This window comes from Streptomyces sp. NPDC030021 (assembly GCF_055574035.1).
In genome coordinates this window covers 57079-112010 of sequence record NZ_JBVIAH010000024.1, presented here as the reverse complement: position 1 = coordinate 112010, position 54932 = coordinate 57079, and the positions used below count along the sequence as shown (strand labels likewise).

The 54932-nt window shown below is 69.5% G+C and carries 54 protein-coding genes and 3 pseudogenes (1 of these 57 running past the window's edge); 29 read left to right on the top strand and 28 right to left on the bottom strand.

Going from position 1 to position 54932, the window contains the following annotated elements; all coding sequences use genetic code 11:
• On the top strand, positions 1-1581 hold the 3' portion of the coding sequence (locus tag ACZ4YL_RS34920) for a sensor histidine kinase (RefSeq protein ID WP_468121896.1). 168 nt of this gene lie to the left of the window's left edge; only the last 1581 of its 1749 coding nucleotides appear in the window; its start codon lies beyond the left edge, outside the window; its stop codon occupies positions 1579-1581.
• A 13-nt stretch (positions 1582-1594) separates the two neighbouring features.
• On the opposite strand, the gene ACZ4YL_RS34915 is transcribed toward ACZ4YL_RS34920, so the two are convergent.
• The 3 genes from ACZ4YL_RS34915 to ACZ4YL_RS34905 all read right to left on the bottom strand — a co-directional run bounded on the left by ACZ4YL_RS34915 (position 1595) and on the right by ACZ4YL_RS34905 (position 3591).
• Entirely contained in the window at positions 1595-2323 is a 729-nt protein-coding gene (locus tag ACZ4YL_RS34915; RefSeq protein ID WP_468121895.1) for a response regulator, read from the bottom strand.
• A 113-nt stretch (positions 2324-2436) separates the two neighbouring features.
• Positions 2437-3081, bottom strand: a complete 645-nt coding sequence (locus ACZ4YL_RS34910) for a CBS domain-containing protein (RefSeq protein ID WP_468121894.1) — start codon at positions 3079-3081, stop codon at positions 2437-2439.
• 45 nt (positions 3082-3126) lie between these two features.
• Positions 3127-3591: a Crp/Fnr family transcriptional regulator gene (locus ACZ4YL_RS34905; protein WP_189969996.1), complete on the bottom strand. Its 465-nt coding sequence runs from the start codon at positions 3589-3591 to the stop codon at positions 3127-3129.
• A 231-nt stretch (positions 3592-3822) separates the two neighbouring features.
• Between ACZ4YL_RS34905 and ACZ4YL_RS34900 the strand changes: the two genes are divergently transcribed.
• The 10 genes from ACZ4YL_RS34900 to ACZ4YL_RS34855 all read left to right on the top strand — a co-directional run bounded on the left by ACZ4YL_RS34900 (position 3823) and on the right by ACZ4YL_RS34855 (position 13454).
• Positions 3823-4257 carry a pyridoxamine 5'-phosphate oxidase family protein gene (locus tag ACZ4YL_RS34900; RefSeq protein ID WP_468121892.1) on the top strand — a complete coding sequence of 145 codons (435 nt, stop codon included), beginning with the start codon at positions 3823-3825 and terminating at the stop codon, positions 4255-4257.
• A gap of 101 nt (positions 4258-4358) precedes the next feature.
• Positions 4359-5225: a potassium channel family protein gene (locus ACZ4YL_RS34895; RefSeq protein WP_468121890.1), complete on the top strand. Its 867-nt coding sequence runs from the start codon at positions 4359-4361 to the stop codon at positions 5223-5225.
• 329 nt (positions 5226-5554) lie between these two features.
• The gene (locus ACZ4YL_RS34890) at positions 5555-6091 is read left to right on the top strand and encodes a hydrogenase maturation protease (RefSeq protein WP_468121889.1); all 537 of its coding nucleotides are present in this window, start codon (positions 5555-5557) and stop codon (positions 6089-6091) included.
• A gap of 42 nt (positions 6092-6133) precedes the next feature.
• Positions 6134-7303 carry a 4Fe-4S dicluster domain-containing protein gene (locus tag ACZ4YL_RS34885; protein ID WP_468121887.1) on the top strand — a complete coding sequence of 390 codons (1170 nt, stop codon included), beginning with the start codon at positions 6134-6136 and terminating at the stop codon, positions 7301-7303.
• Positions 7300-7785, top strand: coding sequence for a cyclic nucleotide-binding domain-containing protein (locus tag ACZ4YL_RS34880; protein WP_468121885.1), 486 nt, complete (start codon positions 7300-7302; stop codon positions 7783-7785). Before ACZ4YL_RS34885 ends, ACZ4YL_RS34880 begins: the two co-directional genes overlap by 4 nt.
• Positions 7782-8588 (top strand): FAD/NAD(P)-binding protein, encoded by an 807-nt coding sequence (locus ACZ4YL_RS34875; protein WP_468121884.1) that lies wholly within the window; start codon positions 7782-7784, stop codon positions 8586-8588. Before ACZ4YL_RS34880 ends, ACZ4YL_RS34875 begins: the two co-directional genes overlap by 4 nt.
• Position 8589: 1 nt before the next feature.
• Positions 8590-9408 carry an NADH-quinone oxidoreductase subunit B family protein gene (locus ACZ4YL_RS34870; protein WP_468121882.1) on the top strand — a complete coding sequence of 273 codons (819 nt, stop codon included), beginning with the start codon at positions 8590-8592 and terminating at the stop codon, positions 9406-9408.
• On the top strand, positions 9405-10769 hold the full coding sequence (locus ACZ4YL_RS34865) for a Ni/Fe hydrogenase subunit alpha (RefSeq protein WP_468121880.1): 1365 nt from the start codon (positions 9405-9407) through the stop codon (positions 10767-10769). Before ACZ4YL_RS34870 ends, ACZ4YL_RS34865 begins: the two co-directional genes overlap by 4 nt.
• A 230-nt stretch (positions 10770-10999) precedes the next feature.
• Positions 11000-11875 (top strand): universal stress protein, encoded by an 876-nt coding sequence (locus ACZ4YL_RS34860; RefSeq protein ID WP_468121878.1) that lies wholly within the window; start codon positions 11000-11002, stop codon positions 11873-11875.
• A gap of 103 nt (positions 11876-11978) precedes the next feature.
• Positions 11979-13454, top strand: a complete 1476-nt coding sequence (locus tag ACZ4YL_RS34855; RefSeq protein ID WP_468121931.1) for a bifunctional aminoglycoside phosphotransferase/ATP-binding protein — start codon at positions 11979-11981, stop codon at positions 13452-13454.
• 73 nt (positions 13455-13527) lie between these two features.
• Here ACZ4YL_RS34855 and ACZ4YL_RS34850 read toward each other — a convergent pair whose 3' ends face one another.
• Both ACZ4YL_RS34850 and ACZ4YL_RS34845 read right to left on the bottom strand, forming a co-directional pair.
• On the bottom strand, positions 13528-14517 hold the full coding sequence (locus ACZ4YL_RS34850; protein ID WP_468121877.1) for an Acg family FMN-binding oxidoreductase: 990 nt from the start codon (positions 14515-14517) through the stop codon (positions 13528-13530).
• Positions 14518-14543: 26 nt separating this feature from the next.
• On the bottom strand, positions 14544-15419 hold the full coding sequence (locus tag ACZ4YL_RS34845; RefSeq protein WP_468121875.1) for a universal stress protein: 876 nt from the start codon (positions 15417-15419) through the stop codon (positions 14544-14546).
• 334 nt (positions 15420-15753) lie between these two features.
• On the opposite strand from ACZ4YL_RS34845, the gene ACZ4YL_RS34840 reads away from it, so the two are divergent.
• Positions 15754-16173 (top strand): CBS domain-containing protein, encoded by a 420-nt coding sequence (locus ACZ4YL_RS34840; protein ID WP_079403897.1) that lies wholly within the window; start codon positions 15754-15756, stop codon positions 16171-16173.
• A 24-nt stretch (positions 16174-16197) separates the two neighbouring features.
• On the opposite strand, the gene ACZ4YL_RS34835 is transcribed toward ACZ4YL_RS34840, so the two are convergent.
• The 12 genes from ACZ4YL_RS34835 to ACZ4YL_RS34780 all read right to left on the bottom strand — a co-directional run bounded on the left by ACZ4YL_RS34835 (position 16198) and on the right by ACZ4YL_RS34780 (position 27283).
• Entirely contained in the window at positions 16198-17073 is an 876-nt protein-coding gene (locus ACZ4YL_RS34835) for a universal stress protein (protein ID WP_468121873.1), read from the bottom strand.
• A 77-nt stretch (positions 17074-17150) separates the two neighbouring features.
• Positions 17151-17807: a CBS domain-containing protein gene (locus ACZ4YL_RS34830; protein ID WP_468121871.1), complete on the bottom strand. Its 657-nt coding sequence runs from the start codon at positions 17805-17807 to the stop codon at positions 17151-17153.
• Positions 17808-17816: 9 nt separating this feature from the next.
• Positions 17817-18443, bottom strand: coding sequence for a CBS domain-containing protein (locus ACZ4YL_RS34825; protein ID WP_468121870.1), 627 nt, complete (start codon positions 18441-18443; stop codon positions 17817-17819).
• A 12-nt stretch (positions 18444-18455) separates the two neighbouring features.
• Complete coding sequence (locus ACZ4YL_RS34820) at positions 18456-19061, bottom strand: CBS domain-containing protein (protein WP_468121869.1); 606 nt, start codon at positions 19059-19061, stop codon at positions 18456-18458.
• 243 nt (positions 19062-19304) lie between these two features.
• The gene (locus ACZ4YL_RS34815; protein WP_468121929.1) at positions 19305-19964 is read right to left on the bottom strand and encodes a CBS domain-containing protein; all 660 of its coding nucleotides are present in this window, start codon (positions 19962-19964) and stop codon (positions 19305-19307) included.
• Positions 19965-20019: 55 nt separating this feature from the next.
• Positions 20020-20889, bottom strand: coding sequence for a universal stress protein (locus ACZ4YL_RS34810; RefSeq protein WP_468121867.1), 870 nt, complete (start codon positions 20887-20889; stop codon positions 20020-20022).
• Between the two features lie 111 nt (positions 20890-21000).
• Positions 21001-21252, bottom strand: a complete 252-nt coding sequence (locus ACZ4YL_RS34805) for an acyl carrier protein (protein ID WP_468121866.1) — start codon at positions 21250-21252, stop codon at positions 21001-21003.
• The gene (locus ACZ4YL_RS34800) at positions 21249-22562 is read right to left on the bottom strand and encodes a 2-oxo acid dehydrogenase subunit E2 (protein WP_468121928.1); all 1314 of its coding nucleotides are present in this window, start codon (positions 22560-22562) and stop codon (positions 21249-21251) included. Before ACZ4YL_RS34800 ends, ACZ4YL_RS34805 begins: the two co-directional genes overlap by 4 nt.
• 16 nt (positions 22563-22578) lie before the next feature.
• Positions 22579-23583 (bottom strand): alpha-ketoacid dehydrogenase subunit beta, encoded by a 1005-nt coding sequence (locus ACZ4YL_RS34795; protein ID WP_468121864.1) that lies wholly within the window; start codon positions 23581-23583, stop codon positions 22579-22581.
• On the bottom strand, positions 23580-24515 hold the full coding sequence (pdhA, locus tag ACZ4YL_RS34790; RefSeq protein WP_468121926.1) for a pyruvate dehydrogenase (acetyl-transferring) E1 component subunit alpha: 936 nt from the start codon (positions 24513-24515) through the stop codon (positions 23580-23582). Before pdhA ends, ACZ4YL_RS34795 begins: the two co-directional genes overlap by 4 nt.
• A gap of 169 nt (positions 24516-24684) precedes the next feature.
• The gene (gene acsA, locus ACZ4YL_RS34785) at positions 24685-26475 is read right to left on the bottom strand and encodes an acetate--CoA ligase (RefSeq protein ID WP_468121863.1); all 1791 of its coding nucleotides are present in this window, start codon (positions 26473-26475) and stop codon (positions 24685-24687) included.
• A 121-nt stretch (positions 26476-26596) separates the two neighbouring features.
• Positions 26597-27283: a CBS domain-containing protein gene (locus tag ACZ4YL_RS34780; protein ID WP_468121861.1), complete on the bottom strand. Its 687-nt coding sequence runs from the start codon at positions 27281-27283 to the stop codon at positions 26597-26599.
• Between the two features lie 205 nt (positions 27284-27488).
• Here ACZ4YL_RS34780 and ACZ4YL_RS34775 point away from each other — a divergent pair, with 205 nt between their 5' ends.
• The gene (locus ACZ4YL_RS34775) at positions 27489-28391 is read left to right on the top strand and encodes a universal stress protein (RefSeq protein ID WP_468121860.1); all 903 of its coding nucleotides are present in this window, start codon (positions 27489-27491) and stop codon (positions 28389-28391) included.
• On the top strand, positions 28388-29248 hold the full coding sequence (locus tag ACZ4YL_RS34770) for a universal stress protein (RefSeq protein ID WP_468121858.1): 861 nt from the start codon (positions 28388-28390) through the stop codon (positions 29246-29248). The genes ACZ4YL_RS34775 and ACZ4YL_RS34770 overlap by 4 nt, the downstream gene beginning before the upstream one ends.
• Positions 29249-29343: 95 nt before the next feature.
• Here ACZ4YL_RS34770 and ACZ4YL_RS34765 read toward each other — a convergent pair whose 3' ends face one another.
• Complete coding sequence (locus ACZ4YL_RS34765) at positions 29344-30021, bottom strand: class I SAM-dependent methyltransferase (protein ID WP_468121856.1); 678 nt, start codon at positions 30019-30021, stop codon at positions 29344-29346.
• Positions 30022-30367: 346 nt separating this feature from the next.
• Between ACZ4YL_RS34765 and ACZ4YL_RS34760 the strand changes: the two genes are divergently transcribed.
• On the top strand, positions 30368-30649 hold the full coding sequence (locus ACZ4YL_RS34760) for an SHOCT domain-containing protein (RefSeq protein WP_468121854.1): 282 nt from the start codon (positions 30368-30370) through the stop codon (positions 30647-30649).
• A 1067-nt stretch (positions 30650-31716) separates the two neighbouring features.
• Here the strand turns inward: ACZ4YL_RS34760 and ACZ4YL_RS34755 are convergent.
• A pseudogene (locus ACZ4YL_RS34755) lies at positions 31717-33512 on the bottom strand (phosphoketolase family protein).
• Between the two features lie 237 nt (positions 33513-33749).
• On the opposite strand from ACZ4YL_RS34755, the gene ACZ4YL_RS34750 reads away from it, so the two are divergent.
• Positions 33750-34625 (top strand): universal stress protein, encoded by an 876-nt coding sequence (locus tag ACZ4YL_RS34750; RefSeq protein WP_468121853.1) that lies wholly within the window; start codon positions 33750-33752, stop codon positions 34623-34625.
• Positions 34626-34709: 84 nt separating this feature from the next.
• Here ACZ4YL_RS34750 and ACZ4YL_RS34745 read toward each other — a convergent pair whose 3' ends face one another.
• Complete coding sequence (locus ACZ4YL_RS34745) at positions 34710-35417, bottom strand: response regulator (protein ID WP_468121851.1); 708 nt, start codon at positions 35415-35417, stop codon at positions 34710-34712.
• Between the two features lie 261 nt (positions 35418-35678).
• Between ACZ4YL_RS34745 and ACZ4YL_RS34740 the strand changes: the two genes are divergently transcribed.
• The gene (locus ACZ4YL_RS34740; protein WP_468121850.1) at positions 35679-36005 is read left to right on the top strand and encodes an STAS domain-containing protein; all 327 of its coding nucleotides are present in this window, start codon (positions 35679-35681) and stop codon (positions 36003-36005) included.
• A 129-nt stretch (positions 36006-36134) separates the two neighbouring features.
• Positions 36135-36635: a pyridoxamine 5'-phosphate oxidase family protein gene (locus tag ACZ4YL_RS34735; protein WP_468121848.1), complete on the top strand. Its 501-nt coding sequence runs from the start codon at positions 36135-36137 to the stop codon at positions 36633-36635.
• Between the two features lie 8 nt (positions 36636-36643).
• Here the strand turns inward: ACZ4YL_RS34735 and ACZ4YL_RS34730 are convergent, their stop codons facing one another.
• Positions 36644-38326, bottom strand: a complete 1683-nt coding sequence (locus tag ACZ4YL_RS34730; RefSeq protein WP_468121847.1) for a sensor histidine kinase — start codon at positions 38324-38326, stop codon at positions 36644-36646.
• Between the two features lie 170 nt (positions 38327-38496).
• Between ACZ4YL_RS34730 and ACZ4YL_RS34725 the strand changes: the two are divergent.
• From ACZ4YL_RS34725 to ACZ4YL_RS34710, 4 genes and pseudogenes are all read left to right on the top strand, one after another.
• Positions 38497-38853: pseudogene (locus ACZ4YL_RS34725) on the top strand (polyphosphate kinase 2 family protein); the annotation flags it as partial.
• A gap of 561 nt (positions 38854-39414) precedes the next feature.
• Positions 39415-40035 carry a PEP/pyruvate-binding domain-containing protein gene (locus tag ACZ4YL_RS34720; RefSeq protein ID WP_468121846.1) on the top strand — a complete coding sequence of 207 codons (621 nt, stop codon included), beginning with the start codon at positions 39415-39417 and terminating at the stop codon, positions 40033-40035.
• A 65-nt stretch (positions 40036-40100) separates the two neighbouring features.
• Positions 40101-40724, top strand: a complete 624-nt coding sequence (locus ACZ4YL_RS34715; protein WP_468121845.1) for a hypothetical protein — start codon at positions 40101-40103, stop codon at positions 40722-40724.
• A 43-nt stretch (positions 40725-40767) separates the two neighbouring features.
• Complete coding sequence (locus ACZ4YL_RS34710) at positions 40768-41556, top strand: transposase (RefSeq protein WP_468121843.1); 789 nt, start codon at positions 40768-40770, stop codon at positions 41554-41556.
• A gap of 690 nt (positions 41557-42246) precedes the next feature.
• Here the strand turns inward: ACZ4YL_RS34710 and ACZ4YL_RS34705 are convergent.
• Positions 42247-42354 (bottom strand): annotated as a pseudogene (locus ACZ4YL_RS34705) (transcriptional regulator); the annotation flags it as partial.
• Positions 42355-42446: 92 nt separating this feature from the next.
• Between ACZ4YL_RS34705 and ACZ4YL_RS34700 the strand changes: the two are divergent.
• Positions 42447-42884: an NUDIX hydrolase gene (locus tag ACZ4YL_RS34700; RefSeq protein ID WP_468121841.1), complete on the top strand. Its 438-nt coding sequence runs from the start codon at positions 42447-42449 to the stop codon at positions 42882-42884.
• Positions 42885-43416: 532 nt separating this feature from the next.
• Here ACZ4YL_RS34700 and ACZ4YL_RS34695 read toward each other — a convergent pair.
• On the bottom strand, positions 43417-43695 hold the full coding sequence (locus ACZ4YL_RS34695; protein ID WP_468121840.1) for a hypothetical protein: 279 nt from the start codon (positions 43693-43695) through the stop codon (positions 43417-43419).
• A 185-nt stretch (positions 43696-43880) separates the two neighbouring features.
• Here ACZ4YL_RS34695 and ACZ4YL_RS34690 point away from each other — a divergent pair, with 185 nt between their 5' ends.
• The 3 genes from ACZ4YL_RS34690 to ACZ4YL_RS34680 all read left to right on the top strand — a co-directional run bounded on the left by ACZ4YL_RS34690 (position 43881) and on the right by ACZ4YL_RS34680 (position 45883).
• Complete coding sequence (locus ACZ4YL_RS34690) at positions 43881-44270, top strand: hypothetical protein (protein ID WP_468121838.1); 390 nt, start codon at positions 43881-43883, stop codon at positions 44268-44270.
• A 32-nt stretch (positions 44271-44302) separates the two neighbouring features.
• Positions 44303-45079, top strand: coding sequence for a hypothetical protein (locus tag ACZ4YL_RS34685; RefSeq protein WP_468121836.1), 777 nt, complete (start codon positions 44303-44305; stop codon positions 45077-45079).
• Between the two features lie 372 nt (positions 45080-45451).
• A complete protein-coding gene (locus ACZ4YL_RS34680; RefSeq protein ID WP_468121835.1) occupies positions 45452-45883 on the top strand; it encodes a hypothetical protein in 432 nt (143 codons plus the stop codon).
• A 168-nt stretch (positions 45884-46051) separates the two neighbouring features.
• On the opposite strand, the gene ACZ4YL_RS34675 is transcribed toward ACZ4YL_RS34680, so the two are convergent.
• The 3 genes from ACZ4YL_RS34675 to ACZ4YL_RS34665 form a co-directional block, all read right to left on the bottom strand.
• Complete coding sequence (locus ACZ4YL_RS34675) at positions 46052-48034, bottom strand: APC family permease (protein WP_468121833.1); 1983 nt, start codon at positions 48032-48034, stop codon at positions 46052-46054.
• Positions 48035-48483: 449 nt separating this feature from the next.
• Complete coding sequence (locus ACZ4YL_RS34670; RefSeq protein WP_468121832.1) at positions 48484-49854, bottom strand: MFS transporter; 1371 nt, start codon at positions 49852-49854, stop codon at positions 48484-48486.
• A gap of 109 nt (positions 49855-49963) precedes the next feature.
• A complete protein-coding gene (locus ACZ4YL_RS34665) occupies positions 49964-50314 on the bottom strand; it encodes an ArsR/SmtB family transcription factor (protein WP_385013045.1) in 351 nt (116 codons plus the stop codon).
• A 125-nt stretch (positions 50315-50439) separates the two neighbouring features.
• Here ACZ4YL_RS34665 and ACZ4YL_RS34660 point away from each other — a divergent pair, with 125 nt between their 5' ends.
• From ACZ4YL_RS34660 to ACZ4YL_RS34650, 3 genes are all read left to right on the top strand, one after another.
• Positions 50440-50829 (top strand): hypothetical protein, encoded by a 390-nt coding sequence (locus tag ACZ4YL_RS34660; protein WP_468121830.1) that lies wholly within the window; start codon positions 50440-50442, stop codon positions 50827-50829.
• 123 nt (positions 50830-50952) lie between these two features.
• Positions 50953-52065, top strand: coding sequence for a PLP-dependent cysteine synthase family protein (locus tag ACZ4YL_RS34655; protein ID WP_468121828.1), 1113 nt, complete (start codon positions 50953-50955; stop codon positions 52063-52065).
• Complete coding sequence (locus tag ACZ4YL_RS34650; RefSeq protein ID WP_468121826.1) at positions 52062-53357, top strand: MDR family MFS transporter; 1296 nt, start codon at positions 52062-52064, stop codon at positions 53355-53357. The genes ACZ4YL_RS34655 and ACZ4YL_RS34650 overlap by 4 nt, the downstream gene beginning before the upstream one ends.
• A 61-nt stretch (positions 53358-53418) precedes the next feature.
• Here ACZ4YL_RS34650 and ACZ4YL_RS34645 read toward each other — a convergent pair whose 3' ends face one another.
• Positions 53419-54261 (bottom strand): metallophosphoesterase, encoded by an 843-nt coding sequence (locus ACZ4YL_RS34645; protein ID WP_468121824.1) that lies wholly within the window; start codon positions 54259-54261, stop codon positions 53419-53421.
• A 261-nt stretch (positions 54262-54522) separates the two neighbouring features.
• Positions 54523-54852 (bottom strand): hypothetical protein, encoded by a 330-nt coding sequence (locus ACZ4YL_RS34640; protein WP_468121823.1) that lies wholly within the window; start codon positions 54850-54852, stop codon positions 54523-54525.
• Positions 54853-54932: the final 80 nt, after the last annotated feature.

Sequence of the window (54932 nt, the reverse complement as noted above, 5' to 3'; positions counted from 1 at the left end):
CAGGTCCTGAGAGGCATCGTCGAAGCCGCCGTCGTCCTGGTGGACGCGGAGTACGGAGCCCTGGGAGTCATCGGCGACGACCGGAAGCTCGCCCAGTTCCTCCCCGTCGGCATCAGCGACGGCCTCCGGGCCGAGATCGGCGACCTGCCCTCCGGCCACGGCATCCTCGGCGAACTCATCCGCCACCCCGAGACCCTGCGGCTGTCGGAGTTGTCCGATCACCCCGCCTCCTACGGGTTCCCGGCCCACCACCCCCCGATGCACTCATTCCTCGGCGTCCCCATCCGGGTCCGCGAGGACGTGTTCGGCAACCTCTACATGACCGAGAAGCGCGGCGGCATCGACTTCGACGAGGAGGACGAGGCGGTCCTGTCCACACTGGCGGTGGCAGCCGGCATCGCCATCGAGAACGCCCGCCTCTACGAGGAAGTGCGTCTGCGGGAACGCTGGCTGACCGCCAGCTCCGACTTCACCAGTGCTCTGCTCTCCGGCTTGGCCGAAACGGAGGTACTGGAGGGCATGCTGGAGCGGGCCCGCGACATCACGGGAGCCGACATCGGTGTCTTCTACCTCGTGGGCCAGGGCGGGGAACTGCGCGGCTCGCTGGCGCTGGGAGACGGCGCCGAGGCGCATCGCGGCATCGTGCTGCCCAGCAGCGCGGGAACCCTGGCAGCAGCCGCCCTCGGCGAGGAGGACGGGCTGATCACTGTTGCCGACGTCGGGACCGACGACCGGATCACCGTGCAGCCGGAACGCTGGACGGGCTTCGGCCCCGCCGTCGCCGTCACGGTCGGCACCAAGGAGAAGCTGAGCGGTGTCCTCATCCTTGCCCGCAGACGCGGCCGCCCGGCGTTCGCCCGCGCCGAGATCGCAGCCCTGCCCGGCTTCGCCGGCCAGGCCGCCCTGGCCCTGGAGCTCGCCGACCGGCGCCGGGACACCGAGCAGATGAGCATGCTGGCGGACCACGACCGCATCGCCCGCGACCTGCACGATCTCGCCATCCAGCGCCTCTTCGCCACCGGCATGACCCTGCAGAGCGCCCAACGCTTCGTCGAGCATCCCGAGGCTTCGGAACGGCTCGCCCGAGCCATCGACGACCTGGATGCCACCATCAAGATCATTCGCTCGACGATCTTCGGACTCCGCGAACACGAGGCGCCCGGGGTTATGCCGAAGCTGCGGCTGCGTGCTGTCCAAGCCGTGGAGGAGGCCGCCCGGGCACTCGGCTTCGCCCCGGCCCTGCGGATGGAGGGCCTGATCGACACCGACGTACCCCCTGAGACCGCGGACGAGGCGCTCGCGGTGATCGGGGAGGCACTCACCAACGTGGCCCGCCATGCACAGGCGGGCCGGGCAGAAGTGTCCCTCTCGGCCGTCGAGGGCGTACTGACCGTACGGGTCACCGACGACGGAGTGGGAGTGGCGCAGGGAGGCCGTCGCAGCGGGCTCCGCAATCTCGCCGAGAGGGCCGAACGCCTGGGCGGCGAGCTCTCCGTATCGGCGCACGGGTCGACCGGGCGGGGGACGAAACTGGAATGGCGGGTACCGCTGGATGGAGGCGACTTCCCACCCTCCGGGTGACCCCCGTCGACACTCAGCTCCGGCCCTTGCCGTGCTCCGGCTCGTGCCCGCGCCCGTGTTCGTGTTCGTGGACCTGCGTGGCGATGACGGCGGCCTGCACCCGGCGCTCCACCCCCAGCTTGCCCAGCAGCCGCGAGATGTGGTTCTTGACCGTTTTCTCGGACAGGTACAGCCGCTTGGCGATCTGCGCGTTCGTGAGGCCCTCGCCGATCAGTTCGAGCACGGAACGCTCCCGCTCGGAGAGAGCGGCCAGCCGATCGTCGTCCGGAGCCTTGACGGTCTCCGGGTCCCTCAGCGAGTGCATCAGCCGAGCGGTCGTCGCAGGGTCCAGCATGGACTGTCCGGTCGCCACGGTCCGTACGGCCGAAACCAGGTCCGACCCCTTGATCTGCTTGAGGACGTAGCCGGCCGCTCCGGCCATGATCGCGTCGAGCAGCGCGTCCTCGTCATCGAACGAGGTCAGCATCAAGCAGGCGAGATCCGGCATCCGCGAGCGCAACTCGCGGCACACAGTGATCCCGTCGCCGTCGGGCAGCCGGACGTCGAGCACGGCGACGTCCGGGCGCAGCGCCGGCCCGCGGGTCAATGCCTGCTCGGCGGTCGATGCCTCGCCGATGACGTCGATGTCGGGCTCCGCGTCCAGCAGATCGTGCAGACCGCGGCGTACGACCTCGTGGTCGTCCAGGAGGAAGACCCTGATGGGCGGTCCGGACGAGACAGAGGGTGCTGATGCGTCGGACATGTACGCCCCTGTGATCGATCGGCTGTGCGTACGTCTTGTCGTACGCATTGTCTCAGGGGAGCGCGTGGACGCACCTTGTGGTGCGTCCAGAGCGAGCGCGGCGGTGAAGGGTTTCAGGCAGCTTCGGCAGGCTGCCCTTCCAGCTCCATCCGTACGTCCACCACGCCTTCCACGGCACGGATGGCGCGGGCCACCAGCGGCACCAAGGCGCGATTACGGAGAGATCCGCGCAGGGTGACGACACCGTCCTTCACCGATGCCTGTAGACGTACCGGGGGAGCGAGCTCGGCGAGAACCGCGTCGCGGATCTCCTCCTCGATCTCCTCGTCGGTGCGCAGGAAGACCTTGAGCAGGTCGCTCCGGCTCACGACCCCCTCCAGCATCCCCACGCCGTTCACCACGGGGAGGCGCTTCACGCGCTTGCGGGCCATGATCTGGGCAGCTTCGGCGAGCGTGGCGTCGGGGTGCACAGTTACGGCCGGACTCGACATCAGCTCCTCGGCCAGCACACCCCCCGCCTTGGAAGCCTCTTCCAGCTGATCGGGAAGCCGGGGGTCGTCCTGCCGGAACTCCTCCTTCGGCAGCAGATCCGCCTCGGAGACCACCCCCACGACACGCCCCTCGCCCTCCAGGACGGGAACGGCGCTGACCTTCCACTGGTCCATCAGCTCGACGATCTCCTTGTACGAAGCCTCACGGCCGATGGCCACGGCCGTATGGGTCATCACGTCGCTGACGGTGTACCGGGACGCGGGCATGACGCCCTCCTCACTGCTGGGGGTTCAGGTGCGGGACACCGGACGTCAGAGATAGCTGCCACTGCCGTGCGGGGCATAGAGGTCGAGCAGCCGGATACGGGCGGCGTGCAGCCGGTGCGCGAGCACCTGCGCGACCCAGTGGCCCATCGCGGAGCCGAAAGCAGGGTCGGCATCCATCATCGTGCGCACCGCGGCGGCGTCGAATTCGTACGTGCGCACCGGCGTCGTGGCCACCGCGCCCAGTCTCCAGGCACTGGGCTGCAGCATCCACGAGCACCCCACGAGTTCGCCCGGTCCGAGCCTTTCGATCACTGCCGGCTGCCTGCCGGGCACATGCACGTCCAGGGCGACGATGCCGGTTCGGACGATCCAGAACCTGTCCGCCCGGCCGCCCTCGTTGAAGAGGCGCGCGCTCTCGGGGAAGTTGACCTCCCGTGCGATGTCCATCAGCCGGGAACGGTGCTCAGCCGGCAACGCGCCGGCGATCTTCGTAGGGGGAGTGGTCCTCATGGCGGCCTCCGGTCGATTCCTATTCAATTCTGTGCGGCTCCACAGGCACTGGGCATGGGCCGACCGGCCCCCGATTCCGCAGGACAGGGGACCGTTCGGCCCTGGCACGGCGCGCGAGGAGACAAGGACGCTGGGTGAAGCCGACACCGACACGATGCGGCCGGAGCGGAGGGCCGTGTGATGGATCACGAAACCGCCTGGAGGCCGGACCGCGGCCCCGTCCTGGACCCGATGCGTTCCACGGAGCAGCTGGACCGCTCTGAAGCGCTGCGGCTCCTGGGCTCCGTGCCGCTGGGCCGCATCGTCTTCACCCACCAGGCGCTGCCGGCCATCCGACCGGTGAACCACGTGGTCGAGGGGGAGGACGTGATCGTCCGGCTCTACGAAGGCGCTTCACGCGCGTCGCTGGTGGCGACACCCGGCACACCCGGCATCGTCCTCGCCTATGAAGCCGACACCATCGACCCCGACACGCAACTCGGCTGGAGTGTCGTGGTGATCGGCTACGCCGAGCTCGTCGAGAACCGCAACGAGGCCGAACGGCTCGAGGCGCTGCTCGACCCGTGGACGAACCAGCCGATGGCCGGCGTGCTGCGCATCCGGGCCGAACTCGTCACAGGGTTTCGCCTGGGGCCGGAACCTAGGCCGATTTCCGCCGCCGGGTGAGTCCCGGCGCTGCTTCTGACACCTGGCGACGGCGTGGGCTGCGATCAGCGGCTACGGAGGTGCGCGAACCTGGGCTGAACGCGGTGGAAAAGGGGTGCCGGATGGATTGGCTGGTGACGGCCACGGGCGCGGCCCTGGTCCTGCTGATCCTTCGGGACGTGTTCCACACGCTGTGGCACCCGACGCGTCACGGCGGGCTGAGCCGCCTGGTCATGACCACACTGTGGCGGCTGTCCCTCGTCCTTGGCACCCGTCGCACGGCAGCCGGCCTGGCCGGCCCGCTCGCCATGGTGTCCGTCGTCGCCCTGTGGGCCCTGACCGTGGCGGCGGGCTGGGCGCTGATCTACTGGCCTCACATGCCCGAGGCGTTCGTGTACGCGGGAGGGTTGCACCCCGACGATCATGCGAGCCTGCTGGACGCGACCTACGTCTCGCTGGTCACGCTCTCCACGCTCGGCCTCGGTGACGTCGCACCCGCCGAGGGGTGGCTGCGCCTCCTCGCACCCCTGGAGGCGCTGGTCGGGTTCGCCCTTCTGACCGCGACGGTCTCCTGGATCCTCGGCATCTATCCGGCTTTGGCGCGCCGCAGGGCACTGGCGTTGCGGCTCTCCCATCTCTCCCGTACCCATCCCTCGAAGGAACAGATCGACTCCCCGGCCGGGGCGGCCATGCTGGACAGCCTGGCCGCGGCGCTGTCCGTCGCAGCGGTCGACTTCCTCCAGTACGCGGAGTCCTACTACTTCCACGACGGCGACGACCGGACCTCCCTCGCCCACCAGATCGGGTACGCCGTCGACATCGCCGATGAGGCTTCGGGAGCCGGACACCGGGACGTCCGGCTCGCCTCCACGGTGTTGCGATCCGCACTGGAAGACCTCGCGAGCATCCTGGACGAGCGCTTCCTGCACACCCAGGGCACGCCCAGGCAAGCTCTCGCCGCGTTCGCACACGACCACGGGCACCGGTGACCACGCCCTGCCCTGAGTCTCCCGGCGTGGACGACGACCTCGACCGTCGGGCCTTGGTCGACGTCAGGAAGGTGCTTGAGACGGGACAGACATGCCGGCCAGGCCGCCTCCGCCACGGTCGCGCCTGGTCGCACGATGATGGCCGGAGCGGTCATGAGCAGCTCCGCCGTCTCCTTGCGGGCCTCGTCGCTCAGCGGTACTTCGCGGTACTGGGCGAGGACCCCAGGCAGGGGGCTGCGCCGTGCGCCGTTTGCCCCATGGCGCAGGACTCCGTTCCACGAGTAGGGCAGGCTCTGCCGGGAGACGCCCGAAGAGGGAAGCGGGTACCTATGAAGCCGCTCGCCGGCACGGCGGTCATCGGGATCGGCAACGAGTTCCGGCGCGATGACGGGGTGGGGTGGGCCACCATCGCGTTGTTGTGTGAACGGGAAGCACGGCGACCTCTCCCCTCCGGTACTGAGCTCGCCCGGAGCGACGGAGACCCCGGCCGCCTGATGGCCCTCTGGGAGGACAAGGCCCTCACGCTCGTCATCGACGCCTGCTTCCCCCCTGCGGCGCAGCCCGGGCGGACACACCGGTGGTGGGTGGCCCCGGGTGAGATGCCGCACCCGGCTGCCGCAGGCAGGCAGAGCACCCACGGGCTGGGGCTCGCCGAGGCCCTGTGCCTTGCCGACAGTCTCGGGCGCGGCCCCGGCCGCCTCATCGTGTACGCGGTCGAGGGAGCGGACCGCTCGCTGGGCACGGGGCTCACCCCGGCGGTGGCGGCCGCCCTGCCGCATCTGGCCCGGCGCATCGAGGAAGACGTCCGGCAGTACAGCCGGGGAACTCGCCGGACCAGCCTCGGACCCGGGAGCCCGCTGGTCTGACATGCTGCCGGATCTAGGCACGTGGAGACCGAAAGGTGAACCATGACCGACGCTTCGGACGCCGGAGCCGTCCTCGACCACCAGGACGAGGCGGTTCTCGACCGCGACGGTCTGGCCGCACTCGTGCGTGTCCTGAAGGCGCGCGGCCGCACGGTGATCGGCCCGACCGTGCGCGACGGAGCGATCGTCCTCGACGAGCTGGAATCCGCCGATGCGCTTCCCTACGGGTGGGGAGTCGAGCTGGAGGCGGGGCAGTACCGGCTCCGCCGCCGCGAGGATGGGGCGGCTTTCGCGCACAGCGCGGGGCCCCAGTCGTGGAAGTCGTTCCTGCATCCGGAGCGCGTCCGTCAGTGGTCCGCGGACCGCGGCCCAGACGGTGCGCTTGCCGTCCGGGAGGAGAAGCAGGAGAGCATTTCGTACGCGTTCCTCGGCGTGCGGCCCTGTGATCTGCGTGCCATTCAGATCCTGGACCGGGTGATGAGCGGAGGCCGGTACCGGGATCCCGCCTACCTCTCCCGGCGGACGGGTGCCTTCCTGATCGCGGCCGAGTGCACCGAGCCGGGTGCCACCTGCTTCTGCGTCTCGATGGGGAGCGGGCCGGCGGTCGACGCCGGGTACGACCTGGCCCTCACCGAGGTCGTGGACGATGCCGGCCACCGCTTCCTGTGCCGGAGCGGGAGCGAGGAGGGAGCCGCGGTCCTCGCGGAACTGCCGGGCCGGAGCGCCGATGACCCCACCAGAACAGCGGCGGCCCAAGCCGTGAGCGCCGCCGCCGAACGCATGGGCCGCTCCATGCCGCCGGTGGACCTGCGCACGCTGATGCGGGACAACCTGGAAGCGGAGCGCTGGGACGACGTCACCGCCCGGTGCCTCAGCTGCGGCAACTGCACCATGGTCTGCCCCACCTGCTTCTGCACCACCACGGAGGACGTCACCGACCTGACCGGCGATCACGCCGAGCGCTGGCGCCTCTGGGACTCCTGCTACGACCTGGACTTCTCGCTCCTCCACGGCGGCCCGGTCCGGTCCACCCCGCGCAGCCGCTACCGCCAGTGGCTCACCCACAAGCTGGGTACCTGGCACGACCAGTTCGACAGCTCCGGCTGTGTCGGATGCGGCCGGTGCATCGTCTGGTGTCCCACGGGCATCGACCTCACCGAGGAAGCCCACGCCCTGCACCAAGAAGCCACGCAGCGGGAGAACACGCCGTGACCTCGCAACCGGGCGGGCCTCCCGGCGAGGAGGTGTTCACCGCTCTGACGGCGGAGCACCGCGGGAAGCTGATGGCCATCGCCCGTGAAGTCGCCCTTCCAGGCGGCACGCGGATCTTCGAGGAGGGGGAGAAGGCCGACCGTTTCTGGGTCATCCGCTCGGGCACGGTCGCGCTCGATGTCCACATGCCAGGCCGGGGGCGAGTGGTCGTCGAGACCATCGGTGCGGGCAGCCTGCTCGGCTGGTCATGGCTGTGTCCGCCGCGGCAGTGGCACCTCGCGGCCGAGACCCGGGACCCCGTCCGTGCCTGGGAATTCGATGCCGCGGCCGTCCAGGAGCTGTGCGCCGAGGACACGGCGCTGGGCCTGTCGCTGGTCACCGTCGTCGCCGAGACCATCGGCGACCGGCTTCGAGCCACCCGCACCCGGCTGCTCGACCTCTACGGGCTGCCGGGACCGCAGGGGAGCGGACCGGCGCCATGACACTCACGCCCCTCTCCTACCGCGTGGTGGACCGCCGCGACGAGACGCACGACACGGTCACGCTCGTACTGGAGCCCGCCGCGGATGCCCTGAAGCCCTTCGTACCCGGCCAGTTCGCGATGCTGTACGCGTTCGGCGTCGGCGAGATCCCGGTGTCCGTGTCCCGGATCGCGGACGGGCACCGGCTGACGCACACGGTCCGCGCCGTCGGTGCTGTCTCCCGCGCACTGTACGGCCTGCGGATCGGCGGGTGGGTCGGCGTGCGCGGCCCCTTCGGCACTGCCTGGGACTCGGCCGCCGCTCACGGCAACGACCTGCTCGTCATCGCCGGAGGCATCGGGCTCGCCCCGCTCCGTCCCCTCGTCGACGCAGTGATGGCCGAGCCGCACGCCTTCGGGCGGCTGAACGTCCTTGCCGGTTCACGAACACCGGCCGATCTGCTCTACCAGGACGAGTTTCCCGCCTGGGAAAAGCCGTTCGCCGCCGTCACGGTCGACCGGCCTGCCAACGGCTGGACCGGCCGAGTCGGAGTCGTCACCACGCTGCTCCACGAGGCCCGGTTCACACCCTCGGACACGGTCGCCTTCGTCTGCGGGCCCGAGGTGATGATGCGCGCGACCGCACGCGCGCTGATCCACCAAGGGGTACGTCCCGACCGCATCCGGGTCTCCCTCGAACGCAACATGCGCTGCGCCACCGGCCACTGCGGACACTGCCAGCTCGGCCCCCTCCTTCTCTGCCGCGACGGCCCGGTCGTCGGCTACGACCAGGCCGAGCCCCTGCTCACCGTCCGGGAACTGTGAGATGAGCACCCCCACCCCACCCCAGCCCCCTGCCCGCCCCCGCCTCGGCGTGTTCAAGTTCGCCTCCTGCGACGGCTGCCAGCTCACCCTCCTCGACTGCGAGGACGAACTGCTCGGCATCGCCGCCGAACTGGAGATCGCCCACTTCCTGGAAGCGTCCAGCGATGCTGCTCCCGGCCCCTACGACCTCGTCCTCGTCGAAGGGTCGGTCAGCACACCCGAGCACGTCGAGCGCATCCGGCGCATCCGCACCGAAGCCCGCCACCTCGTCACCATCGGGGCCTGTGCCACGGCCGGCGGTGTACAGGCGCTGCGCAACTACGCCGATGTCGAGGGGTACCTGGCGACCGTCTACGCCCGCCCCGACTACATCGAGACCCTCGCGACCTCCACACCGGTCTCGGCCCACGTACCCGTCGACTTCGAACTGCGCGGCTGCCCCATCGACCGCGGTCAGCTCGTCGAGGTCATCACCGCGTTCCTCGCCGGACGCAAGCCCGCCATCCCGAACCACAGCGTCTGCTTCGCCTGCAAACGGCGCGGCAACGTCTGCGTCACCGTCGCCCACGGCACTCCATGCCTCGGCCCCGTCACCCACGCGGGCTGCGGGGCCCTGTGCCCGACCTACGGGCGCGGCTGCTACGGCTGCTTCGGGCCGGCCGGAACCACGAACCTTCCCGCGCTGCTCCCGCTCATGCAGCGTGACGGGATGAACGAGGAGGACATCGGCAGGTTCCTGCACACCTTCAACGTGACCGCCTTCACCGCCGTGGAGGAGCAAGGACAGCCCGGCGTGACCGACGATGAAGGACCGGGATGAGCGATCCCACGCCCCGATACCAGGAGCTGCGCATCCCCTCACTCGCCCGTGTCGAGGGCGAGACCGCGCTGCACCTGAGGATCCACCACGGCACCGTCATCGAGGCGCAGCTCAAGATCTACGAGCCACCGCGGTTCTTCGAAGCCTTCCTCCGGGGCAGAGCCCACACAGAGCCACCCGACCTCACCTCCCGCATCTGCGGGATCTGCCCCGTCGCCTACCAGATGAGTGCCTGCCGTGCCATCGAGGACGCGTGCGGCGTTGTCGTCGACGGACAACTGGCCGCCCTCCGCCGCCTGCTGTACTGCGGCGAATGGATCGAGAGCCAGACGCTGCACATCCACATGCTGCACGCACCGGACTTCCTCGGCGAAGACGACGTGATCGGTCTCTCCCGCTCCCATCTGGAGCACGTCCAGCGCGGACTGCGCCTGAAGCAGACCGGGAACGCCGCGGTCGAACTGCTCGGGGGCCGGGCCATCCACCCCGTCAACGTCCGGCTCGGCGGCTTCCACCGCGCCCCGACCGGCGCCGAACTCCGCCCCCTGGAAGAACGGCTGCGCACTGCCCTCGACGACGCCTGGGACACGGTGCGCTGGGTCGCCGGCTTCGAATTCCCGGACGCCGTGTGCGAGGCCGACCTGCTAGCCCTCGCCGAGACGGGCACCTACGCCATCGAGTCCGGAATCCCCACCGTGCTCCCGTGCGACGCGACGCTCCCGCCGTACAGCTTTCCCCTGCGGGACTTCACCGAGCACGTGGCCGAGGAGCAGGTCTCCCACTCCACCGCCCTCCACTCCCGGCTGGACGGCCGCAGGCACCTCACCGGCTCCCTCGCCCGCTGGGCGGTCAGCGGCCACCTGCTGTCTCCGTTGGCCCTGCAAGCGGCACGGGAGGCCGGACTGGGTGACCCCCCGTCGCGAGCGGGTGCCGGGCGGGGAGAGGTCTGCCGGAACCCGTACCGAAGCATCCTCGTCCGGGCGGTGGAAGTCCTGTACGCGGTGGAGGAGGCCCTCAGGATCATCGCGGAGTACGAACGTCCGGCCCGCCCGTACGTGGAGGTGCCGGCCCGGGCCGGCACCGGCCACGGTGCCACGGAGGCGCCACGCGGCCTTCTCTACCACCGCTACGCGTTTGACGACGGGGGGCGTGTCACGGACGCCCGCATTGTGCCACCGACCGCCCAGAACCAGGGCGCCATCGAGGAGGACCTGCGTCGGCTGGTCCAAGCCGGCCTCGATCGGGGCGAGGGCTCCGAGGCCGAGCTCACCCGGCTGTGCGAGCGAGCCGTCCGCAACCACGACCCGTGCATCTCGTGTTCGGCCCACTTCCTGGAACTGGACATCGAGCACACTCAGTGATCACGCCCTGGAAGGACAGCCTCCTGCGCGCTGCGGGGAGGCTTCAGGTGCTCCTCGGATGACATGCGGCCGTAACCCGGCGCGTTGGCACAGGTGCTTCATCGAGTACCGCTTACGGTCACTTGCACGGCTACCGGCGCGATCGGGGACGACAGGGCTCCGGCCGACCGGACACCGGACATCGGACACCTCACCGCCCTTCCAGTCACCTACCTGACGGAGCAGCCGGCATGGAGCCAGTCGTCACCGTGGGCCTCGACGGCTCACCCGAGAGCCTCGCCGCCGCCCGTTGGGCCGCTGACGAAGCCGACCGCCGCAAACTCACCCTGCGACTGCTGCACGCGTGGCCCCTGCTGGCCCCGGAACCGACCCACCTCCCCTCTGAGATGGATCAGAACTATTGGGCGAAGCGGATCGTGCACAACGCGAAGGCGGAGCTCCAAGCGCGCCACCCCGGCCTGACCATCGTCGGCAACCTGGTCGCCGAGGATGCTGAGGAGGCACTGCTGAAAGCGTCGGCGGAGTCCGAGATGACCGTGCTCGGCTCGCGGGGGATGGAGCCCGTCGAGAGCTATTTCCTGGGTGACATCAGCATGCCCGTCGTGGCACGGTCCGAGCGGCCGGTGGTCCTGGTGCGCGCCGGGGCGAGCGAAGAGGGTCCGCCGTCCACTCCAGGCGCCTCGGGCGGCGTAGTGGTGGCGCTGAAACTGCACGGTCCGTGCGAAGACCTGCTCGCGTTCGCCTTCGCCGCCGCCGCGGCACGAGGCGTTCCCCTGCAAGCCGTCCACGGCCGAAGCATGCCCCTCCACGCTCACGCTCCCTGGGGCACGGACCACGACGTGACCGAAAAGATCAGGCAGGGCGCGCAGAAGCTCCTGAGTGACGCTCTCCGCCCCTGGCGCGAGAAGTTCCCGAGCGTGGAGGTAACTCCCGGTATCGGTCTTGAAAGCCCTACCAAGGTCGTGGTCCGGACTGCCAAGGACGCAGGGCTACTGGTCGTCGGCCGACGCAGGCATCGTCCCGCCCTGGCACCCCCATTGGGTTCCGTGGCCACCGCCGCGATCCATCACGCGCGCTGCCCCGTCGCCGTCATTCCCCATGACTGAGCCGAGCCACAGCGAGGAGCCGTCGGTGCCGGCGCACCGGACCGACGCGTCCGCGCTCCGGACCGGCACCGGCCTTGATGTTCCGCCGCTCCCGCGCGCAGAGGTGTGCGAGACGCACACCGCAGTCCTGTTCTTCGTCGGCGACCGCGCCTACAAGCTGAAGAAGCCGGTGGACCTGGGGTTCCTCGACTACACGACCACGGCGGCCCGGCGGACCGTGTGCGAACGGGAGATCGCCCTCAACCGGCGCTTCGCTTCTGACGTCTACCTGGGTCTGGGCGAATTTCGCGGACCGGACGCGGACACGCCCGAGCCGCTCGTGGTGATGCGCCGCATGCCGGCGGAACGCCGCCTGTCCCTGCTCGTGAGCCAAGGCGCCGACGTCGACGACGCCCTGCGGTCTGTCGCACGCCTCCTCGCCTCCCGTCACGCGGACGCGCCCCGCGGCCGGGACATCGACGAGCAGGGCAGGCGAGACGCGCTGTCCGCACGCTGGGAAGCGAGCTTCACGCAGGTCAGGCAACTGACCGAAGACGGTCGGCTGCTCGACGGGGTGGAGGAGATCGAGCGCTTGGTGCGTTGCTATCTCGTAGGCCGCGAGACCCTGTTCGACACTCGTATCGAGCAGGGGCGGGTGGTCGACGGGCACGGCGACCTGCTCGCCCAGGACATCTTCTGCCTCGACGACGGCCCCCGCGTCCTGGACTGCCTGGAATTCGACGACCGCCTCCGCTACGTCGACGGACTCGACGACGCGGCCTTTCTCGCCATGGACCTGGAGCAGACGGGTGCCCCGGAGGCCGCGGCCTTCTTCCTCGCCCAGTACGGCGAGTACTCCGGTGACCCCGCACCGCCGTCCCTGTGGCATCACTACGTCGCCTACCGCGCGTTCGTCCGGGCCAAGGTGTCCCTGATCCAGGCAGCTCAAGGCGCTCGCGGCGCGGAGGCGGCAGCGCGGCGCCTGGTCACCACGACGCTGCGCCACCTGCGCACCTCCGCCGTCGGCCTGACCCTCGTCGGCGGCCTGCCGGGCAGCGGGAAGTCCACACTCTCCGGCGCGCTGGCCGATCGTCTGGGCGTCACGCTGCTCAGCAGCGACCGACTGCGTAAAGAGCTGGCAGGCATCCCGGCGGAGGAATCCGCGGCCGCCGGGTACGGCGAGGGGCTGTACACGCCCGAGTGGACCGCGAGGACGTACACGGCCCTGCTCGACCGGGCGTCCGCGCTACTGTCCCGTGGCGAGTCCGTCGTCCTCGATGCCACCTGGTCCGATGCCGGACAGCGCGAGGCTGCCCTGCGGATGGCCGAACGCACCAGTGCCGACCTGGTGGCCCTGCACTGCCGGGCTCCGGGAGAGGTGTCGGCCGCGCGCCTGACCACCCGCGCCCCCGGAGCATCCGACGCCACCCCTGAGGTGGCCAAGGCCATGGCAGCCGCGGAGCCGCCGTGGGAGGAGGCCGTCCCCATCGACACCAGCGGCCTTCTGGAGGCGGCGGTCATCCAGGCGATGGCGGCCGTACGCCCGTACGGCTCCGGCCAGGCCCCGGTCTTCCGCCGCCCTTACATGGAGCCGGATTAAGGAGAAGGGCGACGCCGCGTCCACAGGCGCGCTCGCCGCAACGAACCTCCTGTCGACAGCTTGATCTCCGGTTTCATCGGATGTCCAGTACCTCGGCCACGGGGCGCCGGGGCGTCGCGGGACCTTGCGGTCCGTAGCCGAGCCGGATCACCATCTGGACGTGGGTCATTGCCGAGCCCGGATCGCGCACCGTCCAGCGGAGCGCGGGCCATTCGAGCGGCTGCGAGGTCATGGACGTGACCAGTCCGTCGGCGGTGGCCTGAAGGAGAACCCGCTGCAAGGCCTGTCCTGCTCGCAGCCAGTCCTCGGGCCTGTCACCCGAAGTACCCAGCAGCACGATGTGCGGGTTCTGTTCGAAGGTGGCCCATCCGCGCCCCGGAACGCGCCGGGAGCGACCGAAGTCGCGCACGACCCCACCGCGACCCGAGTGCTTCGGACCGAATGCGTCCACGGGGATTCCGTCGGGGCGGGTCTGCCCTTCGGGCGTGCCGACATGTGTCCATGCCATCGTCTCCGCCGTCATCGCGGGATCCATCTCCTCGCGGTGCTCGGAGTCGTGTACCAGGCCCAACACCGTGTCGGTGTGCCAAGCGTCCGGCACGGCCAGGCGACACCCTTCGAGAAGAGCGGCGGCGCGCAGACCGTCCAACAGTGCCGGAGGGATCTCCTCCTCCGCGAAAGGAAATCGGCTGGTGTGACGTCGCCGTACGGCTGGGTGGAGGGTTGCGAGATCCCTGTCCGTGGGCCCGGGTTCCCGGAGGTCGGCAGCGGCCAGCAGCCACGGATCGTCCGGGTCGGGCAGCAACCGTACGTCTGTGCCCCAGCCTGCCGAGGCTGCGGACACCCGTAGGTTGAACAGGGCGGCGGCGCAGCCCAAGTGGAGGGCGCGGTGGTCCGGGTCGGCACGGGGCATGGCACGGTCCGGGTCGCCGAACAGCTCGATGAGCCCGGAGGCCGGTCGGTAGAGGAACTTCCACGGCTGGGCGTTGTGCATGGACGGAGCCGTGACGGCATCCTCGATGAGCGGAACAATCTCTGCCGGGTTCGGAAGCGATGCGGTCATGAGACTTTCCTGCCTGTGCGTTGGCCTCACTCGTGTGCGATGACGGCGACCGGCGAGACCACGTGGTGCATCACGGCGTGTGTGATGGGGCCGATGTGAGTGCCGAATGCGGAGTGGCGGATACGGCGGCCGACGACGACGAGGGCGGCAGTGGAGGCCGCGTCGAGGATCTGAATCGCCGGCTGGCCGATGGTGGCTCGGGAGTCGACCTGCAGCGAAGGGTACTTCTCGTGCCAGGGGCTGATCATCTCGTCCATCGTGGTAGTGATGCCGTTGGCCATTTCCTGCTGGACCCCCGGGTCGAGAGCCGGTGCGTAGCTGAGGATGGGCGATGGCGACCAGCCGTGGATGATCACGAGCGGGCAGTGGCGGTGGGACGCCTCCTCGAAGGCGAAGGCGAGCAGCTTGTCACAAGGCTGGTGGATGTCCACGCCGACCACGATGGGCCCAGTGTCGCGGGCACCGTCCGGCGGATTGCCGGCGCGGTCCACTGACCGGACCAGTACGACGGGGTGCGCGGCCTCGGCGACGGTGGCGAAGCCGATGGATCCGACGAGGAACCCGGCCACGCTACCGAGTGCCCGCGAGCCGAGTACGAGCATGTCGGAGTCTTCGGCGGCGTGCGTGAGCGCCAGGGAAGGCAGCCCGCTCACTCGGCGGGTGTCGACCTTCAACGACGGATGCACGCGGCGCACGTCTTCGGCGGTGTCGCGGAGGACGGCCTCGGCCCACCGCCGACGGTCCTGGGAGGTCGTGACGGGAAGGGGAGGATTCTCCAGCCATTCCTCTGCGTGGACGAGGTCCAGGGAGGCACCGCGGACGTCGGCCTCATGGGCTGCCCAGCGGGCCGCCGCCGTACTTTCCGGGGACCCGTCGACGCCGACGGTTACTCGGTTCGCCATGGTCTCCACTCCTTCTTCATGGGGCGGTGCTTCTCCCGCTCACTCAAGCCTGACTGCCCGACGGTCTCCTGTTGAGGGGCCGGTCGGCCCCTCGTGGGACCGACCGGCCCTGTCTGCGGTGCGGTCGACGAGAGGTCTGGGGCCTTGATCAACCAGTGCGGTCACGTCAGGCGGTGTGCCGGCCGGCCCGGCGTGCGGCAAGGGCTCGGAAGGCCTTGGGCTGCCGCCTACGGCGCAGAGAAGCCACGCCCCCATGATCTCGCGTTGACGAGCGCGGCGCTGGGCCCAAGCCCAGACTGGAGAGGGACAGGGATACGCGCGTGAGGAGGCAGCCATGACCACCGCACGGGACATCATGCACAGCGGTGCCACCTGCGTACAGGAGACCGAGACGCTCATGGACGCGGCCCGGCGGATGAGCGAACTGGACGTCGGCGCCCTGCCGATCTGCGGGCCCGACGACCGTCTGCACGGCATCATCACCGACCGTGACATCGTGCTGAAGTGCCTGGCCAAGGGCAAGGACCCGCACCACATGACAGCCGGGCAGCTCGCGCAGGGCAAGCCGATCACGGTCGACGCGGGCGCTGACACGAGCGAAGTGCTGCAGACGATGCAGGACCACCGGATCAGGCGTGTCCCGGTGATCGCCGACCACCGCCTCGTCGGGATGATCAGCGAGGCCGATCTCGCCAGGCACCTGTCCGAGGAACAGGTGGGTCACTTCGTCGAGACGATCTGCGCGGAGCGGTAAGCCGCAGCGCGTCGTCTTGCGCAGCTAATCGTGCGCGATGACGGCGACGGGCGCCTTGGCGTGGTGGAGGACCGCATGGGTGACCGGTCCGATGTGCGCGCCGATCGAGGACCGTCGGATGCGGCGGCCGACGACGGTGAGGCCTGCTTCGGAGGACCTCTCGACGAGTTCGTTAGCGGCATGCCCGGCGCTCGCGCGCGAAATAACGGCGACATCCGGGTACTTGTCCTGCCAGGGCCCCAGGACGTCGCCCAGTGAGGCATTCGCGCTCATTTCGAACTGGGCGTGAACTCTCGGATCGTACGCCGCGCCGTACCCCACCAGCGGAGGCAGCGACCAGCTGTGCAGGACGTGGAGGGCACAGGCCCGCCGCGCCGCCTCCTCGAAGGCGAAGGCGAGCAGCGCGTCGCACGGCCGGCTGATGTCAACGCCTACCAGCACCTCGCGGGCTGCGTGCCGGCCGTCGGGGTGCTGCACCGCGTCCTCGCGCGCCCGCACCATGACCACCGGCTGTACCGTCGCCTGGATGGCCGCCATGCCGACGGAACCGAGGACGAAGCCCGCGACGGTGCCCAGTCCCCGGGAGCCCAGGACGATCATGTTCGCGTCGGCCGCGACGCCGGCGAGCTCGGCGGCCGGTCTGCCGTCGAATGATCGGACATCGACATCCAATCCGGTCTGACTCGCGCGTAGTTCGTCGGCGGTCTCGTTCAGCAGCGCCTGGGCCCAGTGGCGGCGCACTTCGCTCGTCGGCACCGGGCGGTCGAGGGGCGACGGCCATTCCTCGGCGTGAACGAGGCGGAGCGGCACGCCGCGCAGGACGGCCTCTCGCGCCGCCCAGTGGGCCGCCGCGAGGCTTTCCGCGGATCCGTCGAGGCCGACGACGATTCGATCGTGCATGATGGCTTCTCCCGGCAGGGGCCCACATGGGTCAGGTAGTTCGTCCCCGCCCGTGTCGAGGCAGATCGGTGGCTTCTTCAGGCTGAGTTCGTGTCGTCGATGGCGTATCCGAGATGCTGGGTTACGGAGACCACGCCGTCCACGGTCCGGCAGAGGCGTTCGATGAGCGGGATGAGGCTCCTGAAGTCGACGGTTCCGTGCAGTTCGACCCGGCCGTCGGTGACGGCCACGGTGATCGCCGAGGGGCTCTGGCGCAGGCTGAGGTCGAGCACGTCACTCATGATTTCGTGACGGATGTCCTCGTCGTCCCGGAGGAAGATCCGCAGCAGGTCTCGTCGGCTGACGATACCGACCAGTGCGTCGGAGTCGTCCACGACGAGGAGCCGCTTGACTCCCTGTGCTTCCATCAGCCTGGCCGCTTCGGCAACGGTCCACTCCGGCCGGGCACACACGGGGGGCGAGGACATCAGCTCCTCGGCGCGCGTCGCCGCGGCTTTGTCCTCCTGCCACGCCTCCCGTTCGGGCAGTGACCGGAAGTAGTCTCCTTGGCCTGCCGATTTCGGCAACAGGTCCCGTTCCGAGATCACGCCGAGTGGACGGCCGGCAGGGTCGACGACCGGAACGGCTGAAACCTTGTGTTCCGTCAGGGTGCGGGCGATCTCCTTGAACGGAGCGTTGTTGGGGACGGTGACGACCTCGCGGGTCATCAGCTCGCGGACTTCCCTATGCTTCATGTTCTTCTCCTACCGCTCGGTGGGCGTCCGTGCGCCGACCGACACGTCGTCCTGCTCATAGTCGAGCCGGTTGACCACGTCCACGACGCCGTCGACGCTCTGGCACAGGCGCAGCACGATGGGGACCAGACTGCGTCGACTGACGGTGCCGCTGAGAGTCACCAGCCCGTCCGTGACCTCGACGGTCAACGACGACGGGCTGAGCCCGAGGGTGTGGGTCAGCACGTCCTCGAGGATTTCCTCCTGGATCGCGTGGTCCCTGCGCAGGAAGAGCTGAAGCAGGTCACTGCGGCTCAGGATGCCGATCAGCCGACCGGCGGCGTCTACCACAGGCAGTCTCTTGACCTGGCGCCCCCGCATGACGCGCGCCGCGCGGACGACGCTCCATTCGGTCCGGGCAGTGACGGCGGGGCTGGTCATGAGATCGGCGGCGGTGTTCGTGCCGCTGCCGGAGCTGCGCTCGCGGAGCAGGTCGGCTTCGGAGACGACGCCCACGGGACGCTCTGACTCGTCCACCACGGGTACGGCGGAGATGTCGAACTCCTTCAGGAGTCTTGCGATTTCCTTGAACGGGGTGCCCCGCTGGACGCTGACAGCAGTCGGAGTCATCAGGTCGGCGACGCTGCGGTGCCTCATCGTCGGCCTCCTTCACTCGCGGACTTCGGTGTCGAGGCGCACGGCCGTGACGTCCACGACTCCGGGTACGGTGCGTGCGACTCGGACCAGCACGTCTTTGAGGGCCGGGTCCGGGATGGAGCCGTCCAGGTGGACGATGCCATCGGCCACATGGACCTGCACTATGGCCGAGCCGCCGGGGATGAGCTCGGCCATGATCAGCCGGCGGAGCTCCTCTGCGATGTCCGCGTCGGGGCGGAGGTAGATCTTGAGGAGGTCGCCCCGGCTGACCACGCCGACGAGGCGGCCGTCGCCGTCGACGACGGGGAGCCGCTTGAGGTGGCCGCGGGCCATCAGACGTGCGGCGCCGGGGATGGTGGCGTCCTTGGTCACCGTGACCGCCGGTACGGTCATCAGCTGCCCGGCGGTGACTGCCCGGGACTCGTCTGCGCCCTGGGCCTTGAGCAGCAGATCCGCTTCGGACACCACGCCGGCGACCCGTCCTTCCTCCGACAGGACGGGCAGGGCGCTGATCCGCCACCGCCGCATGGTCTCCACGATGTCCTTGAACGGTGTTCTGCGGTCGACGGAGATGACGGCATGCGTCATCACGTCCTCGACGGTGTGAAGCTGCTTCATGATGCCTCCAGTAGCGGAGTCCTGATACGTCCGAGCGTGGACACCTGTGCCCGTCAGCGGTAGGGCCGTCAGGGGGTCACTTCGGGCTGATCAGCCCTGTTGTCGATCATGTCGGGCGTGCTTTCATGACATTGACGGAAAGAGTCCCTGAGAGGATGCGGAGAAGCGGCTGGCGGCCGTGCACCGCACGATCGGGATCCGCGAGAAGCGGGCGGACTCTTTCCGCCCTTTTGCTGTGAGGGGTCAATGGGCGGCACGGTCCGGATCGGCAGCCGTCGACAGGTCGTCGATCGCGTAGCCAAGTGCTTGGTCCACGCTGACGACCCCGTCGACCGACTGGCACAGTCGTTCCACGTCCGGAATGGTGGACCGGTCTTCGACCTGGCCGCTCAGGGAGACGACCCCATCGCGTACGGTCACCGAAACGCCGCCGGGTGTCATCCTGAGTGTCCGGCCCAGCACGTCGTCGACGATCTCATCGCGGATGGCGTCGTCGCGACGGAGCATGGGGCGCAACAGGTCGGTACGGCTGACGATGCCGACCAGGGTCCCGGTTTCGTCGACCACCGGCAGACGCTTCACGCCCCGCTCGTGCAGGAAGCGGGCCGTCTCGACGATGCCCCACTCCGGCCGGGCGGTCAGGACGGGGGTGGACATCAGATCGCCGGCGGTCCGGGCGTCCATGGAGGCACGGTTCGTGGGCGCCGTACTCTGCAGGGGATCACGCCCTTCGGTGTCGGGCAGGCCGGCTTGCCTGCGCAGGAGGTCGGCTTCGGAGACGATGCCGATCGGGTGGTGACGGGTGTCCACGACGGGCAGGGCCGAGACCCCGTTGTCATCGAGGCTCCGGGCGACCGTTTTGAGTGACGCTTCAGGGGCGGCCGTGGCCACGTTCCTGGTCATGACGTCTGCGACAGTGCGGTGAGACATGGTCCGATCTCCCTGGTGAGTAGGTCCGTCAGTCGTGAGCGATGACCGCGACGGGGGCGGCGGCGTGGTGTAGGACCGCGTGTGCCACGGAGCCCAGATGCGCCCCCAGAGGCGAGCGGCGCAGATGGCGGCCCACCACGACGAGGTCCGCGCTCGCTGCGGCTTGGACGAGCCGGTCGCCGGCGGGTCCCATGAACGCCTCGTGGGTGACGCTCACGGACGGGAACTTGTGCCGCCACGGCATCAGCATGTCGTCGAGCATCACGGTGACACTCCGGCCGACCTCCCGCTCGTTCTCCGGGTCGAAGAAGGGCGCGTACTGATACATGGAGGGCAGCTTCCAACCGTGGACCGCACGCAGGGCGCAGCCACGACGGGCGGCTTCTTCGAAGGCGAAGGCCAAAACCTTGTCCGCGGCCTCGTGGATGTCGACACCCAGGACGATCTCCCCGTACCGGACGGGCTGGGCCTCCTCGGGCGCGTCCGACACGCGTACGAGTGCTACCGGCGTCTCGGTGGCCACCAGTGTCGACAAGCTCACCGAGCCGATGAGGAAGCCGACCAAGCCTCCCACCCCACACGAGCCGAGTACGAGCAACCCGGCGTCCACCGCCTCCGCGGCCAGGGCTGCCGCCGGCCTGCCGGAGAGGCACCTCGTCGAGACCTCCAGGCCGGGATGCCGGCGTCGCACGTCCTCCAATGCCTCGGTGAGCGCCTCGTCGGCCCAACGGTCGGCCACTTCGCAGCCCGGCACCGGTACCGCAGGGCTGATCAGCCAGTCGACGGCGTGGACGAGCCTCAGCGGCACCTTGCGCAAGGCCGCCTCCCGGGCGCCCCAACGGGCCGCAGCCCGGCTCTCTGGAGAGCCGTCCACGCCGACGGTCACATGGTGCTTCATGGTCAGAACCTCCTCGGGCGGCGCGGGGCCGCGGTCCTCTTCCAGCGTCGCCTGCGGCGCGACGACCGAGGAGGGGCCGAGTGGCCCCCCATGGGGCCGACCAGCCCCCCGCTACTTCACGGAGGTGCGCGAGGCGACGTAGTCCGCGCAGCCGTCCAGGGTGTTCAACGCCGGATAGTCGGACTCGGGCAGGGCGAGCCCGGTGCGCTCGCTCAGTGCCTCGATGAAGTTGAGGAAGTCCAGCGAGTCCATCTCCAGGTTGTCGCGGAAGTTCTCGTCCGGCGCGAGCGCTGCCGCGTCGGCGCCGGGAACCACGTCAGTCAGAACGTCCTTGATCAGTACGAGCGCCTCGTCGCGGTTCACAGTTCCTCCGGTCGTTGGAGCAGGCGGTCAATGGCCGTCAGCAATCGCGCCCCGGTCGCACCGTCGCTCGCGCGGTGGTCGGCGGCGAGCGTGGCCGTCACGGTCGGGTGCACCGTGAGCATCCCGTCCACGGCCACCGGCCGCTCGGTGACACGCCCCAGGCCGACGAGGGCGACCTGAGGTGGGTAGATCACCCCGAAGACAGCCTCGATCCCCTGATCGCCGAGGTTGGTCACCGTCAGTGTCGGATCTGCCGTCTCCGAAGCCCGCAGATGGCCGCTGCGCGCCCGCGAGACCAGACCCTTCAGCGTCGCCATCAGCTCCGGCAGCGGCATGGTGTCGGCGTCCGCCAGTGCCGGTGCGACCAGCCCGCCGCCGCGCAGGGACACCGCGACGCCGAGTCGCACGGCAGGTGAGGGGACGAACGCCTCCTCCTTCCAGTAGCCGTTCAGGTCCGGCACTTGGCGTGCTGCCAGGGCAACCGATTTGAGCAGCAGGGCCGCCGGCACGAGCCGTTCCGCCACGGGCCGGCCCGCATTTCGGTCGCGCATCCAGGCCATCGCGACGGCCAGGTCGATCGTCGTCGACAAGTAGTAGTGGGGGATCTCGCGGTTCGCGCGGCTCATCAGAGCCGCGATCGCCGCGCGCGCCGGATACGCGGGCTCGGCCGTTGCCGCAGGCGGGCGCGCCGGTTCGCGGCTTTCGACCGTACGGGACGCAGGGCCCGCCGTGGCGGCCCGCACATCCTCCGCCCGGATCGTGCCGCCCCGCCCGGTTCCCCTCAGGGCACTCAGGTCGACGCCCGACGACAGGGCCAACCGACGGGCGAGCGGCGAGGCCTTCACCCGGTGCGGCCGCTCGGCCGGTGTGTGCTCCACGTCGGAACGTGTGATCCGGCCGCCTTTGCCGGAACCGTGCACGGACGACAGGTCGATGCCCTTCTGCTCGGCCAAGTGCCTCACCAAAGGCGTGGACACGGCGTCCCTGGTCGGGGTGGTGGTGGGTACGGGAGCGGTTTGCAGTTCGGAGGTCGGGGCCGTCGCCTTCGCAGGGGCAGGGGCAGGGGCAGGGGCAGGGGCAGGAGGCTCGGCCCCCGAGTCGATGACGGCCATCCGTGTGCCGACCGGCACGGTGGTACCCGGTTCGACGAGGAGTGCACCGACCGTGCCCGAGTCGAAGCACTCGACCTCGATCGTCGACTTGGCCGTCTCCACGACAGCGACGACATCGCCCTTGGTGACGGTGTCACCGGGCCCTACCAGCCATTCCACGAGGGTGCCCTCGTCCATGTCCGCGCCGAGGGAAGGCATGGTGAAATCGGCCATGTCAGCTCACCGTCCGGCGAACGGCGTCCACGATGGCCGCGGGCTGGGGAAGCGCCGCTTCTTCGAGCTGCCTGGCATAGGGAATGGGGACTTCCGCGCTGCATACGCGCTGAACGGGGGCGTCGAGCTCGTAGAACGCCTGCTCGGTGATGCGTGACGAGATCTCCGCGGCCAGGCTGCCGCTGCGCCATGCCTCGTCGACGATCACGGCCCGGTGGGTTCGGGCGATGGATGCCATGACGGTGGCGTCGTCGAGGGGGCGCAGGGCACGGAGGTCCACGACCTCTGCGCTGATGCCGTCCCCGGCAAGGGTTTCCGCGGCTGCCAGGGCCTTCGGCAGGGAGCCGCCGTACGTGATCACTGAGACGTCCGTGCCCGACCGGCGTACGGCCGCGGTGTCGAGATCGACGCCATCGACGGTCTCGTCCCAAGAGCCCTCCGCGTTGTAGAGGCCACCGTGCTCGAAGATCAGCACCGGATCCGGGTCGGCGAGCGCGGCCGCGAGCATGTGGCGCGCGTCGTCGACCGTGGCGGGGGCCAGCACCCGGATGCCGGGGATGTGGGCGTACCAGCCTTCGAGGCTGTGAGAGTGCTGGGCGCCGAGCTGACGGCCTGCTCCGGTCGTCATGCGGATCACGACGGGGACGCTCAGCTGTCCGCCCGACATGTGGAGCAGCGTGGCCGCGTTGTTCAGGATCTGGTCCAGCGCCAGGAGGCTGAAGTTGACGGTCATGATCTCGACCACGGGCCGCATCCCGCCGAGCGCGGCGCCGATGCCCGCGCCGACGAATCCGGATTCGGACAGCGGTGTGTCGCGGATCCGGTCGGGTCCGAACTCTTCGAGCAGTCCCAGGCTGACGCCGAAGCATCCGCCGTACCGGCCCACGTCCTCGCCCATGAGGAAGACGCGCTCGTCCTGCAGCAGGGCTTCGCGCAGCCCCTCACGGAGCGCCTCCCGGTAGGTGGTCGGCCGGGAAGTCCCGGTCGGTGCCTTCCGCGTGCTCATGCCGTGCTCCCGGGTTCGCTCGTGACGAAGCGGAGCAGGTCCGCGACCGGTTCCAGCGGGGCTTCCTCGGCCCCCCGCACGGCCTCGTCGATCTCGGCGAGAACTTCCTTGTCGAGTTCTTCCATCACCCGGTCGTCGAGCTGCCCTTCGGAACGCATCAGTTCGGCCAACCCTTTGAGGGGGTCGCGTCCCTTCCATTCCTCGATCTCGGATTTGGCCCGGTACCTGTCCGGGTCGTACATGGAATGGGCACGGAACCGGTACGTCTGTGCCTCGAGGAAGTGCGGTCCGTTGCCCGCACGCACGGACTCCGTCGCCCGGAGTGCGGCGGCTTCGACGGCGAGAACGTCCATGCCGTCGACGGTCCAGGCCGGCATCCCGTACGAAGCGGCACGCATGGCGAGGTTGGTCTGGGCATGTTCCCGGGCCAGGCTCGTCCCCATGGCGTACAGATTGTTTTCGCAGACCAGCAGCAGGGGCAGCTGCCACAGGGCCGCGAGGTTGGCCGTCTCATGGAACTCGCCTTCGGCGAAAGCGCCGTCCCCGAAGAAACAGCAGGTGACGCGGGTGCTGCCGCGCATCCGGTCGGCGAGTGCGAGCCCGGCCGCCAGGGGCAGGCCGCCGGCGACGATCGCGTTGCCCCCGTAGAAGCGGCGGGCGGCGTCGAACAGATGCATGGATCCGCCGCGTCCGCGGCTGCAGCCGGTGGCCCTGCCGTACATCTCGGCCATCACGGCGTCGGCGGGAACCCCGCGGGCCAGGGCGTGCCCGTGTTCGCGGTAGGTGGACACCACCGCGTCCTCCTCGCGCAGGGCCTGATTGACGCCCACGGCGACGGCTTCCTCACCGATGTAGAGGTGGACGAAGCCACGGATCTTCGCGCCGCTGTAGAGCTCCACACACCTTTCCTCGAACCGCCTGATGGCGAGCATCCGGCGGAGCAGGGACAGGTGGTGGCCGGGCGCCGGAATCCCGCCGGGAGTGCCGCGGGCGGCGGTGGTCGGCCCCTTCTTGCGCCCGCTCTTGCGTGCTGTGGCACGGGCCTTGCCTTCGTGGTGGGAGGTGGTGCTGCTCATGGCTCTGCCTTCTCTCACGAGCGGGTCATCCGGGGTTCTCCAGCGTGGACAGATCCCCTTCGGGCAATCCCAGTTCCCGGGCCCGCAACAGACGGCGCATCACCTTGCCGCTGCGCGTCTTGGGGAGGTTCTGCTCGAACTCGATCTCTCTTGGGGCCACCGCGGGGCCCAGCCGCTTGCGTGCGAACGCCAGAATTTCCCGCTTGAGGGAAGCGTCGGGGGCGAGCCCCGGACGGAGGGAGACAAAGGCCTTGACGACAGCTCCCACGACCGGATCCGGGCGGCCGATCACGCCGGCTTCCGCGACGGCGGGATGCTCCATCAGCGCGCTCTCCACTTCGAACGGGCCGATGAGGTGTCCTGCCGACTTGATGACGTCGTCGGCGCGGCCGACGAACCAGAACCACCCGGCCTCGTCGCATTTCGCGAGGTCGCCGGTGAGATACCAGCCGTCTGCGAAGCAGGCCTGGTAACGGGCCTCCTCGTTCAGATAGCCCCGGAACATGGAAGGCCAGCCCGGGCGCAGCGCCAGCTCACCCTCGACGCCCGCCGTTGTGATCACGCGCACGCGTCCTGCGGTGACGTCGGCGCGTCCGTCCTCACCGCGTTCGAGCAGAGCGGCCTCCACACCGGGCAGGGGCCGTCCCATGGAGCCGGGCCGGATGTCGCTGGCCGCGAAGTTGGCGATCATGATCGCACCGGTCTCGGTCTGCCACCAGTTGTCGTGGATCGGCAGGCCGAGCACCTCCTGCCCCCACAGGACGGCTTCCGGGTTGAGCGGCTCGCCCACGCTCGCGATGAATCGCACGGCCGAAAGGTCGTACGGTCCGGGGAGCTCGCGGGAGCCGTCCCTGGGGGTGGCGCGCATCAGCATGCGGATCGCCGTCGGGGCCGTGTACCAGACCGTGACCCGCTGGTCGTCGAGGATGCGGTACCAGCGGTGGACATCGAAGTCCCCCTCGTCCACCACGACGGTCGCACCGTGGGTGAGCGGGGCGATGATCCCGTACGAGGTGCCGGTCACCCACCCGGGGTCCGCCGTGCACCAGTAGACGTCCTCCTGGCGGAGGTCGAGTGCGAAGGCCGCCGTCGCGTGGTGGGCCACGACCGCTTCGTGCACATGGACCGCACCCTTGGGGGTACCGGTCGTGCCGCTGGTGAAGTGGAGCAGCGCCATGTCCTCCGGATCCGTGGGCGGGACGGCGTACTCCTCGGGTGCCCGCTCCATGAGCTCGGCGAAGGAGACGGTGCCCGGCGGCGGATCGTGGACCCGGCCCACGAGCAGGACGTGATCCAGACGCGGCAGGCGCTGCCCGTTCTCCTCGACCTTGCGCCGGTACAGGGCCTCAGTGGTGACAAGAACCCGGGCGTCGCCCAGCTCCAGCCGCTGCCGCACGGGCTCGGGCCCGAAAGCCGAGAAGAGCGGGCACAGCACGCGTGCGCTGCGCAGCGTGCCCAGGACCGTCGTGTACAGCTCGGGGCAGCGGCCCAGGAGCGTGAAGACCCTTTCCTGCCGTCCCACGCCCAGGGCCGTGAGTACGTTGGCGAAGCGGCCCGTGAGGCCGCCCAGCTCGGCGTACGTGAGGCGGGTGACGGTGTCGTCGGCTGCGATGCAGCGGAGCGCTTCCCGCCCGCCATGGCCTGCCACCAGGTGCCGGTCGACGGCCTCGTATCCGATGTTCAGCCCGCCTCCCGGGAGCCCGGACAGCCGGGATCGAGCCCGGTCCCAAGTGAAATCCGTACGGGCCTGCTCGTAGTCCTGGAGCATGAAGACGGCATCGGGTCCGGACTCTTTGTGGATGATCGAGTGATCCATGGCCGGGTCTCTCTCCTCGCCTTGGAATCTTCAAGGAGACAGCGTCACGTTGGGTGACAGCCGTAAGCGCGGCGAGCGGTCTTCCGGGCGTCCCCCGGACAGTCCACACCGGACGTCGCGGTCACAGGAGAGCGCTGCGGCGCGGTGGGGCGAGCTGGGAGTCGTCGATGCGGGCCGTCAGGCGGGGGGCTACCGCGACCACACCGTCCAACTGGTGGGTGAGGCGGATCAGGACCGGAATCTGGCTCTGTCGCTCCAGCCGGCCCTCCAGGGTCACGATGCCGTCGACCACGTGGACGGTGACCGCCTCCGCGCCCAGCCCCATGGTGTCCACGAGTATGTCCGCGACCACACGCTGTCGTATCTCCGAGTCCGGTCGCAGGAAGAGCCAGAGCAGGTCACGGCGGGTGACGATGCCGACGAGGCGGTCCTCGTCGTCCACGACCGGCAGCCGCTCGACGCCCCGGCGGGCCATCAGCCGGGCGGCTCCTGCCGCGGTCTCGTCCCCATGAACCGTGACCGCCGGCGCGGACATGGCCTCACCGGCGGTAAAGGTCACCTCGGACGGGAATGCGGCCCCGCCTTGCTCGGCATCGGGTTCTTCGCCCACCGGTGGGTGATCGGCGGCTGCCCGGCCGATCAGGTCGCTCTCGGAGACGACACCGAGCACCCGGTCGTCGTCGTCGAGGACGGGCAGTCCGCTGATGTCGTGCTGAGCGAGCAGCTTGGCGACATCCTTGAAAGGGGTGGACGTCAGGACCGAGACGACCTCGTCGGTCATCAGGTCTCCGACCTTGATGTGCTTCATGAGGCACCTCCTGCCGTCACAGCGATCCACCCGGACGGGAAGGCCGGAGGACGCCGATAACCACGATCCGCCGAATGCCACGAGAGGAGGAGGGCCGAATGGTCCGCAGCCGGGCCCGATCGGACCCGTGCCGCGGCCTTGTGGCGGAGGAGCCCGAAGAACCGACCCGAGAGCCGGACCCCTGGCGGCTCTCCGAGGAGGAACCATGGAAGCCACCACGAGCAGCTCGGAACTCGGCGCCGTCATCGTCGGCGTCGACGGCTCCGACCCGGCCCGCCAGGCAGCGATGTGGGCAGCGGCGGAGGCCGCACGCCGCGGGCGTCCGTTGCACATCGTGCACGGGTCCGACACCGACGGCCGGGTCCTCTACGTCTCGGCGGAGAGCATCGAACATGTCCGGCGGGCCGGCCGTGAACTGCTGGACGCCACGGCGGCCGCGGTCACGGAGCGGTTTCCCGGCCTGCAGGTCAACCCCGAATTCAGCCGCAGCGCACCTGTCCGAAGCCTCCACCAGGCCGCGGGCCCCGATGACACCATCGTGGTCGGGAGCCGGGGACTGGGAGGTTTCGGCTCCCTCATGCTCGGATCGGTCGGCCTCAAGGTCGCAGCGGGAGCGAAGACGCCCGTCATCATCGTCAGGGGCACAGAGAACGGCGCCGAGACGGGTGCGGTGCTAGCCGCCGTCCGCGACGAACACGACCTCGACTGCGCACGATATGCCGCACGCGAGGCACAGCTCCGCGCGGGCCCGCTGCGGCTGCTGCACGTGTGGAACATCCTGCAGTCCGTCGGCGAGGTCGTGACCCTGCTCGACGACGTGGAGGAAATCGCCAACGAGCAGGTCCATCACTTGAACGCCGTGGCGGACCGGATCCGCGAGGAGTTCCCGGACCTGACCGTGCAGGTGGACGCGGACAAGAGCACGTCAGTGGCTTCTGTACTGGTTGAGGCCTCGCGCCAGGCGGACTTGTTGGTGATGGGCGGCCGACGATCACCCAGCTATCTCGGGCCCACCCTCGGGCGGGTCACGCACAGCCTGGTCCACCATGCCCACTGCCCCGTACAGCTCATTCCGCGCCACACTGACAAGGACGGGAGCGAATCGTGAGCGAAGCGGGCGAACACCAGGAGGTCGTCGTCGGCATCGACCCGGCCAGGGACTGGCGTCTGCCCCTGGCCTGGGCGGTGGACGCGGCCGGGCGACGCCACCTACGGTTGCGACTCGTCGTAGCCGTACCTCCCCAGCGCGACACGCAACACGTCGACGACACGCCGCGCGGCATCGCCCTGCACCAAGCGGCCTCGGAGGCCCTCGGCGCGGCTGCGGCCTGGAGCAGGGATCGACACCCGGAGGTCGAACCGGTGGTGGATCTTGTCGAGGGGTTCCCCGCTCCGGAGATCGGCCGACTGTCGAGGCATGCCCGCATGATCGTGCTCGGCTCCCGTCACCTGAGCCGGACCTCGGAGTTCCTCAGCGCCGGCTCCCTGGTCGTCCCCGTCAGTGCCCAGGCGCAGTGTCCTGTCGTCGTCGTGGGGGACGCCGAGCACGTCACTCAACAGCCGCCCTACCTGGTGGTCGGCATCGACGGAAGCGAGTCCTCGAAGGCGGCACTCGCAGTGGCATTCGAGGAGGCCGACCTCAGGGGGGCCAAGCTGCGTGCCGTGTCGGTGTGGCAGCCACCGCTCTTCCTGCGTCATGACGAAGAGGCCGCGCTCCAGGGGCAACGACGCATGCTGTCCGAGACGACGGCAGGCTGGTCGCAGGAGTACCCGGACGTCGTGTTGACGCACGAGGTGCTGACCGGGCACCCGGTGGAGGAGCTCGCAGGTGCCGCCGAGCACGCCCTCGCCGTGGTCGTGGGCCGTCGAGGCAAGGGCGGTTACACGGGCATGCGACTCGGATCGGTAGTCCACGGGCTGCTGCACCGGGCGCACTGCCCGGTGATCACGGTCCCGGTGCGCTGACGACTGAGGGACGACGCCCGCCGCCCGGTGCACCGAGCATCGGGGCGGCACGAAAGAAGTCGAGCCAGAACCCGAGATCGGACAGCACGGAGCCTTCAGGGGGATACTCGCCGAGGGACGGTCTGCGTGATGCGCCACAGCCGCCGCGGAAGGCCGCCTTCCTCGAAGGCGGCGACCTCGTCCAGGGTCCAGCCTTCGGCGAGGGCGCCGACGAGGTCGCGGGGGAAGAAGTGGACGGCGAAGCCGCCGTGTTCCCAGATGTCGTCTCCGTGCCCGGTACCGGCCTGGTAGTGGGCGTCCCCGGTGTGGCGGACGGTGTAGACGAACACTCCGCCCGGCCGCAGTACCCGTCGCACCTCGGCGACCAGGGCGTGGATCTCCTGGGTGGACAGCGCCATGCAGAGCAGCATGTGCGCGAACACGGCATCCACCGAGGCGTCCGGGAGCGGCAGGGGCTCGCGAACGTCGTGAACCGCCGTGGCGACCCGCCCGGCCACGCCTTGGGCAGCGGCGGCTTCACTCAGCTGTTCCAGACCCACCGGACTGAAGTCGGTGGCCAACACGGAGAAGCCCTGGCGGGCGAAGTACAGCGCGTCACGGCCATGGCCGGCCCCCAGCTCCAGCACTTCGTGGGCACCGGCGGCCCCGAAGACGGCAGCGGCATGGATCGCCGGATCGGACGGCTCCTCGCCGTATATGCCGGGATGCTCGCCGTAGGTCTGCTGCCAGTGCGTACGCTGAGCCTCGGCCAGCCCGTGCTCGGACTCCGACATGCTGACGCCCTCCTCACCAGGCTGGCATCGAACAACCGGCCCCGCCAGGCCAGCCTCGAACGGACACCATGGCGTCACGGCGCCCACCCGCTGCGCCACGGCCGTCAGTGCTGTTCCGGTACTCGGCTCCGCGCACAACTTCCGCGGTGACGAGCCGACGCTTGCCATGGTGCCCCGGGGCGGGAGGCGTACCGAGAGGCAGACACGGCCACGGGGATGGGCCCATCGGTCCCAACCGCGACCCCGACCGGCCCATGCCCGGACGACACGGGCCGACAGACAGTGAGGACATGCGGGGCAGGCCCTGCAAACCATGTCCCAGACCATCGCAAGAGGAGCGCGAACCATGTTCTGGTACGACCACGGAATGGGTGGATGGGGCTGGGTTGCCGTGTCCCTCAGCATCCTCCTCGTCGCCCTGGCCGTCGCGGCAGTAGTCCTGCTCCTCCGCAGCGTCGACCAGTTCCCCTCAGGCTCGTCGCAGCCCCCGGCCGCGCCTTCCGCCGAGCAGGCCCTCGCCGAGCGGTACGCCCGAGGCGAGATCGACGAAGAAGAGTACGAACGACGTCTGACCGCACTGCGTGCGCACGGGCCAGGTCAAGGCCGGCCGGGACCGGGAGACAGCTGAACCCATTCCTCCGGGAGGGCGGCAGGCCGCGAGGGGGGACTGCGGATATCGCGATCAGCTGGCTGCGTGCGGGCCCACTTGCAGGTGTAGCCCTCGCGAAGCTCATCTCCTGATCCCGCTTGTGTTCACCCCTCTCAGGTGGCGCAGTGGTTGTTCCCGGCGTGCATCGGCAGTCAACCTGGTAGGAATGCCTGGCCTTTGCCTCCTCCCAGCAATCGGGTAGACCATGCGCGGCGCGAAGACAGTAGCGGTACCAGCGTTCCTCCTGTTGCTCGGCACGGGTTGCGCACGGACCTCAGCAGGGCCGGAGCAAGAGACCCTTTGCCCACCCGAGGTGCGGACGGCCACGGCCACACCCTCAGGAGATGTCGGACTGACGAGTCAGATCTGGCTTGGTTCCCTGAAGTGCGCCGACCCAGAGACGGGCATGTCCCTCATCGAAGTCAGCGTTCTCAATCCGCACGCCACCCGAGCGGCCTGGTACGAGGTGACGCTGCAGTTCACGACATCGGAAGGGGCCGTGTTTGCCACCGAGACGGCTTATCTCGGGAGGGCCGAACCCGGCAAGCGAGCGCAGAGGGAAATGGCTGTCGCCAGGCCGGTGACGGGAGACGGCATCGGCGTGCGGGTTCTCCGCTTGGAGCAGGGGTTATTCGACGCACCGTCCGTCGCGCCTCAGGCGTCGCCACCGGCGACGGCTATGGATGTCTTGGTGAGAGCCCTCGTACAGGCTGGAGCGATTCCGCCCGCCACCCCGTACGGAGCCTGTCCCAGTGGATCTCCTCAGGGATATTGGCTCGACGAGCCCGGGAACTGCCGGGTGACGCCGGGGCGTGGGCCTTCCGTGCCGGCTGTGACTCCCGCGCCCATGTATCCGGGCACGCTCTGCGGGGATGGCTGGGCTTCCCGGTCCAAGGGGAGAGGCACGTGCTCCCACCACGGTGGGATCGCGCGATGACGGTCGTGGTGCCGCTCCGGAGGCGGACGGTCTGGAAGAGAGCTGTAGACGTCGGCACCCGATCTGGATGCCGGCGCCTCAGAACGTGTGGCATTGGTCCCTGTGCTGATCAGTACGGCCAAGCCCAGTTGGCGATCTCCGGTAGGTCGGTGCCGTGCTCGCGGATCCAGTCGTGGTGGCGGATGCGCTGGTCGGCCATCGCCTGGCGCAGTCCCTCGGCGCGGCCTGCGAGTCCGGGGACGCGGTCGATGACGTCCATGACGAGCCGGTAGCGGTCCATGTCGTTGCGCACGACCATGTCGAAGGGGGTGGTCGTGGTGCCGGATTCCTTGTAGCCGCGGACGTGCAGCTGGGGGTGGCCGGTGCGGCGGTAGGCGAGGCGGTGGATGAGCCACGGGTAGCCGTGGTAGGCGAAGATCACCGGCCTGTCGGTGGTGAAGAGGGCGTCGTACTCGGTGTCCGTCATGCCGTGCGGGTGTTCCTCGTGGGGCATGAGCCGGGCGATGTCGACGACGTTGACGACGCGGACGGCCAGCGAGGGGAGGTGTTCGCGGAGCAGGGCCGCTGCGGCCAGCACCTCCATGGTGGGCACGTCGCCGGCGCAGGCGAGTACGACGTCCGGTTCGCGGGAGCCGTGGTCGGTGCCGGCCCACTCCCAGACGCCGGCGCCGCGCGTCACGTGGGTGCGGGCCTCGTCGATCGGCAGCCAGTCGAAGCAGGGCTGCTTTCCGGCGACGATGACGTTGACCTGGTCGCGGCTGCGCAGGGCGTGATCGGCCACGGCGGCGGCATCGGCAGCGGCCGCAGCAGGCGGCCTCCGTTCGCGTACGGCACGGCGCCCAGGCGGCGCTCGCCTTCCGGGACACAGGCCAGGACCTGCGCCGTCGGGCGGCCGTCGGCGTCGAAGAGCTCCTCCGGCCGGTACGACCGCAGCCAGTCCTCCAGCTGCCTCAGGTGCGCGGGGTTCTCCCGTACCCCGGCGAGCGGGACCTGGTGAGCACGCCACGTGCCCTCGACCGGGTCGCCGTCGACGGTCGCCGGGCCGGTCCAGCCCTTGGGGGTGCGCAGGACGATCATCGGCCAGCGCGGGTATTCCCGGCCGGGATCGGTGCCGCCGGTCCGGGCCTCACGCTGGATGAGGGCGATGCGGTCGAGGGCGTGCTCCATCGTGCGGGCCATGGCCTGGTGGACGAGGGCGGGGTCGCTTCCCGTGACGTACAAGGGGTCGTGGCCGTAGCCGCGCAGCAGGGCGTCGAGCTCTGCCTCGGGGATCCGGGACAGCACCGTCGGGTTCGCGATCTTGTAGCCGTTCAGGTGGAGGATCGGTAGGACGGCTCCGTCGTGGACCGGGTCGAGGAACTTGTTCGAGTGCCAGGACGCCGCCAGCGGGCCCGTCTCCGCCTCGCCGTCGCCGATCACGCAGGCGACCAGCAGCCCGGGGTGGTCGAACGCGGCTCCGTAGGCGTGGGACAGGGCGTACCCGAGCTCGCCGCCCTCATGGATGGAGCCCGGTGTTTCCGGTGCCACATGGCTCGGCACGCCGCCCGGGGACGAGAACTGCCGGAACAGCGTGCCCATGCCCGCAGCGTCCCGCGTGATGCCGGGGTAGGTCTCGGTGTAGGTGCCCTCCAGCCAGGAGTTGGCGAGGACGGCGGGGCCGCCGTGGCCCGGACCCCAGACGCACAGGGCGTCGAGGGACCGCTCCTTGATCACGTGGTTCAGGTGGGTGTGCACGAAGTTGAGGCCGGGGGAGGTGCCCCAGTGGCCGAGGAGCCGGGGCTTGATGTGCTCCGGACGTAGAGGTTCGGCCAGAAGCGGGTTGTCCATGAGGTAGATCTGGCCGACTGCCAGGTAGTTGGCTGCGCGCCAGTGGGCGTCGAGCTCCGAGATGGGGTACGCGGTCATGTCCGCTCCTCCGTGCGGCGGTCCGGAACGTTCTTCGACTGAGCCGATGCCGACACTCTGCCCTCGCCCCGTTCCCGTCGCGAGGGGAGGACCGGCCCTCGGGGAGGGACTGTCGGCCCCTGTGTGGCACGTACCGCCGCGGCGAAGGTGGTTTCAGCGGCGCCGGCTCCCCCGGTCGGTGCCGCTCCCCCTGCCCGCAGACCCCGATGCCCTGGCATCAGTACGGAGGACAGACCTGTGAAGCGCACCCTCGTCGTCGGAGTGGACGGATCCCCGGAAAGCCGGGCCGCGGCCGACTGGGCCGCTCGCGAAGCCGTACAGCGCGACCTGCCCCTGCACGTGGTCCACGCCTGGCTGTGGCAGCGGCTCGCACTCCCGCTCGTCCAGGACCGCAGCTCCGAAGCCCGTCGCGCCGAGGACATCCTGAGGGAGGCCGTGGGTGAGCTCACCCACCGGTACCCAGGGCTTGCAGTCACCGCGGAAGTCCTCTCCGATGCGGCGGTGCCGGCTCTCCTGCATGCCGCCAAGGGAGCGGAGCTGCTCGTTCTCGGCACCCGTGGGCACAGCGCACTGGTCGGCTTCCTGCTCGGCTCCTACGGCCAGCAGGTGCTCGCTGCCGCCGAGTGCCCCGTGGTGTCGGTACGCTCCGCGCACGGCCGGCCGGTGGCCCTGCCGGAGCTGGGCGAGGTCGTCGTGGGCCAGCAGGGCGGCGTGGAGGAGTCCGCCGAGGTACTGCGCATCGCCTTCGAGGCGGCCGCCGTACGCAAGGTCCCGCTGCGCGCGGTCCGCGCCTGGAACCTGCCCCCGGTCTACGGTTACAGCCCGGGCTCGATGTGGATCGCCGACCAGTTCGGTGGCCTGGAGCCGTACGAGAAGGCGGCGCTGGAGCAGGCGCTGGAGCCGTGGCGGCGGAGGTACCCCGAGGTGGACGTCGTCGAGCACGTGGAGCGGGGCAGCGCAGGCCAGGTACTGCTGACCGCGTCGTCGGACGCGCAGCTCCTCGTCGTCGGACGCAGGGTCCGCGAGTCGTCGGTGGGGATGCGCATCGGATCCGTGGCCCATGCGGTCCTGCACCATTCGGCCTGCCCGGTCGCGGTGGTCCCGCACTCCTGACCGGGCTGGGGGAGGGGGAGCGGAGGGGGCGGGGTGCGCGGCTGTACGGTGCGCCCTGCCCCCGCCCACCCGCCACGGCACCCTCTACTCTGCGGCCCGGACCGGGTGCTGGCCCGGAGGGGTCAGCGCGTGACTGGCGATGACGGCCGCCTGGACGCGACGCTCCACACCCAGCTTGATGAACAGTCGCGAGATGATGTTCTTCACCGTCTTCTCCGCAAGGAACATCCTCTTGCCGATCTCCCGGTTGGTGAGACCCTCACTGACCATGACGAGGATCTCCTTCTCCCGGTCCGTGAAGCCCGGCAGACCGGGGACCTGCTCCTCCTTGGGGACGTCGCCGCGCATCCGGGCCATGAGCCGGGTCGTCGCTCCGGGATCGAGCATGGACAGGCCGGACGCCACCGTCCGGACGGCGGTGACCAGGTCGGTGCCGGAGATCTGCTTCAGCACGTATCCGGAGGCCCCCGCCATCACGGCGTCCAGCAGTGCCTCCTCGTCGTCGAACGACGTGAGCATCAGGCAGGCCAGCTCGGGCATCCGCGAACGCAGCTCACGGCACACGCTCACCCCGTCGCCGTCCTGGAGCCGGACGTCCAGCACCGCCACCTGAGGGCGCAGCGCGGGAATGCGGATCAGCGCCTGTTCCGCCGTGCCCGCCTCACCGACCACGGTCAGGTCGGGCTCGGCGTCCAGCAGGTCGTGCACCCCGCGGCGCACGACTTCGTGATCGTCGAGCAGGAAGACCGTGATCGGCGTCTTCGCAGGGGTGAGGGCACCGCTGTCGGTCATGACGCAACTCCTTCGCCGGGTTCGTCCTGGGCGCACGAACTTCAGCATCCTGCCTCCCGGAGGGGCCGAACGGACAGGGCCGATCGGCCCTCATCAGTCCGTGCCCGGCTCGGCGGGGGCCCGGTCGGCCCTCCGAAGAGGGACCTTCGGCCCTGTCCGGAGGGCCTGCCGGACCTTCCCGGGTGCACGCGCCACCGGATGAACTGATTGCGCACGGGCACGGCGCGACTCGACGGAGCCGCATCCAGCGCGGAGGATCCGATGACGACCGCCTTGATCGACCTGAGGGCCATGGCTCGTGATGACCGCGGTCTGGAAGTCACCTTGTCCGGCGAGCTCGACCTCTTCACGGCAGAGCAAGTAGAGCCGCGCCTCCACGAACTCGCACGAGCCGGCCACCGGAACCTGGTTCTGGACCTGTGTGGCCTCACCTTCTGCGACAGCGCCGGAATCGACCTGTTCATCCGTCTGAACCGCCGCTGTCGTACGGCCGGAACGCGGCTCCTCCTCTGCGATGTGCCGCCCCCGGTGATCAAGTCCATGCGGGTGCTCGGTGCCGACAGAGAGCTTCGGTTCGTCGTCAGGTGATCGCGGCGTCGTCCGCATCCGGAGCCCTGATGTGGACCGTTCGGCCCTGGTTCCCTAGCCGGATCGAGAGGGAGGCTGGTGAATCGAAAGCCGTAAGAACCGATTTGGAACTGGACGAAGGTGCGCATCATGGACCAGGACGGCACACTGCACGCCGACGGCCATGTGCGTGATAGGACGATTGCCCGGCGCATGCGGGAGCTGGACAGAGCCGAGGCGCTCCGGCTGGTGGCGACGGTGTCCCTGGGACGCATCGTCTTCACGCAGCACGCATTGCCCGCCGTCCGTCCGGTCAACCACCTCGTCGAGGACGGGGACATCATCGTCCGGATCCACGACGACGGTGCGCTCGCCTCCCTCGTGGCACCCACCGACGTTCCCGGTGTGGTGGTCGCCTACGAAGCGGATGTCATAGACCCCGACACGCACCTCGGGTGGAGCGTGGTGATTACCGGATACGCGAGCCCGGTGGACGATGCCAGCGAGGTGGACCGCTATGCGGAACTTCTGCGCCCCTGGGTGGCACAGCCCATGACCGGCGCTCTACGGATCCGCCCCGATCTCGTCACCGGATTCAGGCTGGAGGCGGAGGGGACGCGCCCCGCGTCGACCGCTTGGCGCCGGTTCTGACCATGGCGTCAGCTCCCGGTGGGCAGCGGCGCCCGCCAGACGAGCCTGCTGCCTCCCTCGTCGGGCCTGTCGACGGTGAACGTCCCGCCCAGGGCCTCGGCCCGTTCGGCGAGGTTGCGCAGGCCGCTCCTGCAACCCTGCGCCGGAATGCCCCTGCCGTTGTCCGAGACGGTCAGCGTGATCTCCCCCGGTCCGGCCTTGAGGATCACGCCGACTCGGGTCGACTGCGCGTGGCGGGCCGCGTTGCTCAGGAGCTCGCCGAGCACCGCCATGACGTGGTCGGCGATCTGCGGCGGCACGTCCGTATCGAGCAGGCCCTCCATGCTCAGGCGCGGCGGATGTCCGAGGGCGGTGGCCGCGTCGCCGACGGCGCGGGCGGCGCGAGCCCGCAGGCCGGGGCCGCTCTCGCGGTCCTTCGTGCGGAGCCCGAAGATCGTCGACCGGATGATCTTGATGGTCTCGTCCAGGTCGTCGACCGCACGGCCGACCCGCTCCGCAGCCCCCTCGTGTTCGACGAGGCGAGCGGCACTCTGCAGGGTCATGCCGGTGGCGAAGAGCCGCTGGATGGCGAGATCGTGCAGGTCCCGGGCGATCCGGTCACGCTCCTCCAGCAGGGCGATCTGCTCGGCGTCCCGTCGCCGCTCGGCCAGCTCCAGGGCCAGCGCCGCCTGACCGGCGAAGGCGACGAGCGGCTCCAGTTCTCCTTCGCCGAACGCCGGCTCTCCCATCGGGCGCGCGAGCAGCAGGACACCCCTGCTCGCTCCGGCAGTGGTGCCCAGCGGGACCGCCACGGCAGGCCCCAGTCCGTCCTGTACCTGGACATCGGCGGGATACCGGTCATCGTCGGAGCCGTGCGGGGACGTGACGGACTGGCCGGTCCGGTGCGCGGCTCCCGCGAGCGTTCCCGCGAACGGGACGACGAGGCCCTGCCGGGCTCCGCTGTCCGCGCCGACCGCGAACTCGACGACCAGGCCCTCGGCTCCGGCCACCGGCATGGAGATGTCCGCGAGCCGCGCCGCGGTGATCTCCTGCGCACGGCGGGCGATGAGCTCCAGCACCGCCGGGCGCGAACTGCCGGACAGCAGGCTCTCGGTGATCTCCGCATTCGCCCTGAGCCACCGCTGCTGGCGCTGCGAGCTCTCGTACAGTCGCGCGTTGTCGATCGCCACACCAGCCGCCACGGAGAGGGTGGAGATGACCGTCTCGTCCTCGGTGTCGAAGTCGATCCCGCCCCGCTTGTCGGTGAGGTAGAGGTTGCCGAACACCTCGTCGCGGACCCGGATCGGCACGCCCAGGAACGTGCGCATGGGCGGGTGGTGAGCCGGAAAGCCGTAGGAGGAGGACTGCGCGCCGAGGTCCGTGAGGCGCAGGGGCTCCGGGTGATGGATGACCTCCCCGAGCAGACCGTGGCCGGCCGGCAGGGGGCCGATCTCCGCGATCTCCTTTTCGGTGAGCCCCACGGTCAGGAACTGCGAGAGGGTGCGGCCGTCGGGGCCAATGACGCCCAGCGCGCCGTACTCGGCGTCGACCAGCAGGGCGGCTGCCTCCACGATCCGCCGGAGCACCTGGGCGAGATCCAGCTCCCGTCCGACCGACACGACGGCCTCCAACAAGCTGTGCACCCGGTCGCGGGTGCCGCGCACCGCGTCGATGCGCACCTGGAGCTCGTCCAGCAGCTCGTCCAGCCGCATCCGCGGAACGTGACTCAACGGATCCCCCACACTGCCGCTTCTCCTCCGTCTGCCTGCCCCGTCCGGGAGTCAGCGTATCGACACGCTCCGGCCCAGAGGGACATCGTTGCGCGCCGATGCCAGCCGTGACTGACTTGATCGCAGCACCGGATGACGAGGAGGGAACGATCATGGGTCTCAAGAAGGCGGTCTACGAGAGCGAGCTGCTAAGGCTCCAGACGGAGCTGGCCAAGCTCCAGGAATGGACGCGAAGGGAAGGCGCCCGCCTCGTTGTCGTCTTCGAAGGCCGTGACGCGGCGGGCAAGGGAGGCACGATCAAGCGCGTCGCCGAACACCTCAACCCCCGCGTCGCGCGCATCGCGGCCCTGCCCACTCCGACGGAGCGGGAGCGCACGCAGTGGTACTTCCAGCGGTACGTCGAGCACCTGCCCGCCGCCGGCGAGATCGTGCTGTTCGACCGCAGCTGGTACAACCGCGCCGGGGTGGAGCACGTGATGGGCTTCTGCACGCCCGCGGAGCACTACCGCTCGTCCTGCCGCCCCGGCCCCCCTCGACCGGATACCAGCGTCCGCCCAAGGAGCTTCAGACCGCCGTACCCGACCATGCGGCCACTCTTGGGAACGACTGAATTGCCGCGGGTGCCCGGTGTGCGCTGCCGAAGGCGCTGTCAGTGAGGAGCCCGATGTCCGTGCGTGAAAGGTCCTCCCTGCTGTCTCCTGGCCTCCGGGGTACAGCTGGTCCTGGTTCGGTCGGGACGCCCTGTCCGGTGTCACCGTCGCCGTGTATCTGGTGCCGCAGGTCATGGCGTACGAGGGGTGGCCGGGCTCCCGCCCGTCGCACGGGCTCACCGGAGCACGCCCGGCAGGCACGGACTTCCTGCCGAGGCTTGTACTCGTTCGTCTTGGACCTCGGGTACATCCACTGGCCGACCGTCTGTCTGGCTCGGTCTGTCCTCGCCGTGCTCTTCGCCCTGTCGGCCCGGAGGGCCGGATGTCCCCAGGAGGGGCCGTCCGGCCCCTCTGGAACGCGGTGTCCGTCCGCCAGCGTGGGAGCAGAGCACGATTCCGCCGAGGAGGCTGGTGGCAGTCATGGGTTCCTATGTGTACGACTTCGCGGAGGGTGGCCGCGACATGGCCGATCTGCTCGGCGGCAAGGGTGCCAACCTCGCGGAGATGGCACGCATGGGACTGCCGGTTCCGCCCGGCTTCACCATCACCACCGAGGCATGCCGCTTCTTCCTGGACACCGCTGAGCCCCCGGAGGATCTGGACCACCAGATCGGGGAACACCTGGCAGCGCTGGAGAGTACCTCCGGCAAGAGGCTGGGGCAGGTGGACGACCCGCTGCTGCTCTCTGTGCGCTCGGGGTCGAGGTTCTCCGTGCCGGGCATGATGGAGAGCATCCTGGACATCGGTCTGAACGACCTGTCGGTCCTCGGACTGGGCAAGACCCCCGAGCGGGAGCGCTTTGCCTGGGATTCCTACCGACGTCTCGTGCAAATGTTCGGGAGTACGGTCATGGGGGTCGCCGGAACCGTGTTCGAAGACATGCTCCGGCGCGTCAAAGAGCAGCCGGGTGTCGTGGACGACTCCCGGCTGGACACCTGCGACCTCATCAGGGTCGTCGAGTCGTTCAAGGACCTTATCTTCGACCGGACCGGCCGCGAATTCCCGCAGGATCCGCGCGAACAACTAAGACCTGTCCCGTAACTGGGCGGCGCCCCCTTGCCGATCCCGGATCGGACCGTGTCAGTGGCTGGTGACAGGATCGAGGGGTGCTGATCAAGGGATATGACACCGACGCGTTGGTGGCGGGCGAGTCACTGCTTGCCCGCCCGGGCTTCTGGTCGAACTACCTTCTGGCGATGTGCAGCGACGGGGGGTGTGCCGAGCGGCCGGTTCCTGAGTGGTTCGGCGACGACGGCGCCGATGCCGATGCCCTGTCCGAGGTCCTCTTCGATCCCGAACGCTGGCCAGTGTTTCGGGTGCCGGCCGAAACCGGCCCTGGAGCCGTGGTGATCTACCGCAACCTGGACGGCGACTACGGCACCGACTATCTCCTCACCCATCCTGGCTGGAGCTACGTCCAGCAGATCGCGAGTTGGGACGGAGATTTCAGGGGTACTGGGCTGACGTGGCGCGAACTGGTCCGCATCGCTGACAGCCCCTCCTCCGGTGCCGAAGGTGTCCAGGACACGGCAGCCCGCCTCCTGCTGGTTCTTCCGTTGCTTACCGACCCGGATGTGCCAGAAGAGGCGTCGGCCAGGCTCACCTCCGCCCTGGCGGTGGTCGGCGCGCCACAAGAAACTGCCTCCAACACGGCGGAGCACTTGCTGGCCCACCTCACGAGAAGATCCCTGCACGATCCCACGTGGGAGTCTCCGCTCAGCGGAAGCTGAGAGGCGAGTCGAGATGCTGGTCACCGCATGAAATGATCTTGGTATGGCCTGTGTGACTACGGCATCGGAGTCTGCCTGGATAGCCCCGTTCACAGGGCTGAGCCCGCGCCAGTTCGGCAAGCTGATGACCGTTTTGCGGCGCGAGGGTGCGGATGCGGTCCGCAGGGGCCGGCCGTGGAGCCTGCCTCTGGAGGACCGTGCTCTGCTGGTGGCCGCGTACTGGCGCACGAACTTGACGATGCGGCAGCTCGCTCCGCTGTTCGGGGTCTCGAAGTCGGCGGCGGACCGCATCATCGACCACCTTGGGCCGATGCTCGCGCTCCAGCCTCGCAAGCGGTTCGCCAAGGGCGCCGTGCTCATCGTGGACGGCACGCTGGTTCCCACCCGCGACCACTCCGTGGCGGAGCAGTCGAAGAACTACCGGTACTCCACGGCCCACCAGGTCGTCATCGACGCGGACACCCGTCTCGTCGTCGTGGTCGGCCGGCCTCTGCCGGGCAACCGGCACGACTCCCGCGGCTGGGAGGAGTCCGGTGCCAAGGCCGCCGTCGGCAACACCACCACGATCGCCGACGGCGGCTACCAGGGCACCGGACTGGTCATCCCGCACCGAAAGGCGAAAGGGCAGGCCGAACTCCCGGACTGGAAGGAGGAACACAACCGGTCCCACAAGCAGGTCCGAGCACGCGTCGAGCACGTCTTTGCCCGTATGAAGACCTGGAAGATCCTCCGCGACTGCCGTCTCAAAGGCGACGGCGCCACGAGGAACTGCTGGCCTGCCGTGCTGAGGAACGCGTCACTCTCCTCGTCGAGCCGGGCCACCCGAAGGTGAGGGCCCTGTACCAGAGTTGGGGGTACCAGCACATCGGCGACCAGCAGCCATTCCCTGACGCGCCTATCTACGCCACCATGCTCCGCACCCTCCGGTAGGGGGTGCTGCGAGCCCCAACACCGACGCCGTCGAGAACATGGATGTTATGTGGGTTCCCCACCTGCACCGGGCTGCTGGCAGCCGGTCCAGCACGGACTGAGACCGGACCTGTCCCCGACCGTGGTGACCCGGCCGCAACGTGTCGCCGCGACCTCCGCGGAGTCGATCTGATGTTCCAGTCCAACGTGTGTACCTGCCCCACACAGCTCTTCGTGCGCGCACACACGGTCACCCTCGGCCTCCTGGGCGCGGTACGGATACAGTGCGGCGCCGTCGACGCGGCCTGTGGTACCCGCTCCCGGGCCCTGAATGGCATGCAAGGAGTGCAGTCCGGTCTGGCCCTGGCCGCCGTGGTCCTGATGCGCCGCTCCCTGTTTACCCCTGCCGTGGCCGCGGCGGCACCGCGTTGGTGCATCTGCAGGTGGCGCGGGCGGCCAGCTTGGTGTCGGTGGCGCTGCTGGCGCGACCCGACTTGGCGACGAAGCGTAGGGGGCTTGCGTCTCGAAGGTGAGCTTCCCCTCATCCCCGACTGGTAAATGCCCAGCACCTGTTCGGCATGATCGAGCAGCAGCGCCTCGATCCGCACCGCGGTCACGCCGTCTTCGCGGCGCCGGCCAGCAGCGTGCCCATGGCGGCCAGCACGGACGGCTCGACCCGGTAGTAGACCCACGTACCCCGGCGCTGAGGACCTCGAAGGCCCCTCCGCGTCGTTCATCACTGGCCAATCCGTCCACGTCGACGGCGGCTGGCTGCTGCACTGAGACCGTCAGCAAGCAAGGAGACAGACCGACATGATCGAACGAGTCCGCGCCGTCCTCGTCACCGCCGACGACACGATGCTGGTCATCCGCCGAACCAAGCCCAACGTCCCCGAGTACTGGGTACTGCCCGGCGGCGGCGTGGATGCCAGCGACGAGTCACGGGAGGCCGCACTCCACCGGGAGATCCACGAGGAAATCGCGGGGAAAGCAGACATCGTCCGGCTCCTCCACACGATGGAGTCCGACGACGAACGTCAGCTCTTCTACCTCGCCCGCATCACCACCTGGTCCTTCGAGGACCGCACCGGGCCCGAGTTCAGTGCCGAGGGCCGCGGCGAATACGCGCTGGAGGAGATCCCGCTGACCGCGGAGGGGCTCGACGGCATCGACCTCAAGCCCGAGGAGATCGCCCACGTCCTCCGGGGCGCCATCGATGCCGGCACCCTTCGGGAAGGGGCTGCGAAGTAGCCATCCGGCTTTGTGGACTTGCCGTCGGGACCGGCTCAGAAGTGCATCGGCCCTGACGGCGCCTACGGTGTGCTGCGGCTGCTGGTTGATGTGAGCTGCTCGGGTTGGGACGGTCGCAGTTTGTTGGTGGACTGGCGAGCAGCACGCAGCTCTGGCTGGCCGGCACCCAGCACCTCCTTCACGCCGAGGCACGCACCACCGAAGCCGTGGAAACTCGGTCAGTGCAGCCGTCAGCTCGCGCTGCACCCCGGTGTGGGAACACCTGCCCCGGTCGGGCCTTCGTGAGGTGATCATTGCCGGGGTGTACGTGGACGCCGAAAGCACGCGCATCGGGGCCGAGCTTGCCGACCCTCAGCCCAAGGTGATCCTCGACCAGCTGCTGCTGCGCGGTGCAGTCTCGCCCTCGCGACCAAAACGGGGCGTACGTACTCGAACGCGTCCGATTCGCGGGCTGGGCACCTACCCGATCGGGCTGCCGGTCAGAGTCTGAGGCGGGGCTGGCCCCTTCGAAGCGGGCGACGACCCGTTGGCGTCACGGTTCCGGCGTGCTTGTCGTGCCCGGTGTCGGAGCGGGCGCAGGCTGGCTCGAATGCGGCGGCAGGGAGTAGTTGAACGGTGGCGGGCTCCATGGCGCGGGATCGGGCGGTGGCCTGAAGGGGCCGGTGCGGTTGGCCATGAGGATCAACGCCGTTCCGGCGAGGAGCAGGCTGATGACGATCAGCGTGAGCCCGAGGGGATTGCGAGGGTTGTAGTAGTAGCGGTTCGTGCCCCACTTGCTTCGTTTGAATACTGGCTCGTCGTCATCGTTCACGGACCAGATCCTATGGAGAGCGCTTGAGTGTTCCCGGGTGACAAGCTCTTGCCCCGTCAACCCATACGTCTCCTTGACGCAACACCCCTTGGTCCGTGCGTAGTTGCCGTGTTTGGATCAAGAGAGGTCGAGGGGGAGATATGTCGGGGGACTTCGAACGGGAGTGGCGCGGACGATCCGCGGGCTTGGCCGAGCGGCCTGCGGACATGAGGTTGAACGGGGCACCGGCTGGGCTTTTGGCCCCCGGAGCGTCGGGGGGTTTCGCGTCCACGCCGGCAGAGAAGACGGCGGCGGCGAACACGATCGAGACCGAGCTGCAGCCGAACACGAAGGCGGCGACGGAGCAGGCGGACGAGTCGACGAACACCGCGGTCAAGGGCTTCGAAGGCTGGGATACCGCCCCGGGCCTGAAGAAGGTCGCCGACACGTGGGACAAGCAGGTCGCGGTTCTGATGGGGAGGCTGGGGTCCGAGAAGAGCGCCCTGCGGGGCGCCTCCGGCCTCTTCGTGCGCAATGACATCGGCCTGGGTGACCAGTTTCGGCCGATCGGTCAGTCGAAACTCAACGGGCTGTAGGGGGTAAGCGGGTGCTGACGTACTACGAAGTGATGACCACCGACCTGAGCCTGCTGACGACGGCGGCCGGCAAGTGGGATTCCATGGCCACTGAGTTGAAGACCGGGCACCTGCATGTTCAGGGCACCCGCGAGCGCGGCGACTTCGCCTTCACCGGCGGTCGCTGGCCCGATCCCTCAACGGTGTCGTTCTTCCCGGGCGGGGGCGCGGCCCCGGGCCGCGCCTGGGTACAGCTCCCGGCGGCCTGCACCGACCGTCAGGCGGGCGTGGCCGAGGCGTACGCAGAGGTGGGCGCTGACGCGACCAAGCTGGTTCGGTTCCTCACCGACATCGCGAACCGGATCAGTGGCAGGGCCGGCTGTGCGCAGAGTGAGCCGCTGAGCGCGCCCGACCGGATCGCGCCCGCCGCGCCGCAACGCCCGGCCACGGCAGGCAGTGTGTGCGGCTGGTCCGGCTTCACACTCCCGGCCGTCCTGCGGGAGACCGTCCAGGACGCCGGCTCCACCTGGAGCTGTGGAACTGCCGCAGGGGAGGGCGCGGAGCAGGCCTACGCAACCTTCTCGGCGACCCAGGCCCCCGCTGTCGTCGCGGGGATCCGAAAGTCCGAGGGATTCACGGAACAGGGATTCGACGCCACCCACACCATCACCGAATGTTCCGGCAAGCCCACGTACTTCGCCATGGAGCCCGGCCCCCGCTACACCGAATCCCTGGGCGCCGGCGCGCCCGCTCCGCGGGACCTGTTCACCGCCTTCACCAAAGCGGCCGAGGCCAGATTCGGCTGCGACAAGCCCGTCGAGGCCCGTTGAGAAGTCGGTAAGGCCCCGTCGTGGCTGCCGGGGCCTTATCGGCCAGGAGCCCGACATCCGTGCGCCCCACATGACCTCACCAGATGACGCCGACCGGACCGACCGGATGGAGACCGTCCACCCATGTTCACGAAGATCGGCCTCGCCCGCTCCATTGCGCTCTCAGCCATGTTCACCGCATCTGTGGCTGGATGCGGCGACGGAGCCGGGAGGGCGCCAGACGCAGACGCGGTGTCGCTCATCAAGGCTGCGAACACCCGGATGCTGAATGAGTCCTTCCATTCGTCGGGGAATACCACGGCCTTCGCCGGTGCGAAGCAGGAGATGTGGTCGGACGCTGCTCAAGGGCTCCATGTAGAGGTCACGGGGGGTATGTCGGGCGACATCTACTGCAAGGACGGAACCTCGTACACCAGCGCCGATCTGTTCGCCGGTGCCCTGAGGCAGCGCGGCCAGCAGGTCACCGTCCCGGCAGAGCTCAGGTCCTCTTATGTGACGACGAAGGCGGAGCAGGGCTGCGACATGTACTACAAGATCGCGGAGACGGGGCGCCGAACCCAGGGCAAGGACCGGGCCGTCGACGGCAGGCAGGCACAAGCGGTGGAGGTCACCGCAGGAAAGTCCGAAGACGTCTACCTCATCGACAAGGACCAGCAACGGCTGCTCCTGCTGGAATCGCAGCGCGACGGCCGCACCAGCACCACCACGTACGACAGCTTCGGAGAGAAGTTCACCATCACTCTTCCTGTCGCCGAGAAGATCCTCACCATGGACGCTTTCCGCTCCCAGGTCACCAAGTACTGACCGTGCGCCTCGGACCGGGCCCGAGACCGCAAGCGACTTCCACCGCCCGTCCAACAGCAGCCTCCCAGCCCCACGTTGGACCCCTCGTCGGCGACAGGCTCATGCGTCTGCCGCCATCTGCCATCGCCGGTCTCGGACGAGATCGACGATGGACTGGTCAAGGCGGCGTCAGCCTCCGACGTGGATGCCGGGGCGGCGTGCGGGGTCGGGTTCGTGTTTGCGGATGATCTCGCGGGTCACGGGGGCGGTGTCGCCGCGGCCGAGGAGGAAGTAGCGGAACATGTGGGTCAGGGGGCTGCCTTCCGCCCAGGCGAAGTAGCAGTGCGGCTGGACGCCCGTGGTGTCGCGCAGGGTGAGGAGGATCGCGGCGATGGCGTTCGGGGCGGCGGGGGCTTCGGCGCGCAGGATCCGGTACCCGTCGACCTCGACGCCGTGGACCGTGAGGGTTTCGCTGAAGTCCGAGGGGTCGACGACGTCGATCTCCACGAACATCACGTCCGCCGGTCCGGGTACCGGGTTGTTGCCGCGCTGTTCGCGTTCCTTGTCGGCGTACTCGGCGCCGTCGCCCGCCTGGCGGCGGTTGGCGATGATGTTGATGGCGTTGTCGTAGGCGAGGGTGTCGGTGATGAACTGCCTGGCCGCCGGGTCGAAGACGATGCGGTCGGCGCGCAGTTCGGTGGTCCGCGACACCCGGGAGATCAGGGAGATGGCGATGATTCCGGCGATGAAGAGGCCGGAGATGGTGATGCCGTCGGGCTTGTCGACGATGTTGGCCACCAGGGCGTAGAGCAGCACCGCGGTGAGCAGGGTGAAGCCCGCGGTGGTCGCGCGCTGGCGGCGGCGCAGGGCCGAGACGGTGACGGCGAAGGCGCCGGAGACCATCATGGCGAGGATGCCGGTGGCGTAGGCGCCGGCCTGGGCGTTGACATCGGCGTCGAAGGCGAAGGTGATGGCGACGCAGACAACCGTGTAGACCAGTACGACCGGGCGTACGGCGCGGCCCCATTCGGGGGCCATGCCGTAGTCGGGCAGGTAGCGCGGGACGATGTTGACCAGCCCCGCCATCGCGGAGGCGCCCGCGAACCACAGGATCAGGATGGTGCTGATGTCGTAGACGGTGCCGAAGGCTTCTCCGACGTGCTCGTGGGCCAGGTAGGCCAAGGCGCGGCCATTGGCCGCCCCGCCGGCCTCGAATTCCCTGTGCGGGATGAGGACCGTGGTGACGAAGCTGGCTGCGAGCAGGTAGACGCTCATGACGGCCGCGGCGGTGGTCAGCAGCTTCCGGGAGTTGCGGATGCGGGACTCCATACGCTGCTCGGCGTCCTCGCCGTCGGCGGCGATGAGCGGCATCATGCTCACCCCGGTCTCGAATCCCGACAGGCCCAGGACCAGCAGCGGGAAGGCCAGTAGGGCGGGTCCGGCCAGCTCGCCGAGTCCGCCTCCGCCGTCCATGAGCGCGTCGGTCCACGCAGACCAGGCGCCTGGTGAGGTGACGACCTCGACCACGCCGACGGCGATGGTCACCGCGTTGAGCAGCAGGAAGACGGCGACCAGGGGGATCGCGACGCTGACCGCTTCACTGAACCCGAGCAGGAACACCCCGCCGAGCAGCAGCAGGAGCGCCACCGTGATGGCGACCTCGTGGCCGTGCAGGGCCTGCGGGAAGAACGGGTTCTCCACCACGTGCACGGAGGCGTCCGCCGCGGACAGGGTGATGGTGATGATCCACGAGGTGGCGACGAACCCGAGCAGCACCAGGACGAACAGCTTGCCCCGCCAGAACGGCAGCAGGTCCTCCAGCATCGCCACCGACCCGGCTCCGTGCGGGCTCTCACGGGCCACCCGCCGGTACATCGGCAGCATCCCCAGCAGGGTCAGGGCCACGATCAGCAGGGTGGCGAGCGGTGAGACCGCACCTGCCGCGAGAGCGGCGATTGCCGGGACGTAGGCGAGGCTGGAGAAGTAGTCCACTCCGGTCAGGCACATCACCTTCCACCAGGCGTGCGGCTCGCCGTGTCCCTCGCCGGCCGCAGGTCCGACCGGCTGCACGCGGTGGCGGAGCAGCCACTGCGCCAGACCGCCGGTCGGTGCTGCCTCCCGGGCAGGGCTCTCCACCACTTCCGGAACGGCCAGATCGTTCACGTCTGTCATATCCCCCATCAACCCTTCCAACTCGCCCGGTCCACCCGCTCGATGGCCCGGCAACGCTGACCGAGTATGGGGTGTGCCGATGCGGCCGCCTCAGTCGGGGCTCCGCCGTGCAGGGCGACGAGGCCTGGCCGGGCCCGAAGGGCCCCCGGCCAGGCTGAACGTGGTGCTGCTGACTGCCCGCCGAATGCGAGGCGTTGAGTGTCGGACGGCGTTTTCGGAGCGGCGGCGCCTGAGGAACCACCAGGCACCGGCGATCACCACGATGACGAGGACTCCGATGCCGATCGGCAGCGCGGGCACGCCGTCCACCGGTTCCGTGCCGGTACGGCATGCGGTGCGGGGGGCGGCTGTCCGTGGCATGGCGGCACCGTCATGCGGCATGACCGGTCTGCTGCGTGGCCCGGATCGAGATCTCTCGCGGTATGGGCAGGGGTGGTGGGAAAACGCCGTCAGTGCGATCCGGACGACGCGTGCTCGGCGCGATCGGGCCAGCGGTGGTGGTGCTGGTCGATGACGTAGTGGTGGCCGTGCTGCCAGCCGCCCGAGGCCGGGTGGGCGTCGGTGAGGTGGGGGTGGCCCGGAGGCAGGTCCGGGTGGACGTGTTCCAGCTCGGACGGGTCGCGGGCCGGCCAGATGAAGACCGCGGCAGCCGCGGAGGCGAGGGCCATGACGCCGAGGACCACGGCCGTGATGGGGAGCCCGGCGCCGGCGGCGAGCCAGCCGGCCAGCGGGTAGGTGAGCAGCCAGCAGCTGTGGGCGAGCGAGAACTGGGCGGCGAAGGCGGCGGGCAGGTCCGCGTCGGCCGTGGAGCGGCGGATCACCCGGCCTCCGGGGGTCAGTACGGCGGAGCACGCGGCCCCGATCGCGGCCCAGGCGGCCAGGATCGCGAACCAGGACCAGGAGCCCGGCGCCGACGCGGTGAGGCCGGCGACGGCGGCGAGGATCACTGGCAGGGCGAACGCGGCCGGGAGCATGACGGCTCGGTCGGTGAAGCGTCGCAACAGGCGCGGCAGCAGCAGCGCGGTGATCATCGAGCCGGCGCCGTACGCGCCGAGGGCGAGGGACACGGCGCTGGCGGTGCGCTCGAAGTGGTCCCGGACCATGACGACCGTGTTGACGAAGACGATGGCTCCGGCGGAGGCGACCGCGAGGTCAAGGGCGAGCAGGGCCCGCAGGCGGGGCGTCGCCCGGAACAGCCGGATGCCGAACGCGGCCTTCGCGTACACGCCGCCGGTGCGCTCGATCGGGGAGGGCTTCGGCAGCACCGTGGCGACGACGAGCACCGCCGAGGCGACGAAGCCGAAGGAGGTCCCGATGAACAGCCAGGTGTACGAGACCAGGGTCAGCAGGGCAGCGGCCAGGGCCGGACTGAACAGGCTCTCCAGGTCGTACGCGAGCCGGGACATCGACAGGGCCTGGGTGTAGTCCCGCTCCGCGGGAAGGACCTCCGGGATCGTGGCCTGGAAGGTCGGGGTGAAGGCCGCCGAAGCTGCCTGCAGCAGGAAGATCAGGACGTAGATCTGCCCTACCTCGGTGACGAACGGCAGTGCCACGGCGACGCCGGCGCGGGTGAGGTCCATCGCCACCATCAAGGTTCGCCGGGGTATCCGGTCGGCGATCGCGCCGACCACCGGGGCAATGGCGACGTAGGCGATCATCTTGATCGCCAAAGCGGTGCCCAAGACCGCGGAGGCGTTGTCGCCTGCGATGTCGTACGCGAGGAGGCTCAGCGCGACGGTCGCCAGCCCCGTACCGACCAGGGCGACGACCTGGGCCGTGAGCAACCGGCGGTAGGTGCGGTTCCGCAGTACGTAGAGCATCGAGCCCATCCCGGTCGGCGGCGTGGGGAGACCGCACCAGCATAACCAAGATGTGCATACGTGTGCACATGTCGATGGTGGAGCCGGCGGGCGGCGGCCGGGGGAGCGGTCAGTCGTGGGGCGGGAGGGAGCCGAGCTGGTGGTCGGCGACGTTGAGGGCCTCGTCCACCAGTCGCCGCAGGTGGCCGTGCCGCAGGGCGTAGACGACCCTGCGGCCGTCTTTGCGGGTGGTGACCAGCCCGGCCAGGCGGAGCTTGGCGAGATGCTGGCTGACGGAGGGGCGGGCGGCGCCGCACGCTTCGGTGAGGGTCGTGACGTCGGCCTCGCCCCGGCCGAGCTCGTCCAGCAGCGCGAGACGGGTGGCATCCGCGAGCAGCGCCAGAACCGATACAGCTGCGGCCAGCCGTTCCGTCTGCTCCTGCGAAGGGTGTGCATCTGCCACGTGCGTGCTTGCGCTCATGCGCACATATTAGGCGGCCGAGGCGCGCAAGCCGCTGATCGAATGAGAGGTGCTTGTCTGCCCGGCCTCTGGCGGTTCGCCAGGTCGCTGGGCATCTGGGCATCCACTACCTTGACCCTGTGTGCATGGTGAGTCGCAGAGGGTTGATGGCGCTGGTGATGGCGCTGCTCACGGTTGCCTTCTGTACGGCGGCCGGGTCCCCTGCGCACGTTCACTCCGTGCCGCATGCCGAGGTCTCCGCCTTCGCCGAGGCCGAGCTGCCTGCGTCCGCTGCGCTGTCCCATCCAGACGCCCCGGCCATCCCGCATCAGCCGGGCGATCACTGCTCACATGAACAGTCCGAGCCGTACTGGACCGGGGCCGACAACCTGTTGCCGACCGGACGGGCGACTCTTGCCGAGGCCGATCCGGCGCAGACCCGTGACCTTTCCGGACCTCATTTCGACATGGGCGGCAGACCACCAGGCCCTGCCTGTACCAACACCCAGTCCTGCCTCTGCCTCTGGCGCATCTAGAAAGCCGCCGAACGGACCGCCCGACGCGCGCGGTCCCTCACCCCTGCCTGCCCTTATGCCGAGGACACGGGTGAGTCGCCGCTGCCCGGCACCCGGCGCATTCACGCACCAGAGAGCAGACTCATGCACGACTCCTTCACCACCGTTTCGACGCCCGGCGTCAGCCACTCCCTTCAGGCCGCCGTCGGCAACACCCCCGTCGTCCGCGTCTCCGACCCGCTCACCCCGCCAGAACGAGGCTTCTGGGCCAAGCTCGAAGGCTTCAACCCCGGGGGCATCAAGGACCGCCCCGCGCTCCACATGGCGGAGCGGGCCCGTGCCCGGGGCGAACTGCGGCCCGGCGCCGAGATCATCGAGTCCACGAGCGGCACGCTCGGACTGGGGCTCGCCCTCGCGGGACAGGTTTACGGACATCCCGTCACCGTCGTCACCGACCCGGGACTCGAACCCGACATGCAACGCCTGCTGTGCGCCCAGGGCGCCCAGGTGGACATGGTGGAAACCGCGCACCCCAGCGGCGGCTGGCAGGAGGCCCGGCGCCTGCGGGTGCGTGAACTCCTGGCCGAACGCCCCGGATCGTGGTGCCCCGACCAGTACGCCAACCCCGACAACGTCGGGGCCTACGCGCCGCTCGCCCGCGAGCTCGTCGCCCAGCTCGGCCGGATCGACGTCCTGGTGGTCAGCGTCGGCACCGGAGGGCACTCCGCCGGCATCAGCCGGGTCCTGCGCGTGCACTCGCCCCGCCTCAAGGTCATCGGGGTGGACTCCACCGGCTCCACGATCTTCGGCCAGCCCGCGCGGCAGCGGCTGATGCGCGGCCTCGGCAGCAGCATCCACCCCCGCAACGTCGCGTACGGCCAGTTCAGCGAAATCCACTGGGTCGCGCCCGGCGAAGCCGTCTGGGCGTGCCGCAGGCTCACGCGCTCCCACTACGTTTCCGGCGGCTGGAGCGTCGGGGCGGTCGCGCTCGTGGCGGCCTGGGCCGCCCGTACCCACTCCGCGGACGCCCGGATCGCGGCCGTCTTCCCGGACGGCCCCCACCGCTACCTCTCCACCGTCTACAACGACGACTACTGCCGTCGGCACGGCCTCCTGGGCGTCGAACCGGCCGACGACCCCCTGGACATCGCCCACCCCACCGAACTCGAAGCCGTCACCTGGACCCGCTGCCGACGCGTCCTCGACCCGCAGGCCGCGGACCCGCAGGCCGGGCCCGGAGCGGAGGCCCGTCGATGAGCGCGGCCGTCCTCAGGCAGGTCCGCAGCCACGACCGCAGCGTCCAGCTGCTGCTGCTCAACCAGTTCACGATCAACCTGGGCTTCTACATGCTGATGCCGTACCTGGCGCAGCACCTGTCCGGGGACCTGGCCCTGTCCGCGTGGGTGATCGGCCTGATCCTCGGCGTACGCAACTTCAGCCAGCAGGGCATGTTCCTCCTCGGCGGCACCCTCGCCGACCGCTTCGGCTACAAGCCGCTCATCGTCGTCGGCTGCACCCTCCGTACGATCGGCTTCGCCGCACTCGCCCTCGTCGACTCGATGCCCGGACTGCTGGCCGCATCTGCGGCCACAGGCTTCGCGGGAGCACTGTTCAACCCGGCCGTGCGCGCCTATCTGGCCCGCGACTCGGGCGAGCGGCGAGTCGAGGCGTTCGCCCTGTTCAACGTCTTCTACCAGGCAGGGATCCTGGCCGGGCCGCTCATCGGGCTCGTCCTCACCCAGGTCGACTTCTCCCTGACCTGTCTCGTCTCGGCAGGTGTCTTCGCAGTCCTGACCGTCGTGCAACTGCGCTCCCTGCCGCAGGCGCGCGGCATCGACGCCGACCCGCGCGAGAGCGTCCTGCGCCAGTGGCGCACCGTCGTCGCCAACCGGCCGTTCCTGTCCTTCGCCGCCGCCATGACCGGCTCGTACGTCCTGTCCTTCCAGGTCTACCTGGCCCTGCCGCTCGCCCTCCGCGAGTCCGCCCCGCCCGGCATCGCCGCCACGGCCGCCACCAGTGCACTCTTCGCGGTCTCCGGTCTGGCCACGATCTCCGGCCAGACCCGCATCACGGCGTGGTGCAAGGAGCGGTGGTCCTCCCGCCGCTCCATCACGGCCGGACTGCTCCTGATGGGAGCCGCGTTCCTGCCCATGCTCGTCCCTGTACCGGAATCCGGCATCGGCCGCCTCCTCGGAGGCACCCTGCCCGTGGTGCTCAGCGGCCTGCTCCTCGCCGTGGCGACGATGACCGTCTATCCCTTCGAGATGGACACCATCGTCACCCTCGCCGGCAACCGGCTCGTGGCCACCCATTACGGCCTCTACAACACGATCTGCGGCATCGGCATCACCACCGGAAACCTCCTCACCGGGGCCGCCCTCGACGCCGCCCGCCGCGCCGGACTCCCGGCCCTGCCCTGGCTCTTCCTCACCGTGCTCGGACTGGCCTGCGCCCTGTCCGTACGGCGCCTGGGGTGCGGCACCGAGCTGCCCGCAGCGGACGGCGCCGACGCCCGGCGCGAGCAGCAAGGTGCGCCGAGCCCGGGGTGAGACCCGTCGGAGGTAGGCGGTCGGTACCGTCCCACACGGTTCCGGCCACCGGCTTCTTCCGTCAGCGGCGGGCGCGCGGGAAGCTCACGTTCTGGAGCGTGAACTGGTTCTTCACGTCGGTCAGGTTCTTGTTGAGGTACGGCGAGTAGGTCTGGACGCTGACCGTCTTCGCCGTCGGGTTGAATTCGAGGATCCGGAAGTAGCTGTTCGGGCCGAGCGTGGTGGGGTTCTGGTAGTCGGCCTGGATCTGGTGGACGGTGTTGCCGTTCACCCCTTTCTCCACGATCACCCCCTGGTTGACGTAGTGGCCGGAGAACACCATCGTGACGTTGGGGTGCCGGCTGACCATCTTGGTCCAGAGCTTCTGGCCGACGGAGTCCTTCGTCGTGCCGTTCTGGTAAGCGTGAGTCACGATCATGACCTGGCGGTCCGGGTGCTCGGCGATGACCTTGTTGCCCCAGGCGATCTCGTCGTCCGTGGGGGCGTACTTCAGCGCGAGGATCAGCCAGTTCGTGCCTCCGGCCGAGAACATGTGGAAGCTGTTGTCGTTCTGCCCGGCCGGGTAGGTGCCGCCGAACGACGGCAGGTTCGAGAAGCCGCTCCGCGGGAAGTTGCGGTTGAACGCCGCCGCGTCGCGTACCATGGCGGGGTTCTGGCCCTTGGGCATCGCGTCCATGTCGTGATTGCCCACGCCGAGGATGTACGGGGTCGTGCCGTTCAACTGGCCCATCGCGCCGGTCGCGTTGGTCCACTGGTAGGGCTGGTCGGAGTCGTCGACGATGTCGCCCTCGTGGATCGCGTACTTGATGTTCCGGGCGATCGAGTTGTCCTTGATCCACTTCCCTTGGGCGTTGAAGGCCTGCGGGAAACTCTCCGCCGAGTACTGGGTATCGGGGAGGACCACGATGCTGAAGTTCTCCAACGCCTGTGCTCGCGGCGCGGACCGGTCGACTGCTGTTGCGGGGAGCGCTACGAGGCTGACCGATAAGGCAGCCGCGACAACGCCGAGTACCCGTGCCCTGAAACGCGTCATCACCATCTCCGTAGACGTCGAACGGGCGGTCGTCTCACGGTGGCAAGTACGTCCGGCGGCTCGGTGTCGAAAGGGAAGTCGGGGATGAACGGCTCACGGCGAGTCGGGGGAGCGGCGCCCGATGGACATCCGTCAGTGAGAGCGCCCGGAGTCGCGCCGGGCGGCGGTGTCCAGGAAGTGGTCGGCGTCCTCGGGCCCTGCGAGACGGCCGAGTCCGAGCCAGGAGCCGTCGGCGAACTGCAGTTGGAAGGTCGCGAAGCCGCGCGGCTGTCCGGCCTCGGCCTCGATGTGCGCTTCGTGCGCGGAGAACTCCGACGTCAGCTGGAAGTCGGCAGCCTTGGCCGGGGACAGCCGCCGGCCGGGGGATGCGGCCACGCAGGTGCGGTCGTGGGTGAGCAGCAACAGGCGCTTCGGGTCGGGGGAGAGTCCGTACCAGCCCAGCAGGAGCTTCCCCGCAGTCAAGCCCCAGTCACCATCGAAGATTTCAGCGCCCCGTCGGTCGCTCGTCGCGGCGGACGTTCCTTGCCGGCGGCGTGAGGTCC

What these genes read in the sequence shown, in the direction of transcription:
- ACZ4YL_RS34915 (WP_468121895.1), bottom strand. Translation starts at nt 2,323, where the DNA reads ATGTCCGACGCATCAGCACCCTCTGTCTCGTCCGGACCGCCCATCAGG.
- ACZ4YL_RS34910 (WP_468121894.1), bottom strand. Translation starts at nt 3,081, where the DNA reads ATGCCCGCGTCCCGGTACACCGTCAGCGACGTGATGACCCATACGGCC.
- ACZ4YL_RS34905 (WP_189969996.1), bottom strand. Translation starts at nt 3,591, where the DNA reads ATGAGGACCACTCCCCCTACGAAGATCGCCGGCGCGTTGCCGGCTGAG.
- ACZ4YL_RS34900 (WP_468121892.1), top strand. Translation starts at nt 3,823, where the DNA reads ATGCGTTCCACGGAGCAGCTGGACCGCTCTGAAGCGCTGCGGCTCCTG.
- ACZ4YL_RS34895 (WP_468121890.1), top strand. Translation starts at nt 4,359, where the DNA reads ATGGATTGGCTGGTGACGGCCACGGGCGCGGCCCTGGTCCTGCTGATC.
- ACZ4YL_RS34890 (WP_468121889.1), top strand. Translation starts at nt 5,555, where the DNA reads ATGAAGCCGCTCGCCGGCACGGCGGTCATCGGGATCGGCAACGAGTTC.
- ACZ4YL_RS34885 (WP_468121887.1), top strand. Translation starts at nt 6,134, where the DNA reads ATGACCGACGCTTCGGACGCCGGAGCCGTCCTCGACCACCAGGACGAG.
- ACZ4YL_RS34875 (WP_468121884.1), top strand. Translation starts at nt 7,782, where the DNA reads ATGACACTCACGCCCCTCTCCTACCGCGTGGTGGACCGCCGCGACGAG.
- ACZ4YL_RS34870 (WP_468121882.1), top strand. Translation starts at nt 8,590, where the DNA reads ATGAGCACCCCCACCCCACCCCAGCCCCCTGCCCGCCCCCGCCTCGGC.
- ACZ4YL_RS34865 (WP_468121880.1), top strand. Translation starts at nt 9,405, where the DNA reads ATGAGCGATCCCACGCCCCGATACCAGGAGCTGCGCATCCCCTCACTC.
- ACZ4YL_RS34860 (WP_468121878.1), top strand. Translation starts at nt 11,000, where the DNA reads ATGGAGCCAGTCGTCACCGTGGGCCTCGACGGCTCACCCGAGAGCCTC.
- ACZ4YL_RS34850 (WP_468121877.1), bottom strand. Translation starts at nt 14,517, where the DNA reads ATGACCGCATCGCTTCCGAACCCGGCAGAGATTGTTCCGCTCATCGAG.
- ACZ4YL_RS34845 (WP_468121875.1), bottom strand. Translation starts at nt 15,419, where the DNA reads ATGGCGAACCGAGTAACCGTCGGCGTCGACGGGTCCCCGGAAAGTACG.
- ACZ4YL_RS34840 (WP_079403897.1), top strand. Translation starts at nt 15,754, where the DNA reads ATGACCACCGCACGGGACATCATGCACAGCGGTGCCACCTGCGTACAG.
- ACZ4YL_RS34835 (WP_468121873.1), bottom strand. Translation starts at nt 17,073, where the DNA reads ATGCACGATCGAATCGTCGTCGGCCTCGACGGATCCGCGGAAAGCCTC.
- ACZ4YL_RS34830 (WP_468121871.1), bottom strand. Translation starts at nt 17,807, where the DNA reads ATGAAGCATAGGGAAGTCCGCGAGCTGATGACCCGCGAGGTCGTCACC.
- ACZ4YL_RS34825 (WP_468121870.1), bottom strand. Translation starts at nt 18,443, where the DNA reads ATGAGGCACCGCAGCGTCGCCGACCTGATGACTCCGACTGCTGTCAGC.
- ACZ4YL_RS34820 (WP_468121869.1), bottom strand. Translation starts at nt 19,061, where the DNA reads ATGAAGCAGCTTCACACCGTCGAGGACGTGATGACGCATGCCGTCATC.
- ACZ4YL_RS34815 (WP_468121929.1), bottom strand. Translation starts at nt 19,964, where the DNA reads ATGACCAGGAACGTGGCCACGGCCGCCCCTGAAGCGTCACTCAAAACG.
- ACZ4YL_RS34810 (WP_468121867.1), bottom strand. Translation starts at nt 20,889, where the DNA reads ATGAAGCACCATGTGACCGTCGGCGTGGACGGCTCTCCAGAGAGCCGG.
- ACZ4YL_RS34800 (WP_468121928.1), bottom strand. Translation starts at nt 22,562, where the DNA reads ATGCCTTCCCTCGGCGCGGACATGGACGAGGGCACCCTCGTGGAATGG.
- ACZ4YL_RS34795 (WP_468121864.1), bottom strand. Translation starts at nt 23,583, where the DNA reads ATGAGCACGCGGAAGGCACCGACCGGGACTTCCCGGCCGACCACCTAC.
- pdhA (WP_468121926.1), bottom strand. Translation starts at nt 24,515, where the DNA reads ATGCTCGCCATCAGGCGGTTCGAGGAAAGGTGTGTGGAGCTCTACAGC.
- acsA (WP_468121863.1), bottom strand. Translation starts at nt 26,475, where the DNA reads ATGGATCACTCGATCATCCACAAAGAGTCCGGACCCGATGCCGTCTTC.
- ACZ4YL_RS34780 (WP_468121861.1), bottom strand. Translation starts at nt 27,283, where the DNA reads ATGAAGCACATCAAGGTCGGAGACCTGATGACCGACGAGGTCGTCTCG.
- ACZ4YL_RS34775 (WP_468121860.1), top strand. Translation starts at nt 27,489, where the DNA reads ATGGAAGCCACCACGAGCAGCTCGGAACTCGGCGCCGTCATCGTCGGC.
- ACZ4YL_RS34765 (WP_468121856.1), bottom strand. Translation starts at nt 30,021, where the DNA reads ATGTCGGAGTCCGAGCACGGGCTGGCCGAGGCTCAGCGTACGCACTGG.
- ACZ4YL_RS34760 (WP_468121854.1), top strand. Translation starts at nt 30,368, where the DNA reads ATGTTCTGGTACGACCACGGAATGGGTGGATGGGGCTGGGTTGCCGTG.
- ACZ4YL_RS34745 (WP_468121851.1), bottom strand. Translation starts at nt 35,417, where the DNA reads ATGACCGACAGCGGTGCCCTCACCCCTGCGAAGACGCCGATCACGGTC.
- ACZ4YL_RS34740 (WP_468121850.1), top strand. Translation starts at nt 35,679, where the DNA reads ATGACGACCGCCTTGATCGACCTGAGGGCCATGGCTCGTGATGACCGC.
- ACZ4YL_RS34735 (WP_468121848.1), top strand. Translation starts at nt 36,135, where the DNA reads ATGGACCAGGACGGCACACTGCACGCCGACGGCCATGTGCGTGATAGG.
- ACZ4YL_RS34730 (WP_468121847.1), bottom strand. Translation starts at nt 38,326, where the DNA reads ATGCGGCTGGACGAGCTGCTGGACGAGCTCCAGGTGCGCATCGACGCG.
- ACZ4YL_RS34720 (WP_468121846.1), top strand. Translation starts at nt 39,415, where the DNA reads ATGGGTTCCTATGTGTACGACTTCGCGGAGGGTGGCCGCGACATGGCC.
- ACZ4YL_RS34710 (WP_468121843.1), top strand. Translation starts at nt 40,768, where the DNA reads ATGGCCTGTGTGACTACGGCATCGGAGTCTGCCTGGATAGCCCCGTTC.
- ACZ4YL_RS34700 (WP_468121841.1), top strand. Translation starts at nt 42,447, where the DNA reads ATGATCGAACGAGTCCGCGCCGTCCTCGTCACCGCCGACGACACGATG.
- ACZ4YL_RS34685 (WP_468121836.1), top strand. Translation starts at nt 44,303, where the DNA reads ATGACCACCGACCTGAGCCTGCTGACGACGGCGGCCGGCAAGTGGGAT.
- ACZ4YL_RS34680 (WP_468121835.1), top strand. Translation starts at nt 45,452, where the DNA reads ATGTCGGGCGACATCTACTGCAAGGACGGAACCTCGTACACCAGCGCC.
- ACZ4YL_RS34675 (WP_468121833.1), bottom strand. Translation starts at nt 48,034, where the DNA reads ATGACAGACGTGAACGATCTGGCCGTTCCGGAAGTGGTGGAGAGCCCT.
- ACZ4YL_RS34670 (WP_468121832.1), bottom strand. Translation starts at nt 49,854, where the DNA reads ATGCTCTACGTACTGCGGAACCGCACCTACCGCCGGTTGCTCACGGCC.
- ACZ4YL_RS34665 (WP_385013045.1), bottom strand. Translation starts at nt 50,314, where the DNA reads ATGAGCGCAAGCACGCACGTGGCAGATGCACACCCTTCGCAGGAGCAG.
- ACZ4YL_RS34660 (WP_468121830.1), top strand. Translation starts at nt 50,440, where the DNA reads ATGGTGAGTCGCAGAGGGTTGATGGCGCTGGTGATGGCGCTGCTCACG.
- ACZ4YL_RS34655 (WP_468121828.1), top strand. Translation starts at nt 50,953, where the DNA reads ATGCACGACTCCTTCACCACCGTTTCGACGCCCGGCGTCAGCCACTCC.
- ACZ4YL_RS34650 (WP_468121826.1), top strand. Translation starts at nt 52,062, where the DNA reads ATGAGCGCGGCCGTCCTCAGGCAGGTCCGCAGCCACGACCGCAGCGTC.